The sequence below is a fragment of the Arthrobacter sp. Soil736 genome, assembly GCF_001428005.1.
Lineage (GTDB): Bacteria > Actinomycetota > Actinomycetes > Actinomycetales > Micrococcaceae > Arthrobacter.
On record NZ_LMSB01000023.1, the window covers coordinates 115068 to 172738 of the forward strand.

The 57671-nt window shown below is 67.2% G+C and carries 44 protein-coding genes (2 of these 44 cut by a window edge); 20 read left to right on the forward strand and 24 right to left on the reverse strand.

The annotated features are described in order from the left end of the window. The 8 genes from glmU to sufU all read left to right on the forward strand — a co-directional run. A protein-coding gene (gene glmU, locus ASG92_RS13955; protein WP_056629325.1) for a bifunctional UDP-N-acetylglucosamine diphosphorylase/glucosamine-1-phosphate N-acetyltransferase GlmU crosses the window boundary here: on the forward strand, positions 1 to 682 show its final stretch. The gene continues 818 nt to the left of window position 1, outside the view; 682 of the gene's 1500 nt are visible here — the last part of the coding sequence; its start codon lies off the left edge, out of view; it ends in the stop codon at positions 680 to 682. Continuing rightward, positions 679 to 1659, forward strand: coding sequence for a ribose-phosphate diphosphokinase (locus tag ASG92_RS13960; protein ID WP_056629328.1), 981 nt, complete (start codon positions 679 to 681; stop codon positions 1657 to 1659). Before glmU ends, ASG92_RS13960 begins: the two co-directional genes overlap by 4 nt. Before the next feature lie 319 nt (positions 1660 to 1978). Continuing rightward, positions 1979 to 2587, forward strand: coding sequence for a 50S ribosomal protein L25/general stress protein Ctc (locus tag ASG92_RS13965; RefSeq protein WP_056629330.1), 609 nt, complete (start codon positions 1979 to 1981; stop codon positions 2585 to 2587). Positions 2588 to 2778: 191 nt separating this feature from the next. Then, positions 2779 to 3363 (forward strand): aminoacyl-tRNA hydrolase, encoded by a 585-nt coding sequence (gene pth, locus ASG92_RS13970; protein ID WP_056629332.1) that lies wholly within the window; start codon positions 2779 to 2781, stop codon positions 3361 to 3363. 163 nt (positions 3364 to 3526) lie between these two features. Continuing rightward, on the forward strand, positions 3527 to 6262 hold the full coding sequence (locus ASG92_RS13975; RefSeq protein ID WP_056629335.1) for a LuxR C-terminal-related transcriptional regulator: 2736 nt from the start codon (positions 3527 to 3529) through the stop codon (positions 6260 to 6262). Between the two features lie 7 nt (positions 6263 to 6269). Beyond that, positions 6270 to 9005 (forward strand): LuxR C-terminal-related transcriptional regulator, encoded by a 2736-nt coding sequence (locus tag ASG92_RS13980; protein WP_240987134.1) that lies wholly within the window; start codon positions 6270 to 6272, stop codon positions 9003 to 9005. Positions 9006 to 9554: 549 nt separating this feature from the next. Further along, complete coding sequence (locus ASG92_RS13985) at positions 9555 to 10880, forward strand: cysteine desulfurase (protein WP_056629338.1); 1326 nt, start codon at positions 9555 to 9557, stop codon at positions 10878 to 10880. 31 nt (positions 10881 to 10911) lie between these two features. Next, a complete protein-coding gene (gene sufU / locus ASG92_RS13990) occupies positions 10912 to 11361 on the forward strand; it encodes a Fe-S cluster assembly sulfur transfer protein SufU (RefSeq protein ID WP_056629340.1) in 450 nt (149 codons plus the stop codon). Positions 11362 to 11421: 60 nt separating this feature from the next. On the opposite strand, the gene nhaA is transcribed toward sufU, so the two are convergent. From nhaA to ASG92_RS14010, 4 genes are all read right to left on the reverse strand, one after another. After that, positions 11422 to 12780 carry a Na+/H+ antiporter NhaA gene (nhaA, locus tag ASG92_RS13995; protein ID WP_056629342.1) on the reverse strand — a complete coding sequence of 453 codons (1359 nt, stop codon included), beginning with the start codon at positions 12778 to 12780 and terminating at the stop codon, positions 11422 to 11424. Between the two features lie 189 nt (positions 12781 to 12969). Next, complete coding sequence (locus tag ASG92_RS14000) at positions 12970 to 13191, reverse strand: hypothetical protein (protein WP_056629344.1); 222 nt, start codon at positions 13189 to 13191, stop codon at positions 12970 to 12972. Positions 13192 to 13195: 4 nt separating this feature from the next. Then, positions 13196 to 13693, reverse strand: a complete 498-nt coding sequence (locus ASG92_RS14005; RefSeq protein WP_056629345.1) for a DUF2505 domain-containing protein — start codon at positions 13691 to 13693, stop codon at positions 13196 to 13198. A 47-nt stretch (positions 13694 to 13740) separates the two neighbouring features. After that, on the reverse strand, positions 13741 to 14967 hold the full coding sequence (locus ASG92_RS14010; protein ID WP_240987135.1) for an SDR family oxidoreductase: 1227 nt from the start codon (positions 14965 to 14967) through the stop codon (positions 13741 to 13743). A 209-nt stretch (positions 14968 to 15176) separates the two neighbouring features. On the opposite strand from ASG92_RS14010, the gene mfd reads away from it, so the two are divergent. Continuing rightward, entirely contained in the window at positions 15177 to 18827 is a 3651-nt protein-coding gene (gene mfd / locus ASG92_RS14015) for a transcription-repair coupling factor (RefSeq protein WP_056629347.1), read from the forward strand. Positions 18828 to 18833: 6 nt separating this feature from the next. Then, on the forward strand, positions 18834 to 19655 hold the full coding sequence (locus tag ASG92_RS14020; protein ID WP_056629349.1) for a metal-dependent hydrolase: 822 nt from the start codon (positions 18834 to 18836) through the stop codon (positions 19653 to 19655). A gap of 108 nt (positions 19656 to 19763) precedes the next feature. On the opposite strand, the gene ASG92_RS14025 is transcribed toward ASG92_RS14020, so the two are convergent. The 6 genes from ASG92_RS14025 to nirB form a co-directional block, all read right to left on the reverse strand. Continuing rightward, the gene (locus ASG92_RS14025) at positions 19764 to 19991 is read right to left on the reverse strand and encodes a hypothetical protein (RefSeq protein WP_056629351.1); all 228 of its coding nucleotides are present in this window, start codon (positions 19989 to 19991) and stop codon (positions 19764 to 19766) included. 49 nt (positions 19992 to 20040) lie between these two features. Beyond that, positions 20041 to 20784 (reverse strand): deoxyribose-phosphate aldolase, encoded by a 744-nt coding sequence (gene deoC, locus ASG92_RS14030; protein ID WP_200951971.1) that lies wholly within the window; start codon positions 20782 to 20784, stop codon positions 20041 to 20043. A gap of 110 nt (positions 20785 to 20894) precedes the next feature. After that, entirely contained in the window at positions 20895 to 21782 is an 888-nt protein-coding gene (locus ASG92_RS14035) for an FAD-dependent oxidoreductase (protein WP_056629353.1), read from the reverse strand. Positions 21783 to 22032: 250 nt separating this feature from the next. Beyond that, positions 22033 to 23262, reverse strand: a complete 1230-nt coding sequence (locus ASG92_RS14040; RefSeq protein WP_240987136.1) for a uroporphyrinogen-III synthase — start codon at positions 23260 to 23262, stop codon at positions 22033 to 22035. A gap of 5 nt (positions 23263 to 23267) precedes the next feature. Next, positions 23268 to 24302: a uroporphyrinogen-III C-methyltransferase gene (cobA, locus tag ASG92_RS14045; protein ID WP_056629355.1), complete on the reverse strand. Its 1035-nt coding sequence runs from the start codon at positions 24300 to 24302 to the stop codon at positions 23268 to 23270. Between the two features lie 2 nt (positions 24303 to 24304). Next, positions 24305 to 26950: a nitrite reductase large subunit NirB gene (gene nirB / locus ASG92_RS14050; RefSeq protein ID WP_056629657.1), complete on the reverse strand. Its 2646-nt coding sequence runs from the start codon at positions 26948 to 26950 to the stop codon at positions 24305 to 24307. A gap of 293 nt (positions 26951 to 27243) precedes the next feature. Here nirB and nirD point away from each other — a divergent pair, with 293 nt between their 5' ends. Next, positions 27244 to 27609, forward strand: a complete 366-nt coding sequence (gene nirD, locus ASG92_RS14055; RefSeq protein WP_056629357.1) for a nitrite reductase small subunit NirD — start codon at positions 27244 to 27246, stop codon at positions 27607 to 27609. A gap of 28 nt (positions 27610 to 27637) precedes the next feature. Here the strand turns inward: nirD and ASG92_RS14060 are convergent, their stop codons facing one another. Further along, entirely contained in the window at positions 27638 to 29377 is a 1740-nt protein-coding gene (locus ASG92_RS14060; RefSeq protein WP_056629360.1) for a phospho-sugar mutase, read from the reverse strand. Positions 29378 to 29520: 143 nt separating this feature from the next. Here ASG92_RS14060 and ASG92_RS14065 point away from each other — a divergent pair, with 143 nt between their 5' ends. Beyond that, positions 29521 to 30006, forward strand: coding sequence for an Rrf2 family transcriptional regulator (locus tag ASG92_RS14065; protein ID WP_056629659.1), 486 nt, complete (start codon positions 29521 to 29523; stop codon positions 30004 to 30006). On the opposite strand, the gene ASG92_RS14070 is transcribed toward ASG92_RS14065, so the two are convergent. Beyond that, on the reverse strand, positions 30003 to 30821 hold the full coding sequence (locus ASG92_RS14070) for a purine-nucleoside phosphorylase (protein WP_056629362.1): 819 nt from the start codon (positions 30819 to 30821) through the stop codon (positions 30003 to 30005). The genes ASG92_RS14065 and ASG92_RS14070 overlap by 4 nt on opposite strands. 128 nt (positions 30822 to 30949) lie before the next feature. On the opposite strand from ASG92_RS14070, the gene ASG92_RS14075 reads away from it, so the two are divergent. Further along, positions 30950 to 32365 (forward strand): NAD(P)H-quinone dehydrogenase, encoded by a 1416-nt coding sequence (locus ASG92_RS14075; RefSeq protein WP_056629661.1) that lies wholly within the window; start codon positions 30950 to 30952, stop codon positions 32363 to 32365. 67 nt (positions 32366 to 32432) lie between these two features. On the opposite strand, the gene ASG92_RS14080 is transcribed toward ASG92_RS14075, so the two are convergent. The 3 genes from ASG92_RS14080 to ASG92_RS14090 are packed head-to-tail and all read right to left on the reverse strand — an operon-like array spanning position 32433 to position 37634. Continuing rightward, positions 32433 to 33995 (reverse strand): FAD-dependent oxidoreductase, encoded by a 1563-nt coding sequence (locus ASG92_RS14080; RefSeq protein ID WP_056629364.1) that lies wholly within the window; start codon positions 33993 to 33995, stop codon positions 32433 to 32435. After that, entirely contained in the window at positions 33992 to 36178 is a 2187-nt protein-coding gene (locus tag ASG92_RS14085) for a molybdopterin oxidoreductase family protein (protein ID WP_056629366.1), read from the reverse strand. The genes ASG92_RS14080 and ASG92_RS14085 overlap by 4 nt, the downstream gene beginning before the upstream one ends. A gap of 1 nt (position 36179) precedes the next feature. Beyond that, positions 36180 to 37634 carry an MFS transporter gene (locus tag ASG92_RS14090; protein WP_056629368.1) on the reverse strand — a complete coding sequence of 485 codons (1455 nt, stop codon included), beginning with the start codon at positions 37632 to 37634 and terminating at the stop codon, positions 36180 to 36182. A 277-nt stretch (positions 37635 to 37911) separates the two neighbouring features. Here ASG92_RS14090 and ASG92_RS14095 point away from each other — a divergent pair, with 277 nt between their 5' ends. Both ASG92_RS14095 and ASG92_RS14100 read left to right on the forward strand, forming a co-directional pair. Beyond that, positions 37912 to 39324 carry an MFS transporter gene (locus tag ASG92_RS14095; protein WP_056629369.1) on the forward strand — a complete coding sequence of 471 codons (1413 nt, stop codon included), beginning with the start codon at positions 37912 to 37914 and terminating at the stop codon, positions 39322 to 39324. 693 nt (positions 39325 to 40017) lie between these two features. Beyond that, on the forward strand, positions 40018 to 41064 hold the full coding sequence (locus tag ASG92_RS14100; RefSeq protein WP_157372225.1) for an IS30 family transposase: 1047 nt from the start codon (positions 40018 to 40020) through the stop codon (positions 41062 to 41064). Positions 41065 to 41143: 79 nt separating this feature from the next. Here the strand turns inward: ASG92_RS14100 and ASG92_RS14105 are convergent, their stop codons facing one another. Together ASG92_RS14105 and ASG92_RS14110 are read right to left on the reverse strand one after the other, a co-directional pair. Then, the gene (locus ASG92_RS14105; protein ID WP_056629372.1) at positions 41144 to 42958 is read right to left on the reverse strand and encodes a biotin carboxylase N-terminal domain-containing protein; all 1815 of its coding nucleotides are present in this window, start codon (positions 42956 to 42958) and stop codon (positions 41144 to 41146) included. A 124-nt stretch (positions 42959 to 43082) separates the two neighbouring features. Beyond that, the gene (locus tag ASG92_RS14110) at positions 43083 to 43760 is read right to left on the reverse strand and encodes a nucleoside triphosphate pyrophosphatase (protein WP_056629373.1); all 678 of its coding nucleotides are present in this window, start codon (positions 43758 to 43760) and stop codon (positions 43083 to 43085) included. A 136-nt stretch (positions 43761 to 43896) separates the two neighbouring features. On the opposite strand from ASG92_RS14110, the gene ASG92_RS14115 reads away from it, so the two are divergent. The 4 genes from ASG92_RS14115 to ASG92_RS14130 all read left to right on the forward strand — a co-directional run bounded on the left by ASG92_RS14115 (position 43897) and on the right by ASG92_RS14130 (position 47901). Then, positions 43897 to 44199 carry a hypothetical protein gene (locus ASG92_RS14115; protein ID WP_056629375.1) on the forward strand — a complete coding sequence of 101 codons (303 nt, stop codon included), beginning with the start codon at positions 43897 to 43899 and terminating at the stop codon, positions 44197 to 44199. Between the two features lie 3 nt (positions 44200 to 44202). Further along, positions 44203 to 45663: an HNH endonuclease signature motif containing protein gene (locus ASG92_RS14120; protein WP_056629377.1), complete on the forward strand. Its 1461-nt coding sequence runs from the start codon at positions 44203 to 44205 to the stop codon at positions 45661 to 45663. 185 nt (positions 45664 to 45848) lie between these two features. After that, a complete protein-coding gene (locus ASG92_RS14125) occupies positions 45849 to 47225 on the forward strand; it encodes a histidine kinase (RefSeq protein ID WP_056629666.1) in 1377 nt (458 codons plus the stop codon). Then, positions 47218 to 47901, forward strand: a complete 684-nt coding sequence (locus ASG92_RS14130; protein WP_056629379.1) for a response regulator transcription factor — start codon at positions 47218 to 47220, stop codon at positions 47899 to 47901. The genes ASG92_RS14125 and ASG92_RS14130 overlap by 8 nt, the downstream gene beginning before the upstream one ends. Before the next feature lie 55 nt (positions 47902 to 47956). Here ASG92_RS14130 and ASG92_RS14135 read toward each other — a convergent pair whose 3' ends face one another. Together ASG92_RS14135 and ASG92_RS14140 are read right to left on the reverse strand one after the other, a co-directional pair. Next, positions 47957 to 50503, reverse strand: coding sequence for an MMPL family transporter (locus ASG92_RS14135; RefSeq protein ID WP_056629381.1), 2547 nt, complete (start codon positions 50501 to 50503; stop codon positions 47957 to 47959). 1 nt (position 50504) lies between these two features. Continuing rightward, positions 50505 to 51254, reverse strand: a complete 750-nt coding sequence (locus ASG92_RS14140; RefSeq protein WP_056629382.1) for a TetR/AcrR family transcriptional regulator — start codon at positions 51252 to 51254, stop codon at positions 50505 to 50507. 199 nt (positions 51255 to 51453) lie between these two features. Between ASG92_RS14140 and ASG92_RS14145 the strand changes: the two genes are divergently transcribed. Further along, entirely contained in the window at positions 51454 to 52011 is a 558-nt protein-coding gene (locus ASG92_RS14145) for a hypothetical protein (protein ID WP_056629383.1), read from the forward strand. A 64-nt stretch (positions 52012 to 52075) separates the two neighbouring features. Here ASG92_RS14145 and ASG92_RS14150 read toward each other — a convergent pair whose 3' ends face one another. The 5 genes from ASG92_RS14150 to ASG92_RS14170 all read right to left on the reverse strand — a co-directional run. After that, the gene (locus ASG92_RS14150; RefSeq protein WP_056629385.1) at positions 52076 to 52780 is read right to left on the reverse strand and encodes an alpha/beta hydrolase; all 705 of its coding nucleotides are present in this window, start codon (positions 52778 to 52780) and stop codon (positions 52076 to 52078) included. Between the two features lie 106 nt (positions 52781 to 52886). After that, positions 52887 to 54341 carry a dicarboxylate/amino acid:cation symporter gene (locus tag ASG92_RS14155; protein ID WP_056629386.1) on the reverse strand — a complete coding sequence of 485 codons (1455 nt, stop codon included), beginning with the start codon at positions 54339 to 54341 and terminating at the stop codon, positions 52887 to 52889. Between the two features lie 197 nt (positions 54342 to 54538). After that, complete coding sequence (locus ASG92_RS14160; protein WP_056629388.1) at positions 54539 to 56233, reverse strand: DUF885 domain-containing protein; 1695 nt, start codon at positions 56231 to 56233, stop codon at positions 54539 to 54541. A 78-nt stretch (positions 56234 to 56311) separates the two neighbouring features. Beyond that, a complete protein-coding gene (locus tag ASG92_RS14165) occupies positions 56312 to 56557 on the reverse strand; it encodes an acyl-CoA carboxylase subunit epsilon (RefSeq protein WP_056629389.1) in 246 nt (81 codons plus the stop codon). Next, positions 56554 to 57671 carry the 3' portion of an acyl-CoA carboxylase subunit beta gene (locus ASG92_RS14170; RefSeq protein ID WP_056629392.1) on the reverse strand. It continues 466 nt past the right edge of the window, so only the last 1118 of its 1584 coding nucleotides appear in the window; its start codon lies off the right edge, out of view — the gene reads right to left on this strand; the stop codon is at positions 56554 to 56556. The genes ASG92_RS14165 and ASG92_RS14170 overlap by 4 nt, the downstream gene beginning before the upstream one ends.

Here is a 57671-nt window from a genome sequence, read left to right on the forward strand (position 1 = left end):
GATCGACTCCACCGTCACGCTCGCCGAGGACGTCCGGATCCTGCCCAACACCCAGCTGCACGGCGGCACCACAGTGGCGAGGGACGCCGTCGTCGGCCCCGACTCCACCCTGACCGATGTCCGCATCGGCGAGGGCGCCAAAGTGACGCGCACCCACGGTTCGGGTGCGGAGATCGGCGCGGGCGCGAGCGTCGGGCCGTTCACCTACCTGCGCCCGGGCACCATCCTGGGGGAGACCGGCAAGATCGGCGCCTTCTACGAAACCAAGAACGTGAAAATCGGCCGCGGCTCCAAACTGTCGCACCTGGGCTACGCCGGGGACGCCGAAATCGGCGAGGACACCAACATCGGCTGCGGCAACATCACCGCCAATTACGACGGCGAGAAGAAGCACCGCACGGTGATCGGCTCGGGCGTCCGCACCGGTTCCAACACAGTATTCGTCGCACCGGTCACGGTGGGGGACGGTGCCTACAGCGGCGCCGGAGCCGTGATCCGCAAGGACGTACCCGCAGGAGCCCTGGCGCTGTCCATGGCCGCGCAGCGCAACGACGAGGGCTGGGTCAAGGCAAACCGCCCTGGCACGCTGTCCGCGGAACTGGCAGAAGCCGCAGCGGCCCGCGAAGCCCGCAAAGATTCCCCAAATTCCCCGGCATCTACAGAAGAGGGCACGCAACCATGACCGAAATTACGGCTCGCGGCGAGAAGAAGCTGGTGCTCGCCGCAGGGCGTGCCCACCCGGAGCTTGCCCGGGAAATCGCCAAGGAGCTGGGCACGGAGCTGCTGCCGGTCGACGCCTATGATTTCGCCAACGGCGAGATCTACGTCCGCGCCGGCGAGAGCGTCCGCGGAACCGACGCCTTCGTCATCCAGGCCCACCCGGCACCGCTGAACAACTGGCTCATGGAACAGCTGATCATGATCGATTCGCTGAAGCGGGCCTCGGCCAAGCGGATCACTGTCGTCTCGCCGTTCTACCCCTATGCGCGCCAGGACAAGAAGGGCCGCGGCCGCGAGCCCATCTCGGCCCGCCTGGTGGCGGACATGTACAAGACAGCCGGCGCCGACCGCATCATGAGCGTGGACCTGCACACCTCCCAGATCCAGGGCTTCTTTGACGGCCCCGTGGACCACCTCATGGCCATCCCGCTGCTCGCGGACTACATCCGCACCAGGGTCGAAGCCGAAAACATCACCGTGGTCTCCCCGGACACCGGACGAGTCCGCGTGGCGGAGCAGTGGGCGGAGCGCCTCGGCGGCGCGCCGCTGGCCTTCGTGCACAAGAGCCGTGACCTCACGGTGCCCAACCAAGCCGTGTCCAAGACCGTCGTGGGCCAGATCGAAGGACGGACCTGCGTCCTCATCGACGACATGATCGACACCGGCGGAACCATCTCCGGCGCCGTCCAGGTGCTCAAGAACGCCGGCGCCAAGGATGTCATCATCGCTGCCACGCACGCGGTCTTCTCCGATCCCGCCGCGCGGCGGCTCTCCGAGTCCGGCGCCCGTGAAGTGGTGGTCACCAACACGCTGCCCATCACGCCGGACAAGCGCTTCCCCGAACTCACGGTCCTCTCCATCGCACCGCTCATTGCGCGTGCCATCCGTGAAGTGTTCGACGACGGTTCGGTCACCAGCCTGTTCGACGGCAACGCCTGACATAGCTGACTGAACGTCGCCGGCCGGCGTTGTGCCCGTTTTCAGTAATCGGGCACAACGCTGGTAGGATTTTTCCCGATACCTTGGCGAGGGAGAGCACCTCCGGAAATCCGGACTGCTGGTCTCCGTTATCGACTGGGTCTGAAACTCCCTTCTGGAAGGGCCGGCCCCCGGCCGCCCGGCGTTGAAGGTCGCTGCAGACCTCCGCCCTTGCTGAACACAGTTTTGTTGAACACAGCCTTGTTGAACACAGCCTTGTTGAACGCAGTTTTGATCAACACAGCCTTGTTCAACACAGTAAAGCCACCAGGAGAAACACATGTCTGAGCAGAAGCTCGCAGCAGAAGTACGCGCCGAATTCGGCAAGGGCTACGCCCGCCGCGCCCGCATGGACGGCAAGATCCCGGCTGTCATCTACGGCCACGGCGCAGAGCCCATCCACATCACCCTCCCCGCCAAGGCCACCACGCTGGCCGCGCGCACCGCGAACGCCCTGCTGTCCCTGGACATCAACGGCGAGGCACACCTTGCCCTTGTCAAGGACATCCAGCGCAACCCGATCAAGCAGATCATCGAGCACATTGACCTCCTGACCGTCCGCCAGGGCGAGAAGGTCACCGTGGATGTTCCCGTTCACCTGTCCGGCGAAACCGCCCCGGGCACCGTCCACAACCTGGAGCTCACCGTTGTCTCCCTCGAGGCCGAGGCAACCCACCTGCCCACCGCCGTCGAGGTAGACATTGAAGGCCGCGCGGCCGGCGAGCACATCCACGCCTCCGACCTGGTCCTCCCGAAGGGCTCCGTGCTGCTGACCGACGCCGAGTCCCTCGTCGTCAACATCTCCGAAGCCATCGAGGCTGCCGAAGAAGAAGGCGAAGAAGCGGCTGCCGCCGCAGAAGCAGCTCCGGCCGAAGCTTCCGCCGAGTAAATACCACGCTTCAATAAGCGGTGCGGTCACGCACCGTGTAACAGTGGCCGGGTCCCGTTCGGGCCCGGCCACTGGCGTACCGGCGGTGAGCCGCCGGGCGTTGAACCACTCCCTCCCGCACTGTTGCTGGCCCGCTTCTGTTGCCCGCGCTGCTCTCCCGGCCCGCCGGATGACCACTTTAGGATTGATGCATGACTGACACCTGGCTGATCGTAGGCCTCGGAAACCCCGGACCCGAGTACAGCCGCAACCGGCACAACGTGGGCCAGATGGTCCTCGACGAACTGGCCGCGCGCATCGGCGGGAACTTCAAGGCCCACAAGTCCAGGGCCCAGATCCTTGAAGGCCGGCTCGGAATCGGAGGCCCGCGCCTCGTGCTGGCGAAACCCAGCACGTACATGAACGTCTCCGGCGGCCCCGTGTCCGCCCTGGCCAGGTTCTACGACGTTGACCCGTCCCGGGTGGTGGCGGTCCATGACGAAATCGATATTCCCTTTAACACGGTGAAACTCAAGATCGGCGGCGGCGAAGGAGGCCACAACGGGCTTCGGGACATTTCCAAGGCGCTTGCCACCAAGGACTACCTTCGCGTCCGTGTGGGGGTCGGCCGGCCGCCGGGCCGGATGGACGCGGCAGATTACGTCCTGCGGGACTTCGCTCCTGCCGAAAAAAAGGAGCTGCCTTTCCTGCTGGACGATGCCTCAGACGCCGTGGAACTGCTGATCAGGGAGGGCCTGACCGCTGCACAACAGAGGTTTCATCCCGCGAAAGTCTGAGCGGCAAATTCATATTCCGCCCGGGGAATATCAAGGTCACCTCAAGGTCTGCGAAAAGTGATTCAATGCCCTGTTTTACGGCAGGGGTAACGGGGTAGTCTTCTTCTAAGCGGGGGAGGCGATGGGGCCTTAATCCTGCCAAGCGGGATGTAAGGAAAAGTTCATGTCAATTGAGCCACTGAGCTGGGGACGTGGGTCTACGGCGGGCGTGCTGGCCGGGCCAGCGGCTGCCGGCGGAACGGACCTTCAACGATGGTCGGTGCCGGCGCGCAGTGCAGACCTCGAAGCCATCCGCAATGCGCTGACGGATCCCGAGTCCCTGGGGGTAGTAATTACGGGTGCCCGGGGCGTGGGCAAATCCTCGCTCGCACGCACCGCGGTGGCAGAACTTGGCCCTGACGTTTGGGCGATTCAGCTCCGCAGCCCCCTGACCGGTTCACCGACCTCATACGGTTGCCTCGCTTTCCTGCTCGCCAGGCTTCCGCAATCGGCGATGGGTTCACCCACGGCCATCCTCCAAGGGATCACGTCCCTCATCCGCAGCGATGCCGCAGGCAGGGACTGCGTCATCACCCTGGACACCACCGGCATGATCGACGACATGAGCGCCGGCGTCCTCCTGAACATCATGCTCACGCGCACCGCCAGGGTGATCGCCATTGCCCCCGGTACCAGCGACCTTCCCGCAGATTTCCACTGGCTGCTCACAGACCGCCGGCTCACCGAAGTGCGGCTGGAGAACCTTAACGAACTGCAGACCCGGCAGGTGCTGCTGACCCTGCTTGGCCACCGCGTGTCAGCCTCGCTCGTGAGTACCTACCACGCCATCGTCGGCGGTAACCCGTTGCTGCTCAAAGCGCTCGTTACGGAGCAGCAGCAGTCAGGAAACCTCGTCCTGTCCGATTCCGTATGGACTTTGCGGGACAAGGTGGTGCTCGACGGCGCCACCGGCCTCGATGACATAGTCCGCTCCCGCTGGTCCCGTGAAACCCCGGAAACCCGCGAGGTCATCGAAATGCTGTCCTGTGCCCGCAGGGTGGCCCTGGCCCGGCTGACCGAGATCTACGGCACCGCCACCGTGGCCGACATGGAGGATGCCGGCCTGCTCACCGTGGGCGACACCGAGGCCCGCTGGGTATCCCTAAGGGAACAGTACCTGGGGGACGTCGTCCGTTCCTGGTTGAGCATTTCGCGGCGGCGGGAACTCCGGGACCAGCTGCTGAACGGGGCGGAACCCGAGCTGTCCAACCTGTCCATGGAAGAGCGCATCGAATTCGCTGCCTGGACGCGGGAATGCCAGGCAGAACTCAGCCCGGCTTTGGCAGTTGCCGCTGCCGAGGCGGCCGTGCAGCTGTTCGACCCTCGGTTTGCGCTCAGCTGCCTCGAGAGCCTCAAGAGGACCGACGCCGAATGGGTCGTCGGGCAGCAGCACTCGGCCTCCGCCTACCTGCTGCTCGATCTGCCGCTGCAGGCCATGGCCGCCCTCGACGACATTTCGCAGGCGCAACTGGACCAGCTCGGCGTGGAGGAATTCGCCAACGCTGTGGCACACAAGTGCCGGGTCATGGTCTGGCTGCCGGAACTGACCGACAAAGTCCCGGCGGAGCTGGAAAAGGCGCGCGCGCGCCTGGGGGTGTCTCCCGGCATGGCCACCACCTGGCCCGAACCGCTGGGTGCCGCCCTGAACCGCCTCACGCTGACAGAGTTCGAATACAAGACCTTCATCGGCGACTATGCCCCCATGATCGAGGCGCTTGAGGAAGCTGCGGACCCGGCCACCAACAAGGACACGGGGTTCCGCATCCAAGCCTCCATGATCCTCATGCAGGCCCTCTCCGCCGTCGGCAGGGAAATGGACGCCCTCCAGCTGATGAGGCGGGTTGGCGGCCAGCTTTCCGACGCCGGCCCCATGACCGGCCTCCGCGAGAGGTTCTCGATGACGGCCTTCGGTGTGCTGTTGCAGGCCGGCGAGTGGCAGCGTTGCCTGGACCTGGTCGGCCCGCCGAAAGGCCAGACGGAGCGCCGCCTAGCCCACCGGACGTCAGCCACCGAGCTGGCCACCGGAATCGCCTACGTCTATTCCGGCCGCGGTGCCGTTGCGCTTGATTCGCTGCTGTCCGCTGTGGCCCAGCTGGAGCTGCGCCCGGTCCTGAACATGCTCCAGGCAGCCTATGCAGCCACGGCCTTCGCGTACGCGCAGATCGGCAACGCGGGACAGTCCCGCAAGTACCTCGACAAACTGCGCGGCGCGAGGGGCCCCTGCAACTTCGGCACTCAGACCATCACCGATTTCTGCGCCGACATGGCCGGGAGGTGGCTTGGAGACACCGACGCCGTCAAGCGCCTGCTGGAGACAGCCCGGCGCGACATTGCCGCGGGCCGGTACACCCTCGCGGGGATCAGCCTGCTGGGTGCCACGGTCAACGGCACCGACGACGACTTCCGGCTGCTGGAGGAGGTCGCCGGCCATCGCCAGGGAAAGCTGGCCGAGATCTCCCGCCTGATCGCCGTGGGCAGCCGCACCAAGGACGCCAAAGTACTCCTGGAAGGAGCGCACCTCGCTGCGGAGCTCGAACTCGATGCGGTGGAGGCGCGGTGCGTTGCGCTTGCCGTGGACTTTGCGCGGCACTCCGGCGATTCCGCCTCCGCCCGCATAGCGCAGGCCCGGCTGGACAACCTCACCGCCACAGTGCCCAGCCTGCCGATCATCCCGAGCAGCGGCAGCCCCCTCCTGACCGCCCGTGAGCGGCAGATTTCCCGGCTGGCAGGAAAGGGCGTCTCCAACCGCGATATTGCCTTGGAGATGGGCGTCTCCGTCCGCACCGTAGAAGGTCACCTGTACCAGGTCTTCACGAAGCTCGGCGTGACTTCCAGGGGTGATCTGCCTGGACTCGTCTAATGGCCGCGTGAAGGCGGAATCCGACCAGAGGCAGCTCACGGGCCGCCGGGAAGCGATCGAGCACGTCTGCAGCATTATCCGCAGCCGGGCGAGCCAGGCTGTCTACCTCATGGCGGGGCCCGGCATCGGGAAGTCCTCGGTCACGGACGCCGTCAGCGAGAGGATGGCTGCGGAAATGACCATCCTGCGCATCCATGGCAGCTCCTCCCTCGCCAAGGTCCCCTACGGTGTGCTGGCCCCTTACACGGCTGAACTCCCCGCAGAAGAGGCGGACTCCCCGGTGGCCGTCCTCAGGGCGGTCTGGACTTATTTTCAGCAGCTCAAGGGGGTCAACGACGTTCCCCTGCTCCTTGTCGTGGACGACGCCCACCACCTTGACGACGCCACCGCAAGCCTGGTGGTGGACATGATGTCGGCCGGGTGGGCCAGCGTGCTGGCCGCCGGCCGTCCACGTCCCGGACTGCCGCAGGCACTGAACCAGCTGTGGTACGACGGCCTCGCTGAGCGCGTCGACCTCCGGCCCCTCACCGGGGACCAGGTGACAGAGGTAGTGGAACACACCCTGCAGGGGACTGTCCCGGCCAGCACCGTGCAATCGCTGTGGTCGGCTTCGGGCGGGAACCCCCTGCTCCTGAACTGCCTGCTCAGCGATGCGGTCGCGGACGGGACCCTCGTCAAACGCAACGGGATCTGGCTGCTCCTGGGACCTCTGCCGGCCGACGGGCCCAGGCTCTCTGACGTCGTCGTCAAGGATCTCCTCCGCAGAACTCCGGAGGAACAGGATGCCCTGCGGGTCATCGCGCTCGCCGAACCCGTGCAGCGCAGCCTGATCGAAGACGTGTGCGGAGCCGCCGTTGTGCGGTCCCTCCTGGATAACCAGATCGTGAGCGAATCCACCGGCCGGCAAAGCGAACTGCGGCTGTGGCATCCCATCCTGGGCCAATCCATGCGGCACCAGGTGTCAGTCTCCAGGAGCCTGCAGCTGCGACAAAAACTGAACGGGTACCTTGACACCCGGAATGCCGGAGCCGAAGGCAGACTGCGGATGGTCGAGTGGTCACTGGAGTGCGGCATGGACGTGCCTGATCCGGACCTGCTGGACGCCGCGCTGCTGGCCGTGACCATGTTCAACAATGCCGGTGCCCGCCTCATGACGGCACACGTCCGGACCCCGGAACTGCTGGCGCATGGACAGTCCATCACCGCGAGGGCACTCTTCAACGAAGGCAAGTACCGGGAAGCCGCGTCCCTTCTGGACGGGTGCTGGCTTGAGCTCGCCGGAGATCCTGAAGCTCCGCACATTCTCATGCTCAGGGCGTCGGCCCATTTGGCGCTGGGCAAGTCCGCCCAGCTCCTTCGCGCCGAATCCCGGCACCAACTCGAAGGCGCCGGACTCGAGGCGGCGGATTCCTGGCAGGACCGGATCCACGGGCTGCTCGAGCTGGCTGACGCCGGCGATCACGAGGGGATACACAAAGTCATTGCCGCACTCGGGTACGCGGGCGTTGCCGGCGCCGGATCCGGGGCGGCGGGCACCACCGGGGAGACCACAGGTGGGCCGGGCAGTGAACGGTCCAGGGCAGACCTCCGTGCCGCGTCTGTCAGCGAGACCACCCACGCGGTGGCTCAGGCCCTGCTGGCCCAAACCCTGGTGTCGGCCGGGCTGGCACACCAGGGTCACGCAGCCGCCCTGGCAGCGGCACCTTCGTTGCCGGCACTGCACGGAGGCCTGTATTTCTTCAATGAGTTTCTCCTGACCCGCCTTGTCACGGCGTCGCTGGCTGCCGGCAACTGGGAGAATGCGGAGCATGAGCTGTCGACGTACCCGCCGGAGCGGGCCGAGGGGGCAGCCACATTTGGCGGCGGAATCCAGGTGCTGCGCGGCCTGGGGTTCCTGCGGCAGGGGCAGCTGGAACGCGGCTATCAGGTTCTCCTGCCTGCAGTCGAGGCCCTTCGCGTCAACGATCCACTCCAGGAGTTCAGGTTCGGCTCGGCGCTGGCCTTCTACGCGGCAGCGCGGCTGGGGGATACCGCCCAGGCCAAGCGGCTCGAACAGGACTTCATCGCCGCAAGGCATGCCAGCGGCCCGGGATGCGATCTCCTGGCGGAGGCGTATGCGGCCGCGGCAGCCGAGTATCTGGACCGGAAGGGCAGCGGGCTGGACAAACTCCGGGAGCTCGCGGCGTCAGACCCTGTTGCGGCCCAGCCGGGCATCAGGATGGAATGCCTGATCCTATGTTCCGATCTGGGCGACCGGTCGGTCATCCAGGAGATTGCTTCGCTGGCCGGTGCCGTTGAAGGCCGCTGGGCGGCCGGGTGGAGGCAGCTGGCCCAGGCGTGGGCCTCGGAGGACGCTGACGTCCTCATGGAGACCGCCGCGGGACTGGAAGAAGCCGGCCTGATCAACCTGGCGCGTGAGGGATACGCCCGGGCAGGTGCCCTGCTGGACGGCGCCGGGGAGCGGCGGCGCGCCCGCCAGGCCGTGGCCCACCGGGAGAAGTGCGACGAGGAGCTGGGCGAGCGATTCAGGGAGAGCCCGTTCATCGCCTCGGTCCCGAGTGTCCACCTGACCCGCCGCGAGCGGGACATCGTGGAGCTGGCAGTGCAGGGGCTGTCCGACCGTGAGATCGCCCAGCAGCTCATGGTGTCGGTCAGGACCGTCGAAGGCCACCTGTACAGGAGCTACGTCAAACTTGGCGTCCGCCGGCGGGATGAGCTCGCCCTGGCCCTGCCGAAAAAATAGCCCTGCCGAAGAAGTAGCTGCGCGGCCACGAAGTCGCTCTGCCCAAGAAGTAGCCCCTGCCACCGAAGCACCCCCAGCCGCCTGCGCTGCCTGTCGCGCCTGCGTAGCGCCGACTATCCTGCCGCGAACCCGTACACAGACGTGCCCGGTTTCCGCGCCGTCCCGGGAGCCGCAGGGCCGCCTGCGCGGACCAGTAGTCGATTCCCCGAAAAAACGAGTACACATTACTCGTGCCGGAAATGGCTGTGCGCGATTAACTAAGAGAGGCAGCAGAAGCGGTGATTAAGTGCACCGCCTCAGCTGCCGCCAGGCAGTGCAGGTCTCGATCCGCATACTTCCCGCCGCAGCAGTGCTCCGGGTGAAGACGGGGCCGGCGACGTCAGAGCCTTCTGAGACCGAGGCTCTCCCCCCAGCCGTCGCCGGCCCTTATACGTAGTAGGCGTGCCGGAGGATTCCGGCGCAGTCAGGGCGGCCTTTCCCGGGGAAGGGCCGCCTTTACTGTGCTGTGGGACAATTGAGAGGTACCTCAAGGCACCCCAAGGAGTCCCATTGGCCGTCGTATCAACGCCACCCACGCTCTCGCGTGCCCTTCCCGCCATGGACAACGCGGAAGTCCTGCGGATCCGGAACGACTTTCCCGTACTGGACCAGCTGGTCAATGGCCGTCCGCTGATCTATCTGGACTCCGGTGCCACATCACAGAATCCGCTGAGCGTCATCGAGGCCGAGCAGGAGTTCTACGAGCAGCGGAACGCCGCCGTGCACCGCGGCGCCCACCACCTTGCCGTTGAGGCCACGGAAGTATTCGAAGACGCCCGGCAGACTGTGGCCGACTTCGTCGGCGCGCAGTTCGAGGAAACAGTCTGGACGTCCAACGCCACCGAGGGCCTGAACCTCATCAGCTACGCGCTCTCCAACGCCAGCCTGTGGGCGGCCCAGGGACGCGGGGACGCGCGGCTGCGGGAACTGGCCCTTGGGCCGGGCGACGAGATCGTGGTCACCGAAATGGAACACCACGCAAACCTGATTCCATGGCAGGAACTGGCCTACCGGACCGGCGCCACGCTGCGGTACATCCCGATCGACGACTCAGGGTCGCTGCGCATGGACCAGGCCGCGGAAATCGTGGGGGAGCGCACCAAGCTGCTGGCCTTCACGCACGCCTCCAACGTGCTCGGCACGATCAATCCGGTCAGTGAACTCGTGGCCCTGGCGCGCCGCGCCGGTGCCTTGGTGGTGCTGGATGCGTGCCAGTCGGCGCCGCACCTGTCCCTGGACGTCAAAAAGCTGGACGTCGACTTTGCCGTATTTTCGGGCCACAAGATGCTCGGCCCCACCGGCATCGGCGTGCTGTACGGCAAGCAGGAGCTCCTGGACCTGCTGCCGCCCTACCAGACCGGCGGGTCCATGATCACCACCGTGACCATGGAACGGGCCGAATACCTTCCCTCGCCGCAGAGGTTCGAGGCAGGGACACAGAAGATCTCCCAGGCGGTGGCACTTGCGGCCGCGGTCAATTACCTGACGGAAACCGGAATCGACCGCGTACACCGCTGGGAGTCAGAACTCGGCCAGCGCATGGTGGCTGGCCTCGAAGGCATCGACGGTGTCCGCGTTCTGGGCCCGGCCGCGGGCCAGGACCGCATTGGCCTGGCAGCGTTCGACGTTGCCGGCGTCCACGCCCATGACGTCGGCCAGTTCCTGGACGCACGCGGAATCGCTGTCCGCGTGGGCCACCACTGCGCCCAGCCACTGCACCGGCGCCTTGGCCTGACGGCCACCACGCGGGCAAGTGCCTACTTGTACAACACCACCGACGACGTCGACGAATTCCTGGATGCAGTGTCCGGGGTCCGCGCCTACTTCCGGGCCTAGCGCCCGGCTATACGAAGACAGGTACTTGAGCATGAGCCTCGACCAGCTTTACCAGCAGATCATCCTGGACCATTCCAAGGCCAGGCATGGCAGCGGCCTGTCGGAGACGCCAGCTCCCGACGGCGCGTCCACCGGCCAGTCGCACCAGCTGAATCCCGTCTGCGGCGACGAGGTCACCCTGCGTGTTGCGGTGGACCACGGGACCGTTGCCCAGCTGGCGTGGGACGGTGCCGGCTGCTCGATCTCGATGGCGTCCGCGTCCGTGCTGAGCGAGATGGCTGAAGGCATGTCCGTGGATGAACTGCGCTCGGTGATCGGCAACTTCCGCGAGGTCCTGCGCTCGCGCGGAAAAGTCCACGCCGATCCCGAAGTCCTGGGCGATGCCGCCGCGTTTGAGGGCGTGGCCCGCTACGCAGCGCGGGTGAAGTGCGCCATGATCTCCTGGGTTGCCGCGGAGGACGCCCTGAACCAGGCGGCGTAGCAGTTCAGTTGTTGGCCGCTCCGGTCAGCCCTGTCTTTCCGGTCAGCCCTGTCTTTCCGGTCAGCCCTGTCCAGTCCGCTCGAAAACATCCGGCACGCCGTCGCCGTCGTCGTCCCGCTTTTCCTCAAGCTCCACCCGGCGGTAGTGCCGGTTTCGGGCCTTAAGCACGACGGCGGCAATCGCCGACGCCGTCAGCGAGCCGGCCAGGATGGCCACCTTCGCGTGATCGTCGTGCACCGAACCGGGTCCGAAGCTCAGTTCAGCGATGAGCAGGGACACCGTGAAGCCCACCCCCGCGAGGAGCGAAAGTCCGGCAACGTCGATCCACTTCAGCCCGTCGTCGAGCTTTGCCCGCGTGGTTTTGGTGACGGCGTAGGTGGCACCGAAGACGCCGATCGCCTTGCCCGCGACCAGAGCGGCCACGATTCCCAGCGCCACGGGGTCGGCGAGGGCGGAGGCGATCCCCGCGGCTCCGCCGATCGCGACCCCGGCGGAGAAGAAGGCGAAGACGGGCACCGCAAAGCCGGCGGAGACCGGCCGCAGCACGTGCTCCAGTCGTTCGGCCATGCCCTGGGCCGGGCCGCCGCCATGGCCTTGGCCGGCGGCCCCTGCCCGCACCGGGCGGCGGTCCTGCCTCGAAACGAGAACCGGGACGGTGAACCCGAGCAGGACGCCGGCCACGGTGGCGTGGATCCCCGAGGCATGCACAAGGGCCCAGGTGGCCGCCGCCAGCGGTACCAGCAGGTACCAATGGCTGATGCGTTTCTGCACCAGCAAGGCAAAGAGCGCCAGCGGGACCAGGGCGGCCAGCAGGAAAACGGGCTGCAGGCCGGCGGAGTAGAAGAATGCGATGATGGCGATGGCGATCAGGTCATCCACCACGGCCAGCGTCAGCAGGAAAGTCCTGAGCGCGGCCGGGAGGTGGGTATTGATGACGGCCAGCACGGCCAAGGCGAACGCGATGTCCGTGGCTGTGGGGATCGCCCAGCCCCTGAGGGCCTCGGCACCCTGGCTCCAGGTCACCGCGGAGTAAATGATGGCCGGCACGGCCACTCCGCCCGCGGCCGCGGTCACGGGAACGACTGCCCTGGAGGGTCTGCGGAGTTCGCCGGAAACAAACTCCCGCTTCAGTTCCAGTCCGGCAATGAAGAAGAAGATTGCGAGCAGGCCGTCCGAGGCCCAGTGGCCCACGCTTAGCCGCAGATGCCACGGCTCAAAGCCCAGTTCCAGGTCCCGCAGGCCGAAATAGGCGCCTGCTGCAGGGGAATTGGCCCAGATCAGGGCGGCGGCCGTGGCTGCGAGGAGCAGGGCCCCGCCCACCGTCTCCAGCCGGAGGATGGCTGTTATCCGGAGGTATTCCCTATAGGTGGAGCGGCTAAAGACCGGGCGTGCACGGGAAGGAAGGGGCGGCTTGGCCACTGGGGCTCCTTGCTCAGGGGGTCGGCAAACGTATTGCCGACCAGACTTCCCGGCGCACCTTTGTTGCCAGCTTAGCGGAGGCAGCCCGGCCGCGACAGGCAGGCCGGTCGCGACAGTCGACCTGGCGGCCGGGACAGCAGAACCCCCGGCCGCGTCAGCAGGCCGGGGTTCTGTCCATAGCGGCGCCGCTCAGCCGAGCAGCGCCGCGATGCCGATTCCGGCCGTGGCGGCACCCAGAACCATGGATACCGCCACGAGCACCACGTGGACTGTGAGGAACTTCGTGGCCTTTCCGGCGGCGTCCCGCGCCCGCGGGTCCTTCATCACCCGGCGCAGGAACTGCGGCCACACCACGAGCGACCAGAAGCCGGAGATGATCAGGATCCAGGCCAGTACGGCGGGGACGTCCATGGCGTTAGTGGCTTTCGAGCCAGGCCTGGGCCTGCTGGGACTGGATGTTCAGCGCCTTGCCCACCATGGGCTCGGCTGCTTCGGCAATCTTGCCGCCCAGGAACGGGACGGAGGACGTGACGCTGCCCTCAAGCTCCACGCGGGTGCTGCCGCCGTCAGCCACGAGGCGCTGGACTGCCGTGACATCGAGGGGGGCTCCCGCGATCTTGAGGGAGATGTTGCTCTGGCGGGAGCCGTCGGCGGCCGGGGCGTCCCAGTTCTCCACCTGGGTCACCTTGAGTGTTTCACCCACGAACTTGCGGGCGATTTCCGGCAGGCGGGTGGTGGGGAGGGTGCGTACCGAGGTGGTGCTGAAGGCGCCGGCAACATCACCGTCCACGGTGAAGGACTCGAGGCTGCCGCCCACGAATTCGCTGGTGTGGCGCTGGAAGTCCTCGTTGGCGAAGACTTCAGCGACCTTGTCGACGCCGTGGGGAAGGGTAGTGGATGCACTCAGTGCCATGGATCCTCCATTGTTGTGGGGTCAGAACGCTTTTTGCTCCCAACATCCTACGGGGTTGCCTGGGTCTCCTTGTCACCGGGCGTCTTGTCACCGGACTTTTCCGCACCTGCGATCTTCCGCGCCGCGGCGGTGATGTTGCGCGACATCGCCGGAAAGATCAGGCTGTGGAACGGAAGGACGGCCAGCCAGTAGAGCCGGCCGCTGAGTCCCTTGGGGAAGAAAATGGCCCGCTGGCGGTAGCGGCTGCCGGCTCCGTCAGGCTCCACGGACAGCTCAAGCCAGGCTCGTCCCGGCGCGCGCATCTCGGCCCGCAGCCGGAGCAGCCGGCCGCGCTCGATCCGCTCCACGCGCCACCAGTCCACCACCTCGCCCGAGACCAGGTGGTGGGGGTGCCGCCGGCCCCTCAGCAGGCCGGCGCCGCCCGAAAGCTTGTCCAGCCAGCCGCGGACGCTCCACGCGAGCGGCAGGGAATACCAGCCGTTCTTGCCGCCGATGCCCTCGACGATGGTCCAGACATGCGCGGGGTCAACATCGCCGTGGAACGTCCGCTCATCCACGTAGACTTTGTGCCCCGCCCAATGGGGGTCGCTGGGCAGCGGATCGGCGTCAGCGCCGGCGTTGGCCCACGTGGTTTCCACCTGGCCGCCGCGTTCCTTGCCGAGCGCAAGGGCCACGGCCTTGCGGTAGCCGGTCAGGCCGCCGTCGGGCTGTTTGATGTAGTTGTCGATGTCATGTTCGGCGGAGACGGCGTCATGCTGCAGCGACTGCACCAGCGGGACGGACATGGACAGCGGAATCGGGGTCACCAGTGCCACCCACAGGCCGGCGAGCCGGGGCGCCGGGATGGGCAGTGCCAGGACCGGGCACCGCGGCAGGCCCGCCTCGGCGGCATACTCCTGCATCATGCCGGCGTAGCTCAGGACGTCCCTGGAACCGATGTCGAAGGTCCGGTTGAGCCGTTCCTGCAGTGAGGCGGCGCCCACCAGGTAATGCAGGACGTCCCGGACGGCGATGGCCTCAATCCGGTTCCGCACCCAGCTGGGGGCGGGCATGAGGGGAAGCGTTTCGGCGAGGTGCCGGATCATCTCGAACGAGGCCGAGCCGGAGCCGATCACCACGCCGGCCTGGAACACGATGGCGTCCACGGGGCCGGACAGGAAGACCTCGCCCACGGCCTCCCGGGAGCGCATGTGCGTGGACAGTTTCGTGTTGCGGGACCAGCCGCCCGCCGATATAGCCCGTGGCGCCCGTGACCAGCACAGTCCTGCGGTCATTTCCGGGGTGGTCGCTCATGGAGTCTCCTTAGGATGGCTGTGGTGCCGGGCCCAACTTCATCTGCCAAGCAAGCTTAGCAACGGGCCCGCAGGCGCCCGGATGCCGCCCCGCGGTCGGCGGGGGTAGGCTGGGAACACCCGGCATTCTCGCGAATTTCGGGTTTTCGTGTTGCCTGCGTTCGAAGTGAAAAACCACAGGAGATCCTGCCATGAGCCCCACCGGCCCGTCCCTCACCGGCCTGCGCCGCGTCCTCGCCGCAGACAAGACTTTCGCCCGCGTTCAGGCCGAGGCAGCCAGGAGCTTCGGCGTCCGCAGCGAGGACTACCAGATCAGCGCCCCCGCGGGCCTGCGCGCCGTGCTGCTGGCGGAGATGGCGGACGGGCTCGCGCAGGCTCCGGGCGGGGATGCCGCACCCGGCGTGGTCCTGGCCGTCACGGCCACGGGACGCGAGGCGGAGGACCTGACGGCAGCCTTGCGGGCCTACCTGCCGGCTGACGCCGTGGCGGAGTTCCCCAGCTGGGAAACGCTCCCGCACGAGCGGTTGTCGCCGCGATCTGACACCGTGGGGCGCCGGCTTTCGGTGCTGCGCCGGCTGGCGCACCCGGAAAGTACGACGGCGGGACCCCTGCGGGTGGTGGTGGCTCCCGTTCGCGCCGTGGTCCAGCCGATTGTGGCCGGCCTGGGCGAACTGGTGCCCGTGACCCTGAAGGTCGGCCAGGAGGCCCCCTTCAGCAGTGTCGTAAAGAGCCTCGCCGACGCCGCCTATGCCCGGGTGGACATGGTGACCCGCCGCGGCGAGTTCGCCGTCCGCGGCGGCATGCTGGACGTCTTCCCGCCCACCGAGGACCACCCCATCCGGGTGGATTTCTTCGGCGACGAGGTGGACCAGATGCGCTGGTTCGCCGTCGCCGACCAGCGCTCGCTGACCGCGCCCGGGCTTCACCACCCGACCGAACTGCATGCCCCGCCGTGCCGCGAAATCCTCATCACCCCCTCGGTGATGTCCCGCGCAGCCACCCTGAAGTCGCAGCTCCCCGCCGCCGCGGACATGCTGGAAAAGATCGCCGGCGGCATCGCCGTGGAGGGCATGGAATCCCTGGCCCCCGTGCTGGTGGACGCGATGGTTCCGTTCATGGAGCAGCTCCCCGCCGGGTCCATTTCGGTGGTGGTTGAGCCGGAGAAGGTCCGGACCCGGGCGCACGACCTCGCGGCAACGAATGAGGAGTTCCTGGAGGCGGCGTGGTCCACGGCGTCCGACGGCGGGACTGCACCTTTGGACTTGAGCTCACAGGCCTCCGCGGCCCTGCACTCCGCCAGCTTCCGCTCGCTGACCGAGACCCGTTCCGCGGCCTTGGGCCATGAGGTGTCCTGGTGGTCCATCACCTCGCTGGCCACTGACGAGGAACTCACCCAGGACATCAACGTGCTCAACCTCCATGCCCGCGAACCCCGGGGCTACCAGGGCGACGTAGCCGAAATGATGGACTTCATCGGTTCCCACGTGCGGGACCAGTGGCGCATCGTGGTGGCCACGGAAGGGCCCGGGCCGGCGCAGCGCCTGGCTGAGCTGTTCCACGACGCCGACATTCCGTGCGCCCGGGTGGACTCCCTGGACCACGAACCCCAGGCGGGGATCATCGAGGTGACCACGGCCGCCGTCGGACGCGGTTTTGTCCTGGACGGGCTGAAAACCGGGCTGCTGACGGAGGCCGACCTGCTGGGACGTACGTCGGCGGGCTCCACGAAGGACATGCGCCGCATGCCGTCCAAGCGGCGCAACGCCGTGGACCCGCTGCAGCTGCTGGCAGGGGACCACGTGGTCCACGAACAGCACGGCATCGGCAGGTTCGTGGAACTCATCCAGCGCAAGGTCGCCGGCGGCGGGGACGGCGTCCGCGAGTATCTGGTGCTGGAGTACGCGCCCTCCAAGCGCGGGGCGCCGGGGGACAGGCTCTTCGTCCCCACGGACCAGCTGGACCAGGTGACGCGCTACGTGGGCGGCGACACTCCCGTGCTGAGCAAGATGGGAGGCTCTGACTGGGCCAGCACCAAGTCCAAGGCGCGCAAGGCGGTCAAGGAAATCGCCGGCGAGCTCATCCGGCTCTATTCCGCCAGGATGGCGTCCCGAGGCCATGCGTTCGGCCCGGACACCCCCTGGCAGCGTGAGCTCGAGGAGGCCTTCCCCTACGTGGAGACGCCGGACCAGCTCACCACCATCAACGAGGTCAAAGCGGACATGGAGCGCGAGATCCCCATGGACCGCCTGGTGTCCGGCGACGTCGGCTACGGCAAGACCGAAATTGCCGTGCGCGCCGCGTTCAAGGCCGTACAGGACGGCAAGCAGGTGGCCGTGCTGGTGCCCACCACCCTGCTCGCGCAGCAGCACTACGAGACGTTCACGGAGCGGTTCTCCGGTTTCCCGCTGAAAGTGAAGCCGCTGTCCCGGTTCCAGGCGTCGAAGGAGGCGAAGGAAACGGCGGAGGGCGTGAAGAACGGGACCGTGGACGTGGTGATCGGCACGCACCGGCTGCTCTCCAAGGACTTCGCCTTCAAGGACCTGGGCCTCGTGATCGTGGACGAGGAGCAGCGCTTCGGCGTGGAGCACAAGGAAGCGCTGAAGAAGATGCGTACCAACGTGGATGTGCTCGCCATGAGCGCCACCCCGATTCCCCGGACCCTGGAGATGTCCCTGACGGGCATCCGGGAAACCTCCACCCTCGCCACGCCGCCCGAGGAACGGCATCCGGTGCTGACCTACGTGGGGCCGTACACCGACAAGCAGACCTCCGCCGCGGTCCGGCGCGAGCTCATGCGCGAGGGCCAGGTGTTCTTCGTGCACAACCGCGTCGCCACGATTGAACGGACCGCCGCCAAGATCCGCGAGCTGGTGCCCGAGGCCAGGGTTGAAGTGGCGCACGGGCAGATGTCGGAGAGCCGGCTCGAGCAGATCATCGTGGACTTCTGGGAGAAGCGATTCGACGTGCTGGTCTGCACCACCATCATCGAAACCGGGCTCGATATTTCCAACGCCAACACGCTGATCGTGGACGGCGCCGACAAATACGGGCTTTCGCAGCTTCACCAGCTGCGCGGCCGCGTGGGCCGCGGACGCGAGCGGGCCTACGCCTACTTCCTGTATCCCTCGGAGAAGCCCCTGGGCGAAGTGGCGCTCGAACGCCTGAAGGCGGTGGCCACGCACAACGAGCTCGGCGCCGGCATGCAGCTGGCCATGAAGGACCTCGAAATCCGCGGCGCCGGCAACCTGCTGGGCGGTGAACAGTCCGGCCACATCCAGGGCGTCGGCTTCGATCTCTACATCCGGCTTGTGGGCGAGGCCGTGGCGGACTACCGCGGCGAAGCCGAGGAAAAGCCCGCCGAGATGAAGATCGAGCTTCCGGTCAACGCGCACCTGCCGCACGACTACGTTCCGGGCGAGCGCCTCCGGCTGGAGGCCTACCGCAAGCTGGCGGCGGCGATCACGCACGAGGCAATCGACGAAGTGCTCGCCGAGCTCGTGGACCGCTACGGCGAGCCGCCGCTGCCCGCGCAGAACCTGGTGGCGGTGGCACGCTTCCGGGTGGGAGCCCGGGAAGCCGGACTGTCCGACGTCGCGCTGCAGGGCAACTTCATCAAGTTCTCGCCCGCGCAGCTTCCGGAGTCCAAGACCATGCGCCTTAACCGCATGTATCCGGGCGCCCAGTCGAAGCCGGCGCTCGACGCCGTGCTGATCCCCAAGCCGAAGACGGCGAAGATCGGCGGACGGGACCTCCAGGACGCCGAAATCCTGGAGTGGGCCAACGGCGTGATCCGCAACATCTTCTCCGACGCGCCTCTTGCCGCACCGGCAGTAGGCGGCTGAGCCGTGATGGGAGGACACCACGCCGCTTCAGGGGCCGCGGCGTGGGTAGCTGTTGCCTCGACGGGGCCGTACACCCTGGGCTGGTATCCGCTGGATGCCACGGGCGTGCTGATCGGCGGAATGGCGACGGCGGGCACTGCCCTGGTCTGTGACTGGGACCACCGCTCCAGCACCATCGCGCATTCGCTGCCGCCGCTGTCCAACGTGATCGCCGTCGGCATTGAGAACGCCAGCGGCGGTCACCGCCAGGGCACGCACTCGCTGCTCGGGGCCGCGTTTTTCGTCCTGCTGGCCGCTATGGCCGGGCAGATCCAGGTACAGACCGAGTGGGGTCTGCTGTCCGTGGGCGCCGGGCTTCTGTGCATGTTCATGATCAACATTGCCGCCAAGGCGCTGAAGCTGTTCCCGAAGTCGGGCTTCATCAGCAACTGGATCTTTGCCCTGGCCATGGCCGGCCTCGTGACCTGGTTCGCGCCTGACCAGTGGACCTGGCTGCCGGTGTCCATGCTGATCGGCGTCGTGGTCCACATTGTGGGCGACATGGTGACCACCGGGGGAGTGCCCCTCCTCTGGCCGCTGGTGATCAGGCCGCCCAAGTTCCTGCGCCGGCTGCCGGTGCTGAGGACGTTCTGGCGGCCCAACGGCGCGCTGTCCATCCCGATCCTGGGCCGGGCCGGCTCGCGGCGGGAATGGCTCGTGCTGATTCCGGTGAGCAGCTACGCCATGGTGGGCATGTGCGTGGCGGCCTGGTCGCTGGCAGGCACCCACTTTCCTGCCGCACTGGCGCTGGCCGCCCGGCTGGCCAACAGCCTGCCGGGCATGCCCTGAGAGCTGAATCCGCGCTTAAACAGCTGAAGCTCCGGACGTGGTCCGGAGCTTCAGCTGCTCTTACGTTTCTATTATGACTACGCTCTGACTGCGAATGCAGCCTGCGGGTCAGTACTCGCCGGCGGAATCCGAGCGGCCAAGGATGGTCTGCGGGATCCAGAACGCGAGGGCGAACAGGCCCAGGCACACAGCCATCGGCCAGGGGTTTTCCAGCGTCAGGAAGGACAGCGAGTAGATGGATCCCAGGAACAGGGCCATCATCACTGCGAAGAGAACAATGCTGGTGACCAGGCTGTTCTCGTTCTGGGGTGTCTTCGTGGCGGTCTTGCTGGACATTCGTTCCTCCTCGGCCCCGCGGGGCTCAAACTGTGGCGGCTGCGGCGGATCAGTACGCGGACGAACCCTGTTCGCCCTTGACGATCGCAATGCCGGAGCTGGCACCAATACGTGTTGCACCTGCAGCAATCATAGCCTGTGCGTCCGCCAGGGAACGCACCCCGCCGGAGGCCTTGACGCCCAGGTCGGGGCCCACGGTGCGCCGCATGAGGGCGATGTCTTCGGCGGTGGCGCCGCCGCCGTTGAAGCCCGTTGAGGTCTTGACGAAGTCGGCACCGGCTTCCACGGCCGCCTCGCAGGCGAGGACCTTCTGGTCGTCGTTCAGCAGGGCGGTCTCGATGATGACCTTAAGGATTGCCTCACCGGCGTGGACGGCGTCTGCCACAGCCTTGATGTCATCGACAAGCGCGCCCTTGTCGGAGGCGCGGGCCGCGGCGATGTCGATGACCATGTCGACTTCGTCCGCCCCGTCGAGCACGGCGCCGCGCGCTTCGAAGGCCTTGACGTCGCTGGGGGTGGCGCCCAGCGGGAAACCGACCACCGAGCACGTCAGCACGCCCGAGCCCTTGAGGGCCTTTTTCACGGTCTTGACCCAGACGGGATTCACACAGACCGATTTGAACTTGTATTCGGCGGCCTCGGCGCAGACTTTGAGGATTTCCGCCTCGCTCGCCTCCGGCTTGAGCAGCGTGTGGTCGATGAAGGAAGCGATATTGGACGCTTGGGCACCGGTAGCGGGGGTCCCTGTGGGGCTTGTCGCGGCGCCCGCTCCTGGGCTGGCTTCGTTGCTCATGCTGGTCCTTTCCGTTGGCCTCGTGGGCCGCAGTTGCCGCGGTGGTCGCGGTCCTTGCGTGACCATCTTGCCACAGCGCCTGGACCACAGCGCCGGGTTGCCGCCGCAGGTTAGGCGGCAGCGGCCAGCCTCGCGGCGGGTGCCGCCGCCATGAGCTGCGCGGCGCAGGCTCCGGCAGCGGAACCGGAGGCCACCAGCAGCCCCAGCCGTACGCCGTCGAACGACGCCGCGTCACCGATGGCCCAGATGCCCGGCACGGAGGAGCGGAAGTCCCGGCCGACGACGACACCGCCGGATTCGGCGGTCCTTACCCCCGCGCTGGCGGCGAGGCTGTCCCGCGGAACCCTGTCTTCTGCGAGGACCACGAGGTCGCCGTTCATCCGGCTGCCGTCCTCGAATTCGACGCCGGCAGCCGGCAGTACGGAGCCGGCCAGGGTGGGCACCACCGCTGCGGGACGGGCGGTGGTGCGCACCGGACGGACGCCCCTGGCGCGCAGCACGGCCTCGGCCTGACCGGCGGCGGGGCCGGTGCCGACGAGGATTCCCAATGGCCGGCGTCCGAGGACCCGGGTGACCTCCTTGATGGCGTCGCCGATCTTCGCGGCGTCATCGATCGTGGAATAGCTGAGGCAGCGGCTGGAGCCGTCAACGGGGGAGTGGACGGGGGCGGAGCCCGTGGCGATGACCAGCTGGTCGTAGCTGAACTCCATGCCGTCGGCCGTCGTCACCACGCGGGCGTCGGCGTCGATGTGGCTGGCAGGCTGGCCGAAGCGCACGGAGACAAACGGCAGCGCGGCGAGTTCGAGCAGCTCCGCCGGGGCGTCGTCCCGGCTGCTCAGGACGGTGACGGTTCCGGCGAATCTCGAGGCGGCGAGCTGGCTGACCAGGGCCTGCGCGGCGGGGCCCGCCCCGGCGATGAGGATTTTCGGTGCTGCCTCCGGTGCCGGTTCGGAGGTGCGTGCGGTGGCGACGACGGGAAACTGTGCCGGAGCGGACATGTGCGGGCCCTTTCAAAATGCTGCACCAGGCGGGCCGGATCTCGGGCCCTGTTGTGCTGATGGGACCACTGTAGGCGGGCGGCTTTTCGCGCTTGTTTCCCGTCTGTTGCGGAATTATCCCTGCCTGTTCGCCAGTTTTTACCCGCCGGTAATACAACCAACGCGGGGTCACTTCGCGCCTATTCCACAAGCCGGGATGGGCGCGAGGTGACCCCGCGTTGCTTAGGCTGTCCGTGGACTAGACGGTGGACTAGACGCGGATCCTGTAACCGCGCTTGACCACGGTCTCCACCAGGCTGCCGTCCGGCAGCGACGACCGTAGCCGGCTCACTGTCATGTCCAGCGCGTGCACGGAGCCGCGCAGTTCAAGGAGTTCGGAGAGCGACTCCCGGGAGAGCACCGCCCCGCCGGCGCCCAGGAGCGCGCGCAGGAGCAGCAGGGGTGCCGGAGCCACTTCCACCAGCTCGCCGTCGATCCGCAGCGAGCGGCCCCGCAGCTCCACAGTGCCGGAGCGGGTGTCCAGGCGGCGGACGTGGTTGAGGGCGAGGTGTTCGCACACCAGCCGGATCAGCGCGCCCATCCGGAACCGCTCAGGAACCAGGGGATGGATCCCGGCATCCAGCAGCGGCTGCGCGGTCACGGGGCCCACGACGGCGGTGGTGACGGTGGTCTTCAGGCTCTCCACGAGCTGTTTGTACAGTCCCATCTCGTGGGCCGTGCTCCACATGGCGTCCACTGCGGGGGCGCTCGTGAACGTCAGGACGTCCAGGTTGCCGCTGCAGGCGGCCTCGATCAGCCGCGGAAGGCGATCGGCGCCGTCGGGCTTGACCCAGCGGTACGGGGTGACCGTCAGGACGGTGGCGCCGGACATCCGGAGCCGCTCGAGCTGGCGGACGTCCGTGTAGCCGTGCAGCTGCACCGCCACGGTCTTGCCGCGCACGCCCTCGGCCAGCAGCATGTCCACCAGTGTCGCTGTGGTTTCGTCGCTGCTGATTCCGACGTCGGCAAGGCCGGCCGCGCGAACCGCGCCGCGGGCCTTGGGGCCGCGGACGAACATCCGGCAGGCACCCAGGGTTTCGAGCAGCTCCTCGCCGATGCCGGAGGCGTCCGCCGCCTCGCACCAGCGCCGCATGCCGTACGCCGTGGTGGCGATGCACAGATCGGGCTTCGCGGCGATGATCGCCTTGGTGTCCTCAATGAGGCTGATGTCCTCGTTCACCGGCGCGATCTTGAGCGCCGGAGCGTGCAGCACCTCAGCGCCGCGGCGCTCCAGTGCCTCGATGAGGTCGCGGGAACGGCGGTGCGAAGTTACGCCGATCCGGAATCCTTCCAAGGGAGCCTCGGCAGCCTCCGGGGCGGCTGCCTCCTGCGGCTCCGAGCCGGCGCGTCCCGGCGCTGAGGATGACAATGCTGAGGATGCCGGCGCGGCCGGTCCCGCTGTGGGGCCCGTTGCGGGGGCAAGGGCGTTCAGTGCGCTCATGTCGATCACGAACCCAGCAGCGAGGCCGCCAGGCGGTCAAGATCCGCGGCGGCCTCGGCATGCCCGCGGTTGGCCTCAGCCACGCGCACCACCTCGCCGATCACCAGGACGGCAGGGTTGCTGCAGCCGGCGGCGGCGCTGGCAATGGTGCCCAGCTCCGCGATGGTGGTCCGCTGCCCGGGCCGGTAGCCCCGCTCGACCACGGCCATGGGCATGTCGGCGCGCATGCCGGCCCGGCGCAGGCCGGCGGCAAGGTGGTGCAGCGTGCCGATGCCCATCAGGACCACGATCGTGCCGCCCAGGCCGGCCAGGTGGGTGAGTTCCTTTTCAGTCAGCGGCGCGTGGCCGGACACCACGGTGAACATGTGGCTGACTTCGCGGTGCGTCACCGGGATACCGGCCGCGGCCGGAACCGAGATGGCACTCGTAACGCCGGAGACCACACGGACGGGAACGCCAGCTGCGACGCAGGAGGCAACTTCCTCGCCGCCGCGGCCGAAGACGTACGGGTCCCCGCCCTTGAGGCGGACCACGTTGTTTCCGGCGAGGGCGCTCTCCACCATCAGCTTCTCGATGTCGCCCTGGCTGACCTTGTGGTGTCCCGGGCGCTTGCCCACGTCCACGAGTTCGGCTGACGTCAGGGACGCCAGCTCCTGGTACGGCGCCAGGCGGTCGTAGAACACGACGTCGGCGTCACGCAGGGCCTTGACTGCCGCCACGGTCAGCAGTTCGGCCGTGCCCGGGCCGCCGCCGACTAGCGTGACGTGCCCGATCGGGCCGGCTGCCGGTTCGGCTGCCACCGGAATGCCGGTTGCGCGGCACCTGTCCAGCAGGGCCTCCCAGCCGGGCTGGCCGTCGTCGACTGCTGCGACGAGGAACGGGCGTTCGGGCAACGGGCCGTCGTGCCCTGCTCCCTGCGGGGTGCTGAGGCGGTAGACGACGGCGCCGGCGGCTTCGTAGCGGCGGACGGCCTGGCGGGCGGCGTGGTCCGAGCCGGTGACCAGGACCTCGCGTCCGGTGAGATCAATGCTGAGCTGCATGCTTATACCTCGTTCTCATCGCGGGGCCTCATGGGGATGGAAGCGCCGATCAGGACCGGCTGCTGGCTGGCGCGTTCTTTTTCCTCTGCCGTGGCCGGGCGCATCTGGCCGCGCTCGTCCGAGACGAAGGTGATGGAGTCGTCCTTCTGGTCGGGAGCGTTGACGAAGGAGCGGAAGCGGCGCAGGCGCTCCGGATCCTTCAGCGTGTCTGCCCACTCGTCGACGTACGTGTCAACGTGCTTGGCCATGGCCGCCTCGAGCTCCTCGGCAATGCCCAGGGTGTCGTTGACCACCACGTCCTCGACGTGCTTGATGCCGCCGTCGAGCTCTTCCTGCCACCGTGCGGTGCGCTGCAGGCGGTCGGCGGTGCGGATGTAGTACATGAAGTAGCGGTCGATGTACTTGATCAGCGTCTCGTCGTCGAGGTCCTTGGCCAGCAGCTGGGCGTGGGCCGGGGTGGCACCGCCGTTGCCGCCGACGTACAGGTTCCAGCCGTCCGCGGTGGCGATCACGCCGACGTCCTTGCCGCGGGCCTCGGCGCATTCGCGGGCACAGCCCGAGACGCCCATTTTGAGCTTGTGCGGGCTGCGGAGGCCGCGGTAGCGCAGTTCCAGCTGGATGGCCATGGCCACCGAGTCCTGGACGCCGAAGCGGCACCAGGTGGAACCGACGCAGGACTTCACCGTGCGCAGGCTCTTGCCGTAGGCCTGGCCGGATTCGAAGCCGGCGTCCACGAGTTCCTTCCAGATTTCCGGCAGCTGCTCCAGCCGGGCACCGAACATGTCGATCCGCTGGCCGCCGGTGATCTTGGTGTACAGGCTGTACTTCTCGGCCACGGCAGCGATGACGCCGAGCTTCTTCGGCGTGATTTCACCGCCGGCGATGCGCGGAACCACCGAGTAGGTGCCGTCCTTCTGCATGTTGGCCAGCGCGCGGTCGTTGGTGTCCTGCAGGGTTCCGCGGCCGGCGTCGAGGACGTAGGCGCTGTTCTGGCTGGCCAGGATGTTGGCGATGGTCGGCTTGCAGATGTCGCAGCCTGCACCGGTGCCGTACTTGGCCATGATCTCTTCGAAGGAGGTCAGTTCCAGGACGCGGATCGCGTCGAACAGTTCCTGGCGGGACAGCTCGATGTGTTCGCACAGCGCCTTCGAAACTTCGACGCCGGACTTGGTCAGTTCGGTTTCCAGCAGCTTCTTAAGCATCGGCACGCAGGAGCCGCAGCTGGTTCCGGCGCGGGTGCAGCCCTTCAGCTCGCCGAGTTCCTGGACGGGAGCGTTGCCGTCGCAGGCCCCGCAGCCGTTGACGGTGTCGCGGATGGTTCCGGCCGACACGTTGTTGCAGGAACACAGGATGGCGTCGTCCGGGAGTTCGGTGTCCGGGGCGTCGCCGCCGCCGGCCGCCGTCAGGTACGCGCCGGGTTCGGCGCTGAGTTCGCGGCCCAGGAGCGGGCGCAGGCTGGTGTAGGGGGTGGCGTCGCCCACGAAGATGCCGCCCAGGAGGGTCTTGGCATCGTCGGTGGTGACGATCTTCTGGTAAACGCCGCGGGCGGGGTCAGCGTAGACGATTTCGAGGGAGTGCTCTGTCTTGGCGAACCCGTCCCCGAAGCTGGCGACGTCCACGCCCGAGAGCTTGAGCTTGGTGGCGGTGTCGAAGCCGGGGAAGGTGGCCTCGCCGCCGTGCAAGCGGTCGGCCACGATCTCTGCCATGGTGTTGGCGGGGGCAACCAGGCCGAGGCACATGCCGCCGAAGTTGGCGACCTCGCCGATGGCCCAGATTCCGTCGACCTCGGTGGCGCAGTAGTCGTTGATGACAACGCCGCCGCGCTGGCCCAGGCTGAATAGCTGTTCTTCGCCTTCGGCTGCGCGGAAGAGTTCATCGCGCGGCCGGACGCCGATGGCGACGATCACGAGGTCAGCGTCGATAATACGGCCGTCTGCCATCAGGACACCGGTGACCTGGCCGTCGTCGTCGGACAATACTTCCGAAGGGAACACGCCGCCGTGGACTTCGAAGCCTTCGGCCTTGATGAGCCGGCCCATTGCCTGACCCGCGCCTTCATCCAGCTGTGTGGCCATTAGCCACTGCGAACCGTCGATGACGATCGGGTTGGCGCCCAGCTGCTCCGTGCCGGCGGCCGATTCGAGCCCGAGGAGGCCTCCACCGATAGTGACGGCGTTGACCTTGCGGCCGAGCTTCTCCGTGAGCGCGGTAATGGCCTCGTTGATGGCCCAGACGTCTTCGAGCGTGCGGTAGACGTGCGTGTGCTCGGCGCCGGGGATGGGCAGCCGGGCGGCATTCGAACCCGTGGCAACCACCAGGTCGTCGTAGCCATAGATGCCGCCGGCTGTGGTTTCCACCGTCTTGGCCTCGGCGTTGATCTTGACGACGCGCTCGCCGGTCTTCAGGTTGAGTGCGTCGTGGTCCCACATGGATGCAGCGCCAAGCGTGAGGTCAACGGTGCTGTCCGTGAGGGCTTTGCTCAGTGCAACGCGATCATAGGGCAGGTGCGCTTCTTCAGTGAGGACCGTGACATGCCAGCCATCGAGGCCGCGGGCATGCATCGCGTCCGCAAAACGGTGGGCCGCGGGGCCGCCGCCGGCGACGACGATGCGGCGCGGATTCTCTGTGCTTGAAGTCTGTTCGGTCACTGTGGGCCTTTCGCATGGGCCGCAGACGGTGCTCTGCAGCTTGTCCATCCAGACTAGGCAGCCGCAGTTTCGCTTCAGTTTCCCTTATGTTTCGTGAACTTAACTTCTGCATCACGAACACATTTCGGGACAGGTGAGGTGTCTTTTACGTTCCGGACACATTGACTGCACGCCTCTGAAACACCTGCCGCCTAGCTTGGATATACGGCCGCACTGGCGGCTGAAGCAGGCGGAAATACGCCTCGCAGGAACCGGCCTACCGCCGGGAAGCGGGCAAAGGGAGAGGAGCCGACATGACGGCAACACTGGAACTTGAGGATCTGGCTACCGGGCACGCCACTGGCTGGCACCAGGTCTGCGCCGTGGATGACCTGGAGATCGCCTGGGGCGAAGCGGCACTCGTTGCCGGCCTTCAGGTGGCGCTTTTCCGCACCGCCCCCGGTGAGGTTTTCGCCGTGGCACAGGAGGACCCGGCCACGGGATCCTTCGTCATGGCACGCGGCATCCTCGGGTCACGCGGCACGCGTCCCACCATCGCATCGCCGCTGCATAAGGAGGTCTACGACCTCGAGACCGGCGAGTGCTTCGGCAACCCCGAGCTGCGGCTGGCCACGTTCAACACGCGCGTCGCAGATGGCGTCCTCGAGGTTGAGCTGTAGGACTGCCCTGATTCACTAGATCTGCAGCTCACAGGCCCAAGGCCTCGCGGACGTCGCCCAGCACCTGGTCCAGGGCGGCCCGCGCGGCCAGCCGGGCCTCGGGCAGTTCGGCTGCCGTTCCCACGCTCCGGATAACCTCCAGGTAGCACTTGAGCTTCGGCTCGGTGCCGCTGGGCCGGATGATCACCCGGCTGAGATCGCGGGTCAGGTAGAGCAGCCCGTCAGTCGGCGGCAGCTGTTCGCTGCCCTCGGCCAGGTCAACGAACGTTTCGACGGCGGAACCGCCGAATGATTCGGGCGGGCTCACCCGTAGCCGGTTCATCATGGCATCCAGCAGGCCCAGGTCCGCAACGCGGATGCTCAGCTGGTCGCTCGCGTGCAGCCCGTGGACCAGATATAGCTCGTCCAGGGTGTCGAAGATGGTTTTGCCGTCCGCCTTGGCCGTGGCGGCGAGTTCCGCGATCAGCACGGCAGCGGAGATGCCGTCCTTGTCCCGGACCAGGTCCGGGGCCACGCAGTAGCCCAGCGCTTCCTCGTAGCCGTACAGCAGGCCCGGCACCCGGGAAATCCACTTGAATCCGGTCAGGGTTTCCTCGTGCGCATAGCCGGCCGCGGCCGCGATGCGTGAGAGCAGCCGCGAGGAAACGATCGAATTGGCGAATACGCCGTCGGGCCTTTCCTCACCGGTTGCGGACAGCCGCGCCACCACATGCGCCCCGAGCAGGGCGCCCACTTCATCGCCCCGGAGCATCCGCCACGCGCCCGTATCCGGGTCCTTCGCGGCGACTGCGGCGCGGTCGGCGTCGGGGTCATTGGCCAGGACGATGTCGGCGTCCGCCTGCATTGCAGCCCCGAGCGCGAGGTCAAGGGCCCCGGGTTCCTCGGGGTTGGGGAAACTGACGGTGGGGAAGTCCGGATCCGGTTCGGCCTGCTCACTGACCACCGTGACGTCAGTGAAGCCGGCAGCGTTGAGTACCGACACCGCGGTTTCGCCGCCCACGCCGTGCATCGGCGTCAGCACGATCTTGAGGTCGCGGGCCGGAAAGAGGTCACGGTTGGCCAGGGCCGCAGTGGCTGACTCGTAGTCCCGGGCGATGCCGGCATCCAGTACCGTCCATCCGTCGCCGGCCAGCGGGATGGAATCCAGGGCGCCAACTTTGGCGATCTCCGCGGCGATGAGGGCGTCGTACGGGGCCACGATCTGCGCGCCGCGGCCGCTTTCCTCGACCGCGTGGCGGCCCAGGTAGACCTTGTAGCCGTTGTCCTGCGGCGGGTTATGGCTGGCCGTGACCATCACCCCGCCGTCGCAATCCAGCGCCCGCACGGCGTACGCCAGCAACGGCGTGGGCAGCGCGCCCGGCATCAGGAAGGTGTCGAATCCGGCCGCGGTGAAGATCGCGGCGGTCTCTTCGGCGAAGATGTCGGAGTTGTAGCGGGCGTCATAACCGACGACGGCGCGCGGCCGGGTTCCCGGGGACGCCTGCGCCACCGCTCCGGCCAGGAAGCTCGCGAAGCCTGCCGCTGCGCGGCGGACCACCACACGGTTCATCCGGTTGGGCCCGGGGCCGAGGGCGGCCCGGAGGCCGGCGGTGCCGAACTCCAGCGTTCCGTTGAAACTGTCCGCCAGCTCCTGCCGCGCCGCCGGCGTGCCGCCTTCGGTGAGCTTGACGAGCTCCGTCAGCGTGGCGGCGGTTACGGGATCCGGATCCTGCGCGGCCCAGGCACGGGCGTCGTTGAGCAGCTGGAAATCGGCATCGGAAGACGTCATAGGAACCAAACTATCGTCAAAGCAGCGGGGAGCGGTGCCGGACGAGCCATCGGTCCGGTCACAACTTCGCAGGGCGCCGTTCCCTGACAGTACGAAATTGCCATTCCTTGACAGCAAAAATTCCGGACACGTACGGTCTCGGAATGAAGATGAACCAGGGCGTGGAGTGGGCGCTGCACTGCTGCGTGAACATGGCCTGGTTGCCCGGCGATGAGCCGATCAGCAGTGCGCGGCTGGCGGAGCTGTACAAGCTGCCGCCCGCCTACCTGAACAAGCAGCTCCAGGCACTGGTGCGGGCAGGTGTCCTGGACTCCGCTTCCGGCCCTAAAGGCGGATTCCAGCCGGCGCGCAGGCCGGACAGGATCACCGTGCTGGACGTCGTGCTGGCCATCGAAGGCAGGGAGATGGCCTTCCGCTGCGACGGCATCCTGAAGAACGGGCCGGGCGGGGAGATGGATGAGGACTATGCCCGGAGCTGCCTGATCTCCCAGTCCATGCGCCAGGCCGAGCTGGCCTGGCGGACCGAACTTGCCCGGCAGACCGTGGCGGGCATCGCGCAGTCCATTGAGCGGCGCTTCCCTGAGGCGCGCCCCAACACCGTCGCCCGCCTCCTGGGATCGGGCAGTTAGAGCCTGGCGATGATTTCCGCGAGGAGCTTGGAGATCCGCGGACCGGCGGCCTGGCCGGATTCGATCACTTCCTGGTGGCTCAGGGGCACGGGGCTGATGCCGGCGGCGAGGTTGGTGACCAGCGAAATACCGAACACCTCCATGCCCGCGTGGCGCGCGGCGATGGCCTCCAGCGCCGTGGACATGCCGACGAGGTCGGCGCCTATCCGCTTGGCGTACTGCACTTCGGCGGGGGTCTCGTAGTGGGGTCCGGTGAACTGGGCGTACACGCCCTCGTCCAGGGAAGGATCAACCTCACGGGCCAGGCCGCGGATCCGGGACGAGTAGAGATCTGTCAGATCCACGAAGGTGGCGCCTTCGAGCGGTGACGCCGCGGTGAGGTTGATGTGATCTTTGATGAGCACGGGCGTGCCCGGCGTCCAGTTTTCGTTGAGCCCGCCGCAGCCGTTCGTGACCACGAGGGTCTTGCAGCCGGCGGCGGCCGCCGTGCGCACGCCGTGGACAACCGCGCGGACGCCTTTGCCCTCGTAGTAGTGCGTGCGGGCGCCGAGCACCAGCGCACGCTTGCCTTCCCTCGTCAGGACCGAGCGGATGGTGCCCACGTGGCCCTCCACGGCCGGAGCGGAAAAGCCCGGCACTTCCGAGGCGGTGAGGGTGGCCGTGGTCTCGCCGATGAGTTCCGCGGCCTCGCCCCAGCCGGAGCCCAGGACCAGGGCGATGTCGTGCGAATCGACGCCGGTCTCGGCGGCGATGTAGTCGGCGGCGGTGCGGGCAGCCTCGAAGGGGTCAGTGTTCAGGAATTCTGTATTACTCACTGGTACACGCTATCGTGCGGGCGCCGGTGTGCACAGCGGAAAACGGCTGTGGAGGGCGCGCCGGCCGGGGTGCCGGAGCGGGCCCTGTTTGTTGGTGGTGCGGCAAGGATGCGAGAGAATGGTTGATTGTGACTATGCATCCTGATTTCAGCGCCCCCCGAATCGCGATTCTCGGCGGAGGCCCGGGCGGTTACGAAGCCGCCATGGTGGCCGCCTCCCTGGGGGCGCAAGTCACCATCATTGAGCGCGCCGGCCTCGGCGGCTCCGCCGTGCTGACCGACGTCGTGCCTTCCAAAACGCTGATCGCGACGGCGGATCTGATGACCCGCGTCGGTGAGGCGGGGGAGCTGGGAGTCAAGTTCGACGTCGACGGCGGCGACTTCGTTCCGGTCATGCGCGCGGACCTGAAGCACATCAACGACCGCCTGCTGGGCCTCGCCCGCCAGCAGTCGAGGGATATCACGGCCGGCCTTGAGCACCAGAATGTCCGCATTCTGATCGGCTCCGGCAAGCTGGTGGACAACCACACCATCGAGGTCCTGACGGCCGACGGCACCGAAACCGTTGAGGCCGACGCCATCCTGCTGACCGTGGGCGCCCACCCGCGCGAACTGCCCACCGCCCGGCCCGACGGCCAGCGGATCCTTAACTGGGCCCAGATCTACAACCTGGACGAGCTGCCCGAGGAACTGATCGTGGTGGGCTCCGGCGTCACCGGCGCAGAGTTCGCCTCCGCCTACAACGGCCTGGGTTCCAAGGTCACCCTGATTTCCAGCCGCGACCGCGTTCTTCCCGGCTCGGACACCGACGCCGCGGAGGTGCTGGAGGAAGTCTTCGAACGCCGCGGCGTCAAGGTGCTTGCCCGCTCCCGTGCCGAGACCGTGGAGCGCACCGAGGACGGCGTGGTGGTCACCCTGGGCGACGGCTCCCAGGTGACCGGCAGCCACTGCCTGGTCTGCGTGGGCTCCATCCCCAACACGGACGGGATCGGACTCGAGGAGGCGGGCGTGGCGCTGACCGAGAGCGGCCACATCAAGGTGGACGGCGTCTCCCGCACCACCGCCCCCAACATCTACGCCGCCGGCGACTGCACCGGCGTCCTCGCGCTCGCGTCCGTTGCGGCCATGCAGGGCAGGATCGCCATTGCGCACTTCCTGGGTGACGGCGTGACTCCCATCAAGCTGCACCAGGTGGCGTCCAACATCTTCACGTCGCCGGAAATCGCGTCCGTGGGCGTGTCCGAGGCCGAGATCGACTCCGGCAAGTACCAGGGCGACATCGTCAAGCTCTCCCTGAAGAGCAATGCCCGCGCCAAGATGCGCAACCACAAGGACGGCTTCGTCAAGATCTTCGCCCGCAAGGGATCGGGCACCGTGATCGGCGGCGTCGTGGTGGGACCGAACGCGTCCGAGCTGATTTTCGCGATTTCCATCGCGGTGACCCAGAAGCTTCACGTCGACGACGTCGCCAGCACATTCACCGTGTACCCGTCACTGAGCGGCTCCATCTCCGAAGCGGCAAGGCGCCTGCACGTCCACATGTAGGGGAGTGCCGGTCGGGCTTGTCGAGACCGTGATTTCGACAGGCTCTATCAGCGGTTGCGGTCAGGTTTTAGGCGGCTGCCGCCTGGAAGTGTTTTTCGATGAGCCCCTTGATGTCCTCGTGGCAGCCGCCGCAGCCGGTGCCGGCACGGGTTGCTGAGGAGACCTCGGCCACCGTGGAGCAGCCGCCCGTCACAGCCTCCGTGATCTTGCCGCCGCTAACACCGGCACACCGGCACACGGTGCTTTCCGGGTCGTTGGACGCGCCGGACGGGGCCAGCTGGTCGGGTCCGTCCAGCCGCAGGAGCAGGGAACGGTCCGCGGGCAGTTCCGCGCCGCGCTCGAAGAGCTGCACCAGCTCGCCGGCGGTGCGGGGCATGCCCACGCTGACCAGGCCCTCGAGCACGCCGCCGCGGGTGGTCATCTTCACGTAGCGGCCGTGCTCCGGATCGGCCCACTGGGCGATCTGGAGCCGGGGCCGGCCGTTGACCGCTCCGGCGGTCAGGATTTCCTCGTCCCAGGGCTCCGCCGCGTTGTCCCCGGCCACGGCCATGTTCAGGCCGCGGGCCTTGAGCACAATCACGCCGGGCTTCTCCTGGGGGAGCGCGGGCAGCGAATCAGCGTCCTCCTGCGATCCCTCGTTCAGGAGCAGCAGGTACTCGGCGAGCCATTCGGCCTGCCGCCAGCCCGGGCCCACCAGGCCGGACGGTCCCCGCGCGGTGCGGCACTCGATGCAGTCCGGTTCCGGGCAACGGACCTCGGCGCAGTCGCCAATGGCGAAGATGTGCGGTTCGTGGTGCGCGCGCAGCCGGTGATCCACCAGGATGCCCGTCGACGTGGACAGCCCGCAGCCTTCGGCCAGTTCGGTCCGCGGCCGGACACCGCACGACAGGACCAGAAGGTCGCCGTCGATCGCCGAACCGTCGTCGAGCAGCAGGGCCGAGAACCCGCCGTCGGGAGCGTTGTGTTCCACGCCCGTGGAACGCGCGTTGCCGGCGACGCGCACGCCACAGTTGCGCAGGCTGGCGGCGAGCACCGCGCCGCCGCCGCGGTCGATGTTCCGGCCCAGCGGGTGGGGTCCGTTGTGCACCACGGTGACGGTGGCGCCTTCTTCGGCGGCGGCCAGGGCCGTCTCCAGCCCCAGCACGCCGCCGCCGAGAACCACCACGCGCTTGCGGCCGGCTACGGCCTTGCGGAGGACCTCGGCGTCGCGGACGTCGCGCAGCGCAGTGACGCCCGCTGGCAGGACGGGTGCGGCGGGGTCCGGGTTGAGCCCGGTGAGGTTGGGGATGACAGGACGGGAGCCGGTGGCGAAGACCAGCCGGTCGTAGTGGGCCGAAGTGCCGTCGGCGAGGAGGACCTGCTGCCGTGCCCGGTCCACGCGCTTGACGTTGACGCCGAGCCGGACGTCAACGCCTTCCGCCGTGAGGGCGGCGGCGTCGGCCAGGGCCAGTGCCTCGGCGGTGGTGCGGCCGACGCCCAGATCGGCGACGAGCACACGGTTATAGGCGGCGTCGGCTTCCTGGCCGATGACCGTCAGCCGCACCTGCCCGCCGCGAACAGCCGGCAGCAGTTCGTCGACCAGCCGTGCCGCCACCGGACCGAATCCGACAATTACAATCTGCTCGCTCATGAGGCCTCCGAGGTCTGAAGAACACTGTTGCTTGGTACGTCCGCGGCCAGCCGGACCCATACTTTGTTGAATTTGAATTCGGGCATCCCCGAGATGGGGTCCGTGGCGGCTTCCGTCAGCCGGTTCGCGCTTTCCAGTTCCGGGAAGTGGAAGGGCAGGAACACGGTCTCTGTGCGGATGGCCGTGCTGAGCTCCGCCCGGCAGACCACCTCGCCCCGCTCATTTGCCACCGACACGCGTGCACCGTCCGTGATGCCCATGGCGGCCGCGGCTGCCGGGTGGATCTGCAGCTTGGCCTCGGGCTGGGACGCAAGGAGTTCGGAGACGCGGCGCGTCTGGGCTCCGGACTGGTAGTGCTCCAGCAGGCGGCCGGTGATCAGGGTCATCGGTTTGGCGGCCGGGTCAGGGTTCGCCATGGGGGTACGACGACGACGGGGCGTCACCGGGGTCATGACGGCCTTGCCGTCGGCGTGCGCAAACGCGTCCAGGAACATCCTTGGGGTGCCGGTGCTGCCCGCGGGGTACGGCCAGTAGGCGGCTTCGCCGCGGTCCAGCATGGCGTAGTCGATGCCGGAGTAGTCCGCTGCGCCGCCGGCGGATGCCAGTCGAAGCTCCTCGAAAACCGTCTCGGGGTCATCGCTGTACGTGGACGGCGCCTCGAGTGCTTCGGCCAGCCGCGCCATGATCCACAGTTCGCTGCGGGCCCCGGCGGGCGGCTGGATGGCCTTGCGGCGGCGCAGTACACGGCCTTCGAGGTTCGTCAGGGTGCCCTCCTCCTCGGCCCACTGAAGGACTGGCAGGACGAGGTCGGCCTCGGCGGCAGTTTCGGACATGAAGAAGTCGCAGACCACGAGGAAATCCAGGCTGCGGAGTCCGGCGATGACGGCGTTCGCATCGGGGGACGCGACGGCGATATTGGAGGCGTGCACGAAGAAGCAGCGGACGCCGTCGGGCTGTCCGAGCGATTTGAGCAGCTGGACGGCCGGCAGGCCGGGGCCGGGGATCAGCGACTCGGGCACATCCCAGACCTTGGCCATGTGGGCGCGTGCCGCGGGATCGGTGATTTTGCGGTAGCCCGGCAGCTGGTCGGCCTTCTGTCCGTGTTCGCGCCCGCCCTGGCCGTTGCCCTGGCCGGTGAGTGTGCCGTAGCCGCTGCGGGCGGAGCCGGGCAGGCCGAGCAGGAGGCTGAGGTTGATGGCGGCCGTGGCGGTGTCGGTGCCGTCGACGTGCTGTTCGACGCCGCGTCCGGTCAGGATGTAGCTGCCGCCCTTGCGTGCGCCGTCGGCCAGCCTGCGGGCCGTCTCGCGGATGAGTTCGGCGGGCACTCCGGTGAGGGACTGGACGCGTTCCGGCCAGAAGGCGTTGACGCTGCGGACCACGGCGTCGTAGCCGGTGGTGCGCTCCTGGACGTATGCGGCGTCGACGAGTCCTTCGTGGATGACCACGTGCGACAGGCCGAGCAGGAGGGCGAGGTCGGTGCCCGGCAGGGGCTGGAGGTGGAGGCCGCCGCCGTCGGACGTGAAGGCCGCCGTGGCCGAACGGCGGGGGTCCACCACAATCAGGCCACCGGCTTCACGGACACCCTGCAGGTGCTGGACGAAGGGCGGCATGGTCTCGGCGACGTTGGAGCCGAGCATCAGAATGGTGCTGGCACTGTCCAGTGCCTCAAGGGGGAACGGCAGGCCGCGGTCCAGGCCGAAGGCCCGCATGCCCGCGGCGGCAGCCGATGACATGCAGAACCGGCCGTTGTAGTCGATGCGGGAGGTGCCCAGTGCGAGGCGGGCGAACTTTCCGAGCTGGTAGGCCTTCTCGTTGGTGAGGCCGCCACCGCCGAAAACGCCGACGGCGTCGGCTCCGTACTTAGCCCGGGTGTCCTTGACGGCGGTGGTGATGCGGGCCAGCGCCTCGTCCCAGGTGATGGGGCGGTGAACGCCGTCGGACCCCTTCAGCAGGGGCTCGGTAACGCGGCCGGGGTGCTGCAGGAGCGAGGCCGAGGTCCACCCCTTGCGGCAGAGGCCGCCGCGGTTGGTGGGGAAGTCGCGGCCGCTGACCTCCAGGGCCGGCGCTGCCGGCACGGGGTCTGACCCCGGCTGGACAGCCGGGGTCAGAGCCGCTGGGGACTTGAGCGTCATGGCGCACTGCAAGGCGCAGTAAGGGCAGTGCGTGTCGGCGCTTTTGGTCATGTTAGACGTGTCCCATCGCATTTCGGTTGGCGTTGCGGATGTAGAAGAACCAGCAGACTGCCAGCATCACAACGTAGGCTCCGACGAAGCCGTAGAACGCCGGGGTGTAGGAGCCGCTGGCCGTGTTGGAAGCGTTCAGCACCTGCGGGATCACGAACCCGCCGTAGGCGCCGATCGCCGAGATCAGGCCGAGGGCCGAGGAAGCCAGCCGCTGGGTTGTCACCGAGCTGGCACCCGAGCGGGCGGCCCGGCTGGAGATTGCGAAGATAACCGGGATCATGCGGTAGGTGGCGCCGTTTCCGAAGCCGCTGGCGGTGAAGAGCATCAGGAAGAGGACCAGGAAGAGCCAGAAGTTCTTCAGCGGCAGGGTCCAGATCATGGTCAGCGTGATCACGGCCATCGCGGCGAACGCGGAGACGGTCATCCGGGCGCCGCCAAGGCGGTCAGCCATGCGTCCGCCGTAGGGGCGGGCCAGTGAGCCGACCAGCGGGCCGAGGAAGGCCAGCGAAAGGGCCACCGTGCCGACGCCGATGGAGGAGAAGGCGGGGAAGTAGTCCTTGATGAGCTTGGGGAAGACGCCGGCGAAGCCGATGAAGGAGCCGAACGTGCCGATGTACAGCAGGGCCATGATCCACAGGTGCGGTTCCTTGAGCGCGGCCAGCGAGCCGGCCACGTCACCCTTGGCGCTGGTGAGGTTGTCCATGTACTTCCAGGCACCGAAGGCGGCGATCAGGATGAAGGGGACCCACATCCAGCCGGCCATGGGCAGGTTGACGCTTCCTACTGCCACCAGCGTGATGGCGATCGGAACGGCGAGCTGCGCGACGGCGGCACCGAGGTTTCCGCCGGCCGCGTTCAGTCCCAGGGCCCAGCCCTTTTCGCGGGCCGGGTAGAAGAAGGTGATGTTCGCCATCGAGCTGGCGAAGTTTCCGCCGCCGAAGCCGGCCAGGGCGGCCACGAACAGCATGACGCCGAACGGTGTTTCCGGGTTGGAGACGCACATGGCGAGTCCGACCGACGGAATCAGGAGGAGCAGCGCCGAGACGATTGTCCAGTTCCGGCCACCGAAGCGCGGGACCATGAACGTGTAGGGGATCCGGAGCGTGGCGCCTACCAGGCTCGGCATGGAGATGAGCCAGAAAATCTCCGAGGTGCTGAAGGTGAAGCCTGCGCCGGGGAGCTGGACCACCACGATGGACCAGAGCTGCCAGACGACGAAACCGAGGAACTCGGCGAAGATGGACCAGTTGAGGTTCCGGCGCGCAATCGTGCGGCCTTGGGTTTCCCACTGGTGTTTGTTCTCGGCGTCCCAGTTGGCGATCCAGCGGCCAGGACGGACTTCAAGGGCGGGTGCGTCGGTAGTGGTCACGGAAGCGGAGACGCTTCCGTGCCGCGGCTCGGTGGCAAGATCGAGGGAATTGCCGGTGCCGGTTTCTGCGGGGCGGTCAGCAGTCACGGTGTACCTCCTTGGGGGATGTTGTCCTTCCAAGGTAGGCAAGCCGCGTTTCATGGACGGTCGCCCATTGTTAACGTGCTGTGACATTTGCCTATCAGCGTGTTTCCGGCGGCGTTAGGCTGCACGGAGCACAGTTTTTTGAGACAGCCGAAATAGTCCGCATTCTGGACCTTTTGTCCATTGAGTGGACTTCGCTAAGTAGTATTGAAGTCTCTGTATCCTTCTGCCGGGCAGCCTTTTGGGGGCACCGGCCCGGTTCTCACGAAAGCGCTACTACATGTCATCCACTGCCACAACACCGCAGCCGGGGTCAGCCAAGCTAGTGAACTCGCGCGGGCGCGTGATCGTCGCCAGCCTGATCGGCACCACAGTCGAGTTCTACGACTTCTACGTCTACGCCACGGCCGCGGTACTCGTTTTCCCCCGGCTGTTCTTCCCCGGCCAGAACGAAACCACCCAGCTGCTGAGTTCCTTTGCTGTTTTCGGCGTCGCTTTCATCGCCCGGCCGCTTGGGTCGATCGTCTTCGGACACTTCGGTGACAAGTTCGGACGCAAGGGCACCCTGGTGGCGTCGCTGCTGACCATGGGTATTGCCACCTTCCTCATCGGCTGCCTGCCCACGGCCCTCGTTCCGGGATGGGAATTCTGGGCACCGGCACTGCTGGTGGTCATGCGGTTCGCCCAGGGCCTTGCCCTCGGCGGCGAATGGAGCGGTGCAGCCCTGCTGGCCACCGAGAACGCCCCGGCGAACAAGCGCGCCGTCTACGGCACGTTCCCGCAGCTGGGTGCGCCGATCGGTTTCATCATCGCCAACGTGATCTTCCTGGTCTTCAGCTACGCCCTGACCCCGGAGGCCTTCATGGCCTGGGGCTGGCGCGTGCCGTTCCTGCTCAGCGCCGTGATGGTGATCATCGGTCTGTATGTCCGCCTCAAGCTGATCGAAACGCCCGCGTTCACCAAGGTGCTCGAATCCAACGAGGTAGCCAAGCTGCCGCTCGCCCGGGTCTTCAAGACCAGCTGGCGTCCGCTGATCCTGGGCACGTTCATCATGCTGGCCACCTACGTACTCTTCTACCTGATGACCACGTTCACGCTGACCTACGGCACCCGGGCCTCCAGCCTGGACGCGGCCAAGGCCGCAGCCGAAAAGGCCGGCAAGCCGATGACCGAGGCCGCTGCGGCCGCGTTTGTGCCGGGCCTGGGATACACCCGTAACGACTTCCTCTGGATGCTGATCGCCGGCGTCGTGTTCTTCGGCATTTTCACCCTCGTCTCCGGCCCCATGGCCGAGAAGTGGGGCCGGCGCAAGATGCTGATCGCCGTGACGGCAGGCATCTTCGTCTTCGGCCTGCTGTTCGTCCCGCTGTTCAGCGGCGGCTTCGTCGGCACCATGGCGCTGCTGATCATCGGCTTCTCCCTCATGGGCCTCACTTTCGGACCGATGGGCGCATTGCTGCCGGAGCTGTTCCCGACGAACGTCCGGTACACCGGCTCAGCCGTCAGCTACAACGTCTCCAGCATCCTGGGTGCAGCAGTGGCACCGTTCATCGCCGTCTGGCTCTGGGAACTGGCGAAGGGCAGCCCCGTGCTGGTCGGCGTCTACCTCACCGTCATGTCGGTGCTCACGCTCATCGCGCTGTTCCTGAGCAAGGAAACCCGCGACCTGGACTACGAAAACAACGTGGCCTAGCTCCTTAGCTCTTCCGGACCGCTGGTCCGGCAGATGAAAATGCCCGGTGTGATTGGCGGGTTCTAGCGGTCGTTGCAACGCCCAGATCTTTTGGGAGTTGCAACGACCGTGTCGTCTTTAAGGGGAAAAGCAGAGTCTGGTGCAAGGGAAGAATCGAGTTCCCTGAGGGGCCGGAGAGCACCCTCGCAGGAGGAGAAGGATGCATTTTTCTCCGCGCTCGACCGGCTGGGGAGTGTGAGCTCGGCTGCTGCCGAGCCTGGGTTGAACCGCCACACGTGTTTCGGGTGGGCACGGAAGGCCGGGGTTGCTCCGAAGAAGCGATTGACCAGATCGGTTCCAAAGCGGAAGTACACGCCGGAAGAGAAAGACCGGTTCTTCGCCGTGCTCGATCGCGTGGGCAATGTAACGGTGGCTGCCGCGGAGCTCGGATTCAACCGGATGACGTGCTACCAGTGGGCTTACAAGGCCGGAATCGCCAACATTCGCTTGGGCGCCGGCAGACGCGAGGAATTTCTTCGGCTCCGCAAGGCCGGAACGAGCCGGCGCGAGGCTGCCAAGGCCGTGAGCGTCCTCCTGAGCACCGCGCAGGAGTGGGACCACGGCATCAGGAAGGTCGGTAGTCGACGTATTTACCCGGATGGCCGCACGATCGACTACAAACGGGGAGTGACCACCCTGAACACCCTTCCCGGCATGGCCAAGCCAACAACTGGCTCGTCGCTCGGATTGTCCGCGCTGGAGAAGCCCGTGGACCCGAGGTTCCTCTCGCTCCAGGAGCGGGAAAGGATTAGGGACATGCGGGCCGCCGGTTCCTCCGTGCGGGCGGTCGCGACGGCCCTGAGCAGGCCTGCATCGACGGTCAGCCGGGAGCTCGCCCGCAACAGCCAGCCAGCGCTGGGCTACCAGCCCTATGCAGCCCAACGGAAGTCCGTAGCCCGACGGGCACGGCCCAAGACGGCCAAGCTCGCTGGCGAGTCGGACCTGCGCGACTACGTGAAGGACAAACTGCTCATACGCTGGTCTCCGGAGCAGATCAGCCACACCCTGATCGAGGAGTTCCCCGACAAACCGGAGATGCGTGTGAGCACTGAGACGATTTATCAAGCCCTCTACGTCCAGGCAAGAGGCGGACTCAAACGCGAGATACAGGCAGCCCTGCGCACCGGGCGGACCCGCCGCAAACCCCAGCAAGCCGGGGAACAGCGTCAATCCCGGTTCGTGGACCCGATGGTCATGATCTCTGAACGGCCGCCCGAGATCGAGGACCGTGCCGTCCCCGGGCATTGGGAGGGCGACCTCATCACCGGGACACTGAACCAGTCCGCGATCCGTACGCTGGTCGAACGCACCACGCGGTACGTGATGCTCGTCCACCTACCCGGTGACCACACCGCCGAAACCGTCCGGGACGGCCTCGTCTCGGCCATGAGCACCCTCCCGGCGCACCTGCGGGGCTCCCTGACGTGGGACCAGGGAGCGGAGATGGCTGCCCACCGCTCATTCACCATGGCCACCGACATGCCGGTCTACTTCTGCGACCCCGCCAGCCCCTGGCAACGCGGCTCCAATGAAAACACCAACGGACTGCTGCGCCAATACTTCCCCAAAGGCACCGACCTCTCGGCCTACGGACCCGAAGACCTCGAACACGTCGCCCAGGAACTCAACGGACGCCCACGCAAAACGCTCGGCTGGGATACTCCAGCCGAGCGTTTACGTGATCTACTCTTGACTACCTAGCCGCCAGCGGTGTTGCAACGACCCTTAGAATTCGCCATTCACACCGGGCATTTTCATGCGTTCTTAGTCCCCGATCGACTCAATCCTCGATCGTTGCGATGACGGCGCCCGCGGCCACAGTCTGGCCTGCGGCGGCCAACAGGCCGGTGACGGTGCCCGCACGGTGCGCGGTCAGCGGCTGCTCCATTTTCATCGCTTCAAGCACGACGACGAGATCGCCTTCAGCGACGACGTCGCCGTCGGCCACGGCCACCTTGACGATGGTTCCCTGCATGGGGGAGGTCAGCGAATTTCCGCCGGCCGCCGCGGTGGCGCCGCCCGAGCGGCTGCGCTTCTTGGACTTGGCCGGCTTCGCAGCGGCGCTGGAGGCTGCCCCGCTGAATCCGAGGGAGGCGGGGAGTGCCACTTCAAGGCGCTTGCCGCCCACCTCGACCACCACGGTGCGGCGTTCGCCGGCTTCCTCGGCGTCGGGAGCGGCGCCGTCGGGCGTCCAGGCGGGAAGGTCGTTGACGAACTCGGTCTCGATCCAGCGCGTGTGGACGCTGAAGGGCCCTTCGGCGGGGGCGAAGGCGGGGTCGCTGACCACGGCAAGGTCGAACGGGATGACGGTGGGGATGCCTTCCACCACCATCTCCTCGAGGGCGCGGCGCGAGCGCTCCAGGGCCTGGGGGCGGCTGGCGCCGGTGACGATCAGCTTGGACAGCATGGAATCGAAGTTTCCGCTGATGACGTCGCCCTGCTCAACGCCCGAGTCGATCCGGATGCCGGGGCCCGTGGGGTTCTTCAGCGTGGTGATGGTGCCCGGGGCGGGCATGAAGTTCCGGCCCGGGTCCTCGCCCGTGATGCGGAATTCGATCGAGTGGCCGCGGACCTCGGGATCGCTGTAGCCCAGTTCCTCGCCGCGGGCAAGCCGGAACTGCTCGCGGACGAGGTCGATTCCGGTGACTTCCTCGGATACGCAGTGCTCCACCTGCAGGCGCGTGTTGACCTCGAGGAAGGAGATGGTGCCGTCCTGGCCGACCAGGAACTCGCACGTTCCGGCGCCGAGGTACCCGGCTTCCTTGAGGATGGCCTTGGAGGACTCGTACAGGCGGTGGTTCTGCTCTTCGGTGAGGAAGGGTGCCGGTGCTTCCTCGATGAGTTTCTGGTTCCGGCGCTGCAGGGAGCAGTCGCGGGTGGAAACCACCACGACGTTGCCGTAGGCGTCCGCGAGGCACTGGGTTTCGACGTGGCGGGGGGAATCCAGGAAGCGCTCGATGAAGCATTCGCCGCGGCCGAAGGCAGCGACAGCTTCGCGGACGGCGGAGTCGTAGAGCTCCGGAATTTCCTCGCGGGTGCGCGCCACCTTGATGCCGCGTCCGCCGCCGCCAAAGGCAGCCTTGATGGCCACGGGCAGGCCGAACTTGTCCACGAATTCGAGGATCTCTTCGGCGGACTCCACCGGATCCGCGGTGCCGGGAACCTGCGGTGCGCCCACCTTCTCGGCGATGTGGCGGGCCTGGACCTTGTCGCCGAGGGCGGTGATTGCCTCCGGGGACGGGCCGATCCACGTGATGCCGGCGTCGATGACCTTCGCGGCAAACTGGGCGTTCTCGGCCAGGAAGCCGTAGCCGGGGTGGATGGCGTCGGCGCCGGACTGGCGGGCCACTTCGATCAGCTTGTCCATCACGAGGTATGACTCGGCGGCGGTGTTGCCGCCCAGGGAGTAGGCCTCGTCGGCCAGCCGGACGTGCAGGGCGTCGCGGTCGGGGTCGGCGTAGACGGCGACGGAGGCGATGCCTTCGTCGCGGGCTGCACGGATGATGCGGACTGCGATCTCACCGCGGTTCGCGATCAGGACCTTCGTGAGGTTTGCGTGCACTGGACCTGCGGACTGCTCCGGCTTAACTGACAAGGCGTCTCCTTCTTTCCTTCAGGGAGCCTAGCTTGATTTTGAGGATTCCGCCGATATTACTGGCGGAATCCGCGCGTAGGAAGCCTCTCCTTTGTAGGGTTGCTACAAGAAGCCTCCATCTCGCTCATTCGGCCCGGACCTCGGCGGGATCGATGGCGCCGCCCGTCCAAAGCTCGGTGACGTCCACATTCGCCTGGCCCAGCAGCCCGCGCAGGGTGGAGATGGAGAGCCCGACGACGGTGTGGGGGTCGCCGTCGACCTTGCGGATGAAGGCCCCGCCGTAGCCGTCGATCGTGAAGGACCCGGCGCACTGGAGCGGCTCGCCGGTGGCGATGTACGTGTCGATCTCAGCTTCGCTCATGTCCATGAAGTGGACTTCGGCGGAGGAGACGGAACCGAGGGTCGCGCCGGAGCCGGGGCGGCCGCCGTCGTCGGAGTCGTCGGTGTCCCGGCAGTCCACCAGCCAGTGGCCGGTGTGCAGCACGCCCATGCTGCCGCTCATCCGGAGCATCCGTTCCTTGGCCACCTCGGCGGTGTACGGCTTGCCGTGGGCCTCGCCGTCGAACTCGAAGACCGAATCGCAGCCGATCACCAGGGCGCCGTCGGCCTCGGGCAGGGAGGCCACGGCCTCGGCCTTCGCGCGCGCCAGCAGGAGGGCGGTGTCGTGCGGGTCGGTCACGCCGTAGTGGGCCTGGACGGCGTCCTCGTCCACATCGGAGACGAGGACCTCGTGGGCGATGCCGGCGTTGCTGAGCAGTTTGGTGCGGGCGGGGGACTGGGAGGCAAGAATGAGGCGGGTCACCGCTCCAGCCTAGTTGTTAATACATCTAGCCGCGGAAGCCGTTTCGGGTCCTCTGCAAAGGGTGACCCTTAAATGTCACAGCCCACAGGGACACTTGCATCATCGACGGAATCAGGGACCGGAAGGGGCCTCAGCAATGGCCGGACGCGATGATTACGACCTCCGTGGCTTGCTCACGATCGGCAACCGCGCGCTTCGGGAAATGACTTTGCCCGAGGATTATGCCGCGCTGATCGAACACTGCCGGGGGCTGGACGAGCTGAGCTCTGCACTGAGCACTGTTAGGACGCGTCTTGAAGTGGCGGTTGTCCTCAACCGTGTGCCGGTAGCTACGTCCGGGATGGGGACCTCCCCGATGGCAGCCGAAGCGGTTGACCGGCTTCGGCGGGCCCTCATTTACGTGATCGCCCTTAATGTCAGAGCCCACCGGGACACTTGAGCTATGGACGGTAATTGGGGGTCCGACCCGGCTCCGGCTGCAGCCGGGTGCGGTTGCGGCTGCAGCTGCGGTCAGGGGCCGGCCACGGACGATGCAGCCTTAGCCCTGAGCGGAGGCACGGCCGAGCAGGACGGTGCCCGCCTGATTGATGAGATCCGGACACTGGAAGACAGAAAGTCTGCCTTGGCTGCCCGTCAGGCCCGGCTGTCCGTCACATTTGACCAGCTGCAGCGCCGGCAGCAGTCCGACGCCGGCATCCCCGCTGACCGGCTCGGGGAAGGCATTGGAGCACAGATTGCCCTCGCGCGTCGCGAATCCCCGGCCAAGGGAAACCGGTTGTTGGGCCTGGCCAAGGCCTTGGTGATTGAGATGCCGCACACGCTCGCTGCCTTGGAGGCGGGGCAGCTGAACGAGTGGCGGGCCACGTTGCTGGTGCGCGAAACGGCGTGTCTGTCCTCCGCGGACCGGTGTAGCGTCGATGAGGAACTCGCGCCCGACGCAGGGACGCTGACCGGTGTAGGAGACCGGGCACTGGTGGCCGCCGCCCGTACCGCCGCCTATCGCCGCGACCCGCGCTCCGTCACGCAGCGCGCCGCCCACGCCGCCACCGAACGGCACGTCAGTCTCCGTCCCGCTCCGGACACCATGTGCTACCTGACCGCCCTATTGCCCGTCTCGGCCGGTGTGGCCGTGCACGCAGCGCTCAGCCGCCACGCGGACTCCCTCCGCTCCGACGGGGATGAACGGTCCCGGGGCCAGATCATGGCCGACGCCCTGGTCGAACGGACCACCGGCACCCCCGGCGGGATCACGGGGATCGAGATCCAGCTCATCATGACCGACCGCACGCTGTTCCAGGGCGACTCCGAGCCTGCCCGGCTCCCCGGTTACGGTGTGGTTCCGGCAGGCTGGGCAAGGGGTGCCGTCCGCGGAGCCGCTGCAATGGAAAGCGGGACCGCCGCTTCCGACGACGTTGACGCCTGGGTGCGACGGCTTTACACGGCGCCGGGTGCCGGGGAGCTCGTCGCGATGGACTCCCGCGCCAGGCTATTCCCCGCCGGGCTGCGCCGCTTCATCCAGGCCCGCGACGACACCTGCCGCACCCCGTACTGCGATGCTCCGGTCCGCCACTACGACCACATCGTTCCCTGGTACCGCGGCGGCACCACCACCGACGGGAACGGTGCCGGGCTCTGCGAAGCGTGCAACCACACCAAAGAGACCCCCGGTTGGACGGTGAAGCCCCGCCCCGGACCCGTTGGGGCGGGGCAGGTTCGGCACACTCTCGAGATCCGGACTCCGACAGGCCACAGTTACCGCTCCACTGCACCCCCGCTGCCGGGAACGCAGGGTGACACTTCGGATGCAGAGGCCTGCCGGCGTGAATTACGGCGGCATGCGAAGGTTCGCAAGCGTGCCCGGCGACGCGAGGCGGCGCCGCGCGAAAGTGCGCTCGCGGCCTGAGCCGGCAACGCAGCCGTGGCGGTTTCTAACCATCGTCGCTGACGCACAGGCCGGTGCGACGGAAGTTCTGTGGGTCCCGCAGAGGCGCCCTGAAACTGGCTCTAAGAATGAATCATTTGGCTTTTAGGTTGAGATTGCAGTGATCCGGACGAGACAGGATGATTGCCGTGGATATGGTGACAGGCATGGAACCAGTTCTGAAATTTGCACGGCGTTGGGGCGCCCCCGTGGCGGCCGTCATCTTCTTCTCCCTCTGGTGCGTGGCCGAGGCAGGCAGGATGGGAGGGTCCTGGCTGACATGGTCAGGGAACTGGCCACTGGCCCTGATGACGTTGGCTGTTGCCACGGCCTCGTGGAAACCGCTGGTCTCTCTGGGGTTCACGGCCGCGCTGCTCGCCGGGCAGTTGAGCTATTCCATCCCGGCAATGGCTTCCAATCACTGGGCCATCTACGTCGGCTCATTCGTCGCTCTGGGCTTCATCCTGTGGACGGCCCCACCCAAGATGCGTTACATCGCTGCCGGCGCCAATTTGGCGTTCGTGGCCCTGATGACCGTCCTGATGCTCTCGTGGAGATACGGCGGGGGCGTCGGCTGGTTCATTCCCCTGTATTACGGTGACAGGCCGATGTTCATGACGTATGGCTGGCAGTTGTTCGCGCTCCTCTTAGTGATCGCGGGAGCCTGTGCCGTCGTCGGCCTTCTACTGGCCCTCTACCAGGAACGGGGCAACCTGTTCCGGGCCCGTGAGCTTGCCCAGAACAGTCTGAAGGAAACCGAGATCGACCTGATCGTGGAGCAGGAGCGGACACGCATCGCCAGGGATCTCCACGACGTCCTCGCCCATTCCTTGGCTGTCATCGCGGCGCAGGCAGACGGAACCCGCTACCTGAGCAAGGGCCAGCCCGCGGCCGTCCTCAATGCCCTTGACACCATCGCCCGGTCAGCCCGCAGCGCACTCGTGGATGCTCAACGCGTGATCGAGGGAGTCCGTGATGACGGCCTGGTGACGCCCCAGCCCCGGCTGAGCGATGTCAAGCCGTTGATCGAAGGCATGCAGCGCGGCAGTTTGAACATCCACTCCAGCGAGTCCGGGACTCCCGTGGAGCTCTCGACGGGCCAGCAGGTGGCGGTTTTCCGGATCGTCCAGGAATGCCTGACCAATGCCCTCAAGCACGGCGGCCGCGGCACGGATGTGCGGCTCCACTTTGACTGGACCGGGCCCGGCCTCACCCTGCACGTCGCCTCGGAAATAGCACCCATCGACCAGGAAACCGCCGATGATCCAGTCCTGCCCCGGGTCGGGCGGGGACTTCCGGGCATGCGTGAACGCGCCCACCTCGCCGGGGGCTGGCTGACGGCCGGACCGGACGGCGAGCATTTCCGGGTGACGGTCTTCATCCCCTACGGAACCCGGGAAACCCGCCCTGGCAACGACACATCCCTCACCGATGCCGAGGGCTCCCTCACCGAGATTGCCGGCGCGGAAGCCCATACAGTGCCGGCCGGATCAGGCCTGGCGCGGCAGACAGCGACTGGACCGGAAGCGGGCGACCGTGGCTGATGCAGGCGCACGCGTCACCGTTGCCTTAGTGGATGACCAGCCCCTGTTCCGTGCGGGCATCCGCATGCTCATAGAGAGTCAAGAGGACATGGAGATCTCGGGCGAGGCGGGCGACGGGGAACAGGCCGTCACCCTGGCAGCCGAATGGCGCCCGGACGTCATGCTGATGGACCTGCGCATGCCTGTCCTTGACGGCGTCGAAGCCACCCGGAGGATCGTGCAGCACGCCGAGGCAGCCGGCACGGACAAGCCCAGAATCATCGCATTGACCACATTCAACCGGGATCAGGCCGTGGTGCAGGCGGTCCAAGCCGGGGCCAGCGGGTATCTGCTCAAGAGCGCGGAACCGGAATTCCTGCTGGCAGCCATCCGCACCGTTCACTCCGGATACTCCGTCGTCGCGCCAGGATCCATCCACTCACTCTTTGAACATGCCGCCCGCAGCGCTCCCGTCATGGGGCCGGACTTGTCCGTCCTCGACGTTTTGTCCGTGCGGGAGCGGGACGTCTTTCTACTTGCGGCCAAAGGCCTGAGCAACGGCGAAATGGCGGAGAGCCTGTTCGTCTCCGAAGCCACCGTCAAGACTCATCTGCGCAGCGTGCTGGACAAGCTGAAACTCCGTACCCGGCTCCAGCTAGTCGCGTTCGCCTACGAACGCCGTCTGCTAGGCAACTGAACCGGCACACGGCAACGTCGCGCCCCGCAGCCAGGCTGCGGTTCAGCGGCTGCGGCTACTGGCCGGCCCGGACCTCGGCGGGTTCGGGCGCGGAGGCGCCGGCCGCCGTCGTGCTTGGTTTGCGGAGTCTCGCGCCTTCCACATCCACGTCGGGCAGGATGCGGTCCAGCCAGCGCGGCAGCCACCAGGCCTTGTCGCCGAGCAGGTACATCACGGCCGGGACAATCGTCATGCGCACCACGAACGCGTCCACCAGGACGCCGAAAGCCATCGCGAAGCCGAGCGGGCGGACCATGTTCAGGTGGGAGAAGATGAAGCCGGAGAACACGCTGACCATGATGATGGCGGCCGCGGTGACCACGGCAGCGGCGTGGCTGAAGCCCGAGCGGACCGCGTGCCTGGCCGATTCGCCGTGCATGAATGCCTCGCGCATGCCCGAGGCAATGAACACCTGGTAGTCCATGGCCAGGCCGAACAGCACACCGATCAGGATGATGGGCAGGAAGCTGAGCACGGCACCCGGGTTATCGACGCCGAACATAGTCCCGAGCCAGCCCCACTGGTAGACCGCCACCACGGCCCCGAAGGCGGCGGCCAGTGAGAGCAGGAACCCGCCCGTAGCAAGCAGCGGCACCACAACAGAGCGGAACACCAGGAGCAGCAGGATCAGCGAGAGCCCCACCACGATCCCCAGGTAGGGCGGCAGGGCGTCGCCGAGCTTGGTGGAGACGTCGATGTTGCCCGCAGTCTGGCCCGTCAGGCCGATGCTGACTCCGGTGGATTCCTCGATTGCGGCCTTCTCGGCGCGGAGCTCGGAGACCACCTCAACCGTGCTGGCGCTGGCCGGTCCCTCCTTGGGGATGACCTGGAACACGGCGGTGCGGCGGTCCTCGCTCAAGGCTACCGGGATAGCGGCGGTCACGTTCTCCGTGCTGCGGAGGACGTCCGCGACGTCGAGCCGCTTTGCCTGTGCCTCGGCTTCGCTGAGGCCCCCGGGGAGGTCGCCGACGACGACGATCGGGCCGGTTGCGCCTTCGCCGAAGCTGCGGCTGGTCACGTCGTAGGCCTTGAAGGCCTGGGAATCGACGGGTTCAGAACCGCCGTCCGGCAGGGCGAGCCTCAACTGGCTGGCCGGCAAGGCGACGATGCCGAGCAGCAGGACGCCGGCCAGCGTGGCCATCACGGGGTGTTTGGTGACGAGTCCGCCCCAGCCGTGGCTGCTGCGGTGTTCGTCCTTGGCGCGGTCCGCGGTCTCGTGGTCGGGGTCGGCGTTGTGCTTCTCAGCCTTGGCCCAGGCCCGTTTTGAGATCAGCTTCCGGCCGACGAGCGAGAGCACCGCGGGGGTCAGGGTCAGGGCGACGACGACGGCGACGGCCACCGTTGCGGCGGCGGACAGGCCCATCACCGCCAGGAACGGCAGCCCCGGAACGACGAGGGCCGCGAGGGCGATGATGACCGTCAGGCCCGCAAAGAGCACCGCGTTGCCGGAGGTTCCGGTGGCAAGGGCCACGGATTCTTCGCCGTCCATGCCGGCCAGCAGCTGGCTGCGGTGGCGGTTGACGATGAACAGGCAGTAGTCGATGCCGACGGCGAGGCCGAGCATGAGCGCCAGCATCGGGGAGATGGAGCTCATGTCGACAACCCCGCTCAGCGCAAACGTGCCGCCAACGCCGGCGGCCACGCCCAGCAGCGCCATGAGGAGGGGCAGACCGGCGGCGACAAGGGTGCCGAGCATGAGGATCAGGACGAGGGCCGCGACGGCGATGCCGATGATCTCGGCAATGCCGAAGATCTCGGAGACGTCCTCGCTGATTTCCTTGCTGGGCAGGGCAGTTACCCCGGCCGAGGAGACTTCCTTGGCGATGTCCTGGACTTGCTGGCGGACCTCAGGTTTCAGGCCGTTGATGGACGTCTTGAACTGGACCTGGGCGATCGCGGCCTTGCCGTCCTCGGAGACGAAGCGCATGCCCCGGGAGGCGTCCAGCTGGCGCTTGCCGAGGGCGAGCTTGTCATTGCCGGCCTCGAGTTCCTTGGTTCCGGCGTCGAGCTTTTCCTGACCGGCGGCGAGGGCGGCCTTCTGCTGCCCGAGCTGGGAGTCGATGGCTTCCGGCGGAAGTCCCGCAGCGGCCATTTGCTGTTCGGCAGCCTCCAGCTGGGCCTTGCCGGCGGCGAGTTCTGCGGCGGCCTTGTCCAGCTGGGTCTTGCCTGCAGCCGCCTTCTGTTCGCCGGCTGTGACGTCGGCGGCAGCCTGGTCCAGCTGGGCCTGCGTGGCGAACGGGTCCACCGTCCCCTGGACGTCAGGGAGGCGAGAGAGCTTTGTCAGTGCGGCGGACACGGCATCCTTGCCGGCCTGGCTGAACCGGGCGTCATTGGCTTCGAAGACGATCCCGGCGGAGCCGCCCGATGCTGAGGGCAGTTCCTCCTTGAGCTTGTCCGCCATCTGCTGGGTTTCTGTGCCAGGGATCTGGAAATTGTTGGACATGGTTCCGTGGAATGCGGCTGCGGAACCGCCGACGGCCACGAGGACCGCCAGCCACAGCGAGATGACGAGCCACCGGTGGCGGTAGGAAAACTTGCCGAGGCGGTAGAGGAGAAGTGCCATGTCAGGACCGTTCTGAGGAGTGCGGGGCGGAGGAGGCGGATGCTTGGAACCGGGAGGACGGGGAGTCCTGGAGCGTCGTGGACGGGCCATTCCGCGACGGAGCGGCGAAGCCGGATCCCAGCAGGCCCATCGAATCGATCAGCAGCTGCCGGAGGATGGACAGGGATTCCGCCGAGAGGTCCGTGCCGCAGCGGCTGAACCAGACTTCCATGGCGGCCTTGCCGCAGGAGATGACAGAGCCTGCAAGTGCGCGGAGGTAGAGCTCGTCCATCTCCGCGGCAGGGTTTTGGGCGGCGCGCTCGCGGGCAGCAGCGATGATCTGCTCCGTGCAGTGGTCCCAGGCCTCGAGCTCGGAGCGCGCCAGCAGGGGACTGGCCTGCGTCAGGCTGAAGAGCTCGGCCATCGGTGCGACCGTCATGGGGTCGGCCAGCTCAACCAGCGCAGCGCGGGCCGACTCCAGGATGGGTTCGTCGGCCGGGCGGAGGCGGAACTGCTCCAGGGCGGTGTCGAGAAAGCCGTGAGTGACTGACGCGATGGCGGCCTCGGTGCTGCTGAAGTAGTTGAAGAACGTGCGTCGCGAGATGCCTGCCGATTCGGCGATGTCCTCCACCGTGAAATTGCCGGGCCCCTGGCTGCGCAGAAGTTCGAGGGTGGAGTCCGAGATGGCCTGTCGAGTTGCGGCCTTATTGAGTTCACGCCGGGACGGAGGAACGGCGGATGGCACGGCGTCGGGAGAAGTGGAAGTTGGCACGCACTTACACTACGTGCATGTTTGCACTCTGCGCAAGAATATTCCGCAGGGACTGGCTCACAGGTTCGCGGCCGGATTCACATGTAGTTCACAGCCCCCTCATAGGCCCGGTTTATGTCCGCGGTGCAAGCTGGTCCCATGGCCGGCACGGCCAGCGAGGACGGCGCCGTCACGGTACGGCAGATCCAGGAGAAAGATCATGAAGCGTGCAAAGAAACTGGCTCTCGGCCTCGGTGCGGCGGCCGTGGCGCTTGGTGCCGGGTTCGGCGTAACGGGGATGGCGGCGGCAACGACGGCCACTCCGACCCCCACGCCCAGTGCCAGCAGCCCTTCCGGCACTCCAGCTCCCGACGGGCATTGGCCGGACGGCGGCAGGCATGGACACGGCCACGGTGATCGCGGTGCGCAGGCTGCCGCGCTCGCGGCCAAGCTGGGTGTCGGCGAAGCCAAGGTGGCGGACGCTTTGAGGGCGTTCCGCGAGGCCAACCGGCTCACGGCACCCCGAACGGAGGGACAAGAGCCGGACCTCGCGGCGAGGGAGGCGGCGCTTGCCGCGTCCCTGGCAAAGTCCCTCGGAATTGACGAGGCCAAGGTGAAGGCCGCACTGGAAGAACTGCGCACGGAGGCACTGAAGAGCCGGGCGGCGGAGCTGAAGCCGCGGCTGGATCAGGCAGTAACGGACGGCACCCTGACGCAGGCTGAGGCGGACGCCGTGGCCAAGGCAGTGGAAAAGGGCGTGATCGGCGGCGGGCACTAACGCTGCGGCGGGCTTGCCGGCCTGTAACTACGCCCGTCTAACCAAGCCCGTCGCCGGGCGTGGTTCAGGCGGCGCGGTCAACCGCGGCGAGGATGGCCGCACCGAGCTCGGCGGGCTTGGTGAATTGGGGCCAGTGCCCTGTGGGCAGGTCCACGAATTCGACGTCGTTGATGCGTGCCAGTTCCGCCACGTACGGGTGGCTGGCATCGATCCATTCCGTGAGCAGCGAGGACGGGAACTCGCACGCGATGACCGTGGCCGGGACGTCGTAACGCCGGACGTCGTGCAGGCGTTGCTGATCCTGGGCCACGCCCCGCGGTTGCGGGATGGCCCGTGCTCGGAACGCGGCCCGCAGCCCGTCATCCAGATCCGTCAGGTCGGCCTCCTCGAAGCCTTCCCACGGCGGCAGCGGCACATCGTCCCCCTCGGCCGGCAGTTCGTCATTGATGACTCCGCCCTCGCCGAGCGGGCCACTGTCCACATACACGGCGCGGGCAACGCGGTCCGGACGTGCGTCGACGGCACCGTGGATGATGGCGCCTCCGCCGGAATGGCCGACGAGGACCACCGGGCCGTCGATGGCGTCGACGGCCGCCACGACTGCGTCAATGTGGCTGCGCAGTCCGATGCCCGCCCGCGGTGCATCGACAGACTCCAGCCCCGGCAGCGTGAGCGGGTGAACGCGATGTCCGGCCGCAACCAGTGGCGGCGTGACCTCCGACCACGATGACGCATCCAGCCAGAACCCGGGAACCAGAATGATGTCCATGGCCGTACCCTACCCCGCCCCGCCGGCTATTTGGGGTTAACGAACCGTTCCCCGGGGGATTCCCGGGGAACGGTTCTCGTGAAGGGTGGCTGACGGCTACCCGCGGCTAGGCTTTGGACGCGGCCAGCTCACGACCTTCCGGCGCTGCGTCTGAGGGTGCTGCTTCCGGGGATTCGGCCGCGGAGGCAGCGGCCGGGGAGTCGTCCGTGAACGGGTCGCCGGTGCGGGGCGCGTTGTAGAGCGTCTCGTCGAGGATGCCCTGGCGCTTGGCCACGATGGTGGGGATCAGCGCCTGTCCTGCCACGTTGACCGCCGTGCGGCCCATGTCCAGGATGGGGTCGATCGCCAGCAGGAGTCCGACGCCGGCCAGCGGCAGTCCCAGCGTGGACAGCGTCAGGGTCAGCATGACTACGGCACCGGTGGTTCCGGCCGTGGCCGCCGATCCGAGGACCGACACGAGCGCGATGAGCAGGTACTGGCTGACGTCCAGCTGGATGCCGAAGAACTGGGCCACAAAGATGGCAGCGATGGCGGGGTAGATCGCAGCGCAGCCGTCCATCTTGGTGGTGGCGCCCAGCGGAACGGCGAAGGAGGCGTAACCGCGGGGAACGCCGAGGTTCCGTTCGGTAATGCGCTGGGTCAGCGGCAGAGTGCCGATGGAAGAGCGGGACACAAATGCGAGCTGCACGGCCGGCCACACGCCGGAGAAGTACTGCTTGACGGAGAGCCCGTGGGAGCGCACCAGCACGGGGTACACGCCGAAGATCACCAAGGCCAGGCCGATGTAGATCGCAACGGTGAACTTGCCCAGGGAACCGATGGTGTCCCAGCCGTAGACTGCGACCGCGTTGCCGATCAGGCCCACGGTGCCCAGGGGAGCGATGCGGATGATCCACCACAGCACCTTCTGGATGACGGCCAGCGCCGAAGCGTTGAGTGCCAGGAACGGTTCGGCCTGCTTGCCCACCTTGAGGGCGGCGATGCCGACGGCGATCGCGATCACCAGGATCTGGAGCACGTTGAAGCTGACGGCGGTAGTCACGGCGCCGGACTCGGCAACCGTGGTGCTTGCGCCGAGGCCCAGGAAGTTCTTGGGGAAGACGCCGGTCAGGAACGCCCACCAGTCGCCCGACTTGCCTGCATACTCCTTCGCCTCGCCGGAAATGCCGGTGCTGGCGCCGGGCTGCAGCAGCACGCCGAGGCCGATGCCGATCACCACGGAGACCAGCGCGGTGATGGCAAACCACAACAGGGTGTTCCAGGCCAGCCTCGCCGCGTTCGAAACCTCACGGAGGTTGGAGATTGAGCTGACCACGGCGGTGAAGATCAGGGGGACGACGGCGGTCTGCAGCAGCGAGACGTAGCTCGAGCCGATGGTCTGCAGCGTGGCGCCGAGCCCGTTCGGGCTGGCCTTGGTGCTGCCCGTGTACTTGGCCAAGAGGCCAAGCCCGAGCCCGACAATCAGGGCGGCGATGATCTGGAAGCCGAAGGAGCCTGCCCACCGGGGCAGCTGGAAGCCGGTCTGTCCGGCCGAGGAAGAAGTGCTGATTTGATTGCTCACCCGAACAACCTAGGCCGCACAAAATACAGCTTCCACCCGGTATTGAGAAATATTACGCACCCCTGGCGGCCAGTTATGGTCCAGATGCCCGGTATATCGGCGCCAGACCAGCCTTTTATGAAGTTATTCCCGCTGCGCCTGTGGCAAAGATCTCCCGCGCCCCGGATTTCGACAAGCTCAATCAGCGGGGGTGCGGCTCACTCAGCGGGGCCCAGCATCGCGTGCTTGAGCGTGTCGAGCCCTACGGAGCCGATGTTCAGGGCCTTGGTGTGGAACGCCTTGAGATCGAAGCCGGGGCGGGCTTCGAGTTCGGTGCGGATCTGCTCCCAGAGCCGCTGGCCAACCTTGTAGGACGGAGCCTGGCCCGGCCAGCCCAGGTAGCGCGCGAATTCGAACTGGAGCTGCCCTTCGCTGATGTCCAGGTTGGCCTTGAGGAAGTCGAGGCCCTTTTCCGGCGTCCAGGCGCCCGACCCCCAGCGCTGCGGTACCTCGAGTTCGAGGTGAACGCCGATGTCGAACACCACCCGGGCTGCCCGCATCCGCTGCATGTCGAGCATCCCCATGTGGTCGCCGGGATCCTTGAGGTAGCCGAGTTCCTCCATGAGCTTCTCGGCGTACAGCGCCCAGCCCTCGCCGTGGCCGGAGGTCCAGCAGACGTTCCGCCGCCAGCTGTTGAGGAGCTCGCGCCGGTAGACGGCAGTGGCGATCTGGAGGTGGTGCCCGGGCACGCCCTCGTGGAACACCGTGGTGGTCTCGGCCCAGGTGGTGAACGTGTCCTCGCCCTCCGGCACGGACCACCACATCCGCCCCGGCCTGCTGAAGTCGTCCGAGGGGCCGGTGTAGTAGATGCCGCCGTCGGCCGTTGGAGCGATCCGGCACTCGAGGGTTTTCATGACGTCCGGGATCTCAAAATGGACTCCGGCCAGCTCCGCCACGGCGCGGTCCGAAAGCCCCTGCATCCATGCCGTCAGGGCGTCGGTGCCCTTGAGCTGGCGTGAGGGATCGTTGTTCAGGATTTCCTTGGCTTCCGCAACGGTGGCTCCGGCCCGGATCTCCCCGGCCACGGCTTCCTGCGCGGCGATGATCCGATCGAGTTCGCCCACGCCCCACGCGTACGTTTCCTCCAGGTCCACCGTGGCTCCGAGGAAGGACCGCGACGCGAGGGCGTACCGTTCCCGCCCCACGGCGTCCTTGTCCGGCGCAACCGGCAGCAGTTCATCCTGGAGGAACGCGGCAAACTCGGCATACGCTGCCCGGGCGGCGGCAGCGCCGTCGTCGAGGTTTTTCTGCAGTGCCGCCGGCAGCGGGCCGTCCGCGGTCCTGGCTCCGGCCGCCAGCTGCGCGAAGAAGCCGTCCTCAGCGGCGTACCTGGTGGTCTGGTCAACCACGATGCCCACCTGGCGCGAGGCGGAGACCCGGCCGGCCGCCTTGGCCGCGCGGAGGGACTCGATGTAACCGCGGAGCGCGCCGGGAACGTTGTGGGCGCGGTCGGCGATATGCTCCCAGTGCTCCTGGGTGTCCGTCGGCATGAGGTCAAAGATGGAGCGGATGTTCTGCGCCGGAGATTCGATGTTGTTCAGCGCGGCGGCGTCCCAGCCCGATTCGTGGATCTCCAGCTGGAGACCGAGCCGCTCGCGCATGGCGTCCAGCGTGACGGCATCCACGTCGTCGGCAGGAGCCAGTCCCGCAAGTGCGTCGAGGGTTCCGCGCGCCGCCGTAGCGAATTCCGCGATCCCGGCAGGGGAGAAGTCCTGGAATTCCGTGTCGTGGCCCGGCACGCCCAAAATCGTGGCGAAGCTCGGATTGAGCCGGATCAGGGTGTCCGTATACGCGTCGGCGACGGCGTCGATGGCGGTCTTGGGGCGCGCTGGGGCTGAGGTTTCACTAGTCACCCCACGAGACTAACGGCGCCAGCCCAGTTATGAAAGACTTACTGAACTTTTGCGGACTCCTGCGGCGCCGGCCGGAATTCAGCCGCCGCTGCGCTTCCACGCGCCGGGACCGGGCGTCGGGCCGAGCCGAAGCTGCTGCCGCCGGACCCAGTGGCGGACGCTGGGCTTCTCCAGGGCGGCCGCTTCGGCTGACTCCAGGGAAAGGACGACGGCGGTCAGCGCCGCCAGCTCCACGGGCGTCGGTTCTCCTTTGATAACGGAGAAGAGCGGGGTTTCGACAGGCTCAACCAGCGGGGCGTCGACCGGCGGATCTTTCGGGCTCACAGCGGGATGTTTCCGTGCTTCTTGGTGGGGAGGCTGGCGCGCTTGTCGCGCAGCGCCCGGAGTCCCTTGATGATCTGCAGCCTCGTGTCCGAGGGGGCGATGACGGCGTCCACGTAGCCAAGCTCAGCAGCCTGGTAGGGGTTCAGCAACTCCTCCTCATACTGGCGGATGACGTCGGCGCGCTTGGCCTCGACGTCGCCGCCGGCCTCGGCGACGGCAGCCAGGTCGCGGCGGTAAAGGATGTTGACGGCACCCTGCGCACCCATCACGCCGATCTGCGCGGTGGGCCAGGCGAGGTTCAGGTCGGCGCCGAGCTTCTTGGAGCCCATGACGATGTACGCGCCGCCGTAGGCCTTACGCGTGATCACGGTCAGCTTGGGCACGGTGGCTTCCGCATACGCGTACAGGAGCTTGGCGCCGCGGCGGATGATGCCCTGGAACTCCTGGTCCTTGCCCGGCAGGAAGCCCGGAACATCCACCAGCGTGATGATGGGAACGTTGAAGGCATCGCAGTGCCGCACGAACCGGGCCGCCTTCTCGGAGGCCGAGATGTCCAGGGTGCCGGCGAACTGCATGGGCTGGTTGGCCACGATGCCCACCGTGTGGCCCTCGACCCGGCCGTAGCCGATGATCACGTTCGGGGCGTACAGCGACTGCATCTCCAGGAAGTGGGCATCGTCGACGACCTGCTCGATGACCTTGCGCATGTCGTACGGCTGGTTGGCGGAGTCGGGGATCAGCGTGTCCAGGGCGTGGTCGTCGTCGTCGAGCTCCAGTTCCTGCTGGTGCTCCAGGACCGGCGCCTCGGAAAGGTTGTTGGAAGGCAGGAAGTCCAGCAGTTCCCGCACGAACTCGATCGCGTCGGCTTCGTCCGACGCCAGGTAGGTGGAGGTTCCGGTGGTCGCGTTGTGCTGCCGGGCCCCGCCCAGGGTCTCCATGTCCACGTCCTCGCCCGTGACGGTCTTGATGACGTCCGGGCCGGTGATGAACATGTGCGAGGTCTTGTCCACCATCACCACGTAGTCGGTCAGGGCGGGGGAGTAGGCCGCGCCGCCGGCGCAGGGGCCCATGATCAGGGAGATCTGGGGGACGACGCCGGATGCGTGCACGTTGT

What these genes read in the sequence shown, in the direction of transcription:
- ASG92_RS13960 (WP_056629328.1), top strand. Translation starts at nt 679, where the DNA reads ATGACCGAAATTACGGCTCGCGGCGAGAAGAAGCTGGTGCTCGCCGCA.
- ASG92_RS13965 (WP_056629330.1), top strand. Translation starts at nt 1,979, where the DNA reads ATGTCTGAGCAGAAGCTCGCAGCAGAAGTACGCGCCGAATTCGGCAAG.
- pth (WP_056629332.1), top strand. Translation starts at nt 2,779, where the DNA reads ATGACTGACACCTGGCTGATCGTAGGCCTCGGAAACCCCGGACCCGAG.
- ASG92_RS13975 (WP_056629335.1), top strand. Translation starts at nt 3,527, where the DNA reads ATGTCAATTGAGCCACTGAGCTGGGGACGTGGGTCTACGGCGGGCGTG.
- sufU (WP_056629340.1), top strand. Translation starts at nt 10,912, where the DNA reads ATGAGCCTCGACCAGCTTTACCAGCAGATCATCCTGGACCATTCCAAG.
- ASG92_RS14000 (WP_056629344.1), bottom strand. Translation starts at nt 13,191, where the DNA reads ATGGACGTCCCCGCCGTACTGGCCTGGATCCTGATCATCTCCGGCTTC.
- ASG92_RS14005 (WP_056629345.1), bottom strand. Translation starts at nt 13,693, where the DNA reads ATGGCACTGAGTGCATCCACTACCCTTCCCCACGGCGTCGACAAGGTC.
- ASG92_RS14010 (WP_240987135.1), bottom strand. Translation starts at nt 14,967, where the DNA reads ATGACCGCAGGACTGTGCTGGTCACGGGCGCCACGGGCTATATCGGCG.
- mfd (WP_056629347.1), top strand. Translation starts at nt 15,177, where the DNA reads ATGAGCCCCACCGGCCCGTCCCTCACCGGCCTGCGCCGCGTCCTCGCC.
- ASG92_RS14020 (WP_056629349.1), top strand. Translation starts at nt 18,834, where the DNA reads ATGGGAGGACACCACGCCGCTTCAGGGGCCGCGGCGTGGGTAGCTGTT.
- ASG92_RS14025 (WP_056629351.1), bottom strand. Translation starts at nt 19,991, where the DNA reads ATGTCCAGCAAGACCGCCACGAAGACACCCCAGAACGAGAACAGCCTG.
- deoC (WP_200951971.1), bottom strand. Translation starts at nt 20,784, where the DNA reads ATGAGCAACGAAGCCAGCCCAGGAGCGGGCGCCGCGACAAGCCCCACA.
- ASG92_RS14035 (WP_056629353.1), bottom strand. Translation starts at nt 21,782, where the DNA reads ATGTCCGCTCCGGCACAGTTTCCCGTCGTCGCCACCGCACGCACCTCC.
- ASG92_RS14040 (WP_240987136.1), bottom strand. Translation starts at nt 23,262, where the DNA reads ATGAGCGCACTGAACGCCCTTGCCCCCGCAACGGGCCCCACAGCGGGA.
- cobA (WP_056629355.1), bottom strand. Translation starts at nt 24,302, where the DNA reads ATGCAGCTCAGCATTGATCTCACCGGACGCGAGGTCCTGGTCACCGGC.
- nirD (WP_056629357.1), top strand. Translation starts at nt 27,244, where the DNA reads ATGACGGCAACACTGGAACTTGAGGATCTGGCTACCGGGCACGCCACT.
- ASG92_RS14060 (WP_056629360.1), bottom strand. Translation starts at nt 29,377, where the DNA reads ATGACGTCTTCCGATGCCGATTTCCAGCTGCTCAACGACGCCCGTGCC.
- ASG92_RS14065 (WP_056629659.1), top strand. Translation starts at nt 29,521, where the DNA reads ATGAAGATGAACCAGGGCGTGGAGTGGGCGCTGCACTGCTGCGTGAAC.
- ASG92_RS14080 (WP_056629364.1), bottom strand. Translation starts at nt 33,995, where the DNA reads ATGAGCGAGCAGATTGTAATTGTCGGATTCGGTCCGGTGGCGGCACGG.
- ASG92_RS14085 (WP_056629366.1), bottom strand. Translation starts at nt 36,178, where the DNA reads ATGACCAAAAGCGCCGACACGCACTGCCCTTACTGCGCCTTGCAGTGC.
- ASG92_RS14095 (WP_056629369.1), top strand. Translation starts at nt 37,912, where the DNA reads ATGTCATCCACTGCCACAACACCGCAGCCGGGGTCAGCCAAGCTAGTG.
- ASG92_RS14100 (WP_157372225.1), top strand. Translation starts at nt 40,018, where the DNA reads ATGGCCAAGCCAACAACTGGCTCGTCGCTCGGATTGTCCGCGCTGGAG.
- ASG92_RS14115 (WP_056629375.1), top strand. Translation starts at nt 43,897, where the DNA reads ATGGCCGGACGCGATGATTACGACCTCCGTGGCTTGCTCACGATCGGC.
- ASG92_RS14120 (WP_056629377.1), top strand. Translation starts at nt 44,203, where the DNA reads ATGGACGGTAATTGGGGGTCCGACCCGGCTCCGGCTGCAGCCGGGTGC.
- ASG92_RS14125 (WP_056629666.1), top strand. Translation starts at nt 45,849, where the DNA reads ATGGAACCAGTTCTGAAATTTGCACGGCGTTGGGGCGCCCCCGTGGCG.
- ASG92_RS14135 (WP_056629381.1), bottom strand. Translation starts at nt 50,503, where the DNA reads ATGGCACTTCTCCTCTACCGCCTCGGCAAGTTTTCCTACCGCCACCGG.
- ASG92_RS14145 (WP_056629383.1), top strand. Translation starts at nt 51,454, where the DNA reads ATGAAGCGTGCAAAGAAACTGGCTCTCGGCCTCGGTGCGGCGGCCGTG.
- ASG92_RS14150 (WP_056629385.1), bottom strand. Translation starts at nt 52,780, where the DNA reads ATGGACATCATTCTGGTTCCCGGGTTCTGGCTGGATGCGTCATCGTGG.